Source organism: Lysinibacillus phoenicis (assembly GCF_047238325.1).
Classification (GTDB): domain Bacteria; phylum Bacillota; class Bacilli; order Bacillales_A; family Planococcaceae; genus Lysinibacillus; species Lysinibacillus irui.
This window is the reverse complement of sequence record NZ_JBDFMP010000002.1, coordinates 2359402-2417072: the sequence shown is the minus strand read 5'-3', so window position 1 is coordinate 2417072 and position 57671 is coordinate 2359402. Positions and strand designations below refer to the sequence as shown.

Here is a 57671-nt window from a genome sequence, read left to right as displayed (position 1 = left end):
CTTGAGGCATTTTATACATCTGGAGGCATCTCCACTTTGTATAAGACATTCCCAAATGTCCGCACACTAGAATATAAAACAATCCGCTATAAAGGCCATGCAGAGAAGTTTAAACTTTTAGCTGACTTAGGATTCCTTGATTCAGCAAATAAGGTAGAAGTGGATAATCAAGAAGTACCTGTCCGCGCAGTAGTACGAGAAGCACTTAAAAAGAAACTTGAACTGGGAACAAAACCAGATGCTGTACTATTACGTGTTATTGTAGCTGGTGAAAAAGCACAGCAACAAGTGACATATGAATATGAAATGGTTGTACGTAAGGATATGACCATCAATGAAACGGCAATGGCACGTGCAACCGCTAATACCATTTCGGTTGTAGCTCAAATGATTGGTGCAGGTGCTATTACAGAACATGGTGTATTCGCACCTGAAGCTATAGTGCCCGGTGCTACGTATATTGAAGAGATGGCTAAACGTGGCGTAGTGATTAAAGAGACATCTCATAAGTCTGCAATGATTGTGAAATGGTAGGTGCTAACCATGAACTTTGAAATGTCCAGTGAGCAAGAAATGCTACGAAAAACAGTAAGACAGTTTGTTGATGAGGAAATCATCCCCTATATTGCAAAATGGGACGCGGCAGGCGGCTTTGATGCTAAGATTTGGTCGAGACTTGCAGAACTTGGCTTAATGGGTGTTTGTGTACCTGAACAATATGGTGGAAGTGGTATGGATTATAACGCTCTTGCCATCGTTTGTGAAGAGCTTGAACGTGGAGATACGGCGTTTCGCACAGCCGTATCCGTCCATACAGGATTAAATAGCATGACCCTTATGCAGTGGGGGACTGAAGATCAAAAGCAGCGATACCTTGTTCCACAGGCAAAAGGTGTTCGTATTGGAGCATTTGGTCTTACAGAGCCAGGCGCTGGATCTGATGTAGCTGCTATGTCTACAACGGCTGTCCGTCATGGTGATCATTATGTCCTCAATGGACAAAAAACATGGATTTCCTTATGTGATATTGCAGATCACTTTATCGTTTTTGCTTATACAGACAAAGCGAAAAAACATCATGGTATTAGTGCCTTCATTGTAGAGCGTTCTATGGCTGGCTTTACATCAAAAGCGATTAAAGGTAAGTATGGTATTCGCGCTGGTAATACAGGTGAGCTCTTTTTTGAAGATTTACGTGTACCAATAGAAAACCGTCTTGGCGAAGAGGGTGAAGGTTTCAAAATTGCCATGTCTGCGTTAGATAATGGTCGTTTTACGGTAGCGGCTGGTGCAGTTGGTTTAATCCAAGCCTGTATAGAAGCTAGTGTGAAATACTGTCATGAACGAGAAACATTTGGCAAGCCGATAGGAGAGCACCAGCTCGTTGGGCGAATGCTTGCTAATATGGAAGCTGGCTATCAAATGAGCCGACTTCTTGTCTACCGCGTTGGAGAATTAAAAAACAAAGGTGTTCGAAATACAAGAGAGACATCTTTAGCAAAATGGCAGGCTTGTGATTTTGCTAATAAGGCTGCAGATGATGCGGTACAAATTCATGGTGCGTATGGTTATTCAGACGAATATCCTGTGGCTCGTTATTTACGAAACTCAAAAGCACCTGTTATTTATGAAGGAACGCGTGAGATTCATACCATTATGCAGGCTGATTATGTTTTAGGCAAACGTCTAGATAAGCCGTTAACTAAAATGTTGCCTAAATGGCCATTTGAAGAATAGAACGAGAGGGGAATTATTCCCTCTCGTCTTTTTTTTTTGTGTGAAGCCCCTGTTAAAAAATTTCAGAAAAATGTAACTTTCCAACCTTTTGCTAGTCTAATTGATAAACAAGTATATGAAGGGAAGGATAAATGATGAAAAGTAAGTGGTTGGCAATTATGCTGATTGTCGTTCTAGCTATCGTGCCTGGCATTTTCACATGGACGATTACTACAGATGTTACTGCAAAGGCAGCAAGCACAAGTATGGCCGAGCAAAGCTGGCAAGCATCTTTTTCAGTTGCTTTAAAGAAAAACAAGATAACTAAAGACTATGTCTTTATTACAACAGAAAAAGGTCAAAAAGTACCCGCAACAATTGAATTGCTAGAAGATCAGAAAACATTAGTTGTAAAGAAATTAAAACCAGGTAATTATCAATTACATGTGAAGAAAGAAGCATTCTCACAGGGGGGATTAAATGTCTCATCACAAGTTATTCCATTCACCATTATAGAGACGTTAACTGCTGTAAAATCTGAAAAAGAACTACAACAATATTTCAAAAAACTGTTGTCGACTCAAAGAGTAGGAATTAGAGAGGAAGAAAAAGCAGATAGTGCGACTAGTTCAGCGGTTGAAGATAATGCAACAGCTAATAACGAGTCTACGACCAATAATCAAGTAGAAGGGGTAGAAGAGGGTGATATTGTTGTCGTAAAAGAGGGCTTTATTTACAGTGCGAAAGATCAAAGCATCACAGTTGTGAATGCTAAAGACCCAAAAAATTTAAAATTGACTACGAGCATTAAACTGAAAGAATCACGATATATTTCTAAACTTGCATTATATGACAATTTATTAATTGCCATTGGGGATGAGTATATTGAAAAAGCAGGTACAGCCATGGTAACAGCCTCCTTTTATGATATTTCGAATCCAGGCAATCCAAAGCATGTACGAGATGTAGGGCAAGAGGGCTTTTTACAGGATATTCGCATTACGAAGGATACATTATATTTAATTGGTAATATGTATCCGAATTATTGGATGCTCCAAGAAGATGTAAAAGCAGATTTAAAACCTAAAACATTTGATAGTATGGTAGGCACAGCATACAAAAGTCTACCTTTAGAGAAAATCTCGATATTACCTAATACAATGGATGGTACTTATAGTTTAATTACAGCTGTTGATTTAAAAAATGGGGCTAAGACAACAGCCAATACAAAGGGGTATCTGGGTGGTAGTAGTGGTCTTTATATGTCGGAAAATGCTCTGTATTTAACGACTCCAATATATGAAAGCAATCATGCGGCTTCATCAGATAAACGTGCTATGGACATGATTTGGTTACCACGAGCAGCAGACACTCAAATTTTTAAGTGGAATGTAGATGGAACGACTTTGAACTTTGCTGGAAGTACGGAAGTAAAAGGAACCGTGTTAAATCAGTATTCAATGGATGAATACAAAGGCAATTTCCGAATCTTCACAACAGAGGGGAATACATGGGATGAGAAAAGTACTTCCTATAATCACCTCTTTATTTTAGATGAACATTTAAAAGCACTTGGTTCAGTGAAAGATATGGCACCTGGAGAAAAAATATATTCTGCACGTTTTATGGGGGAAAAAGCATATGTGGTGACATTTAAACAAGTAGATCCTCTGTTTGTCATCGATGTAGCCAACCCGAAAAAGCCTGCCGTACTTGGAGAATTGAAGATTCCTGGCTTTAGTAATTACCTGCATCCATTAGATGAGACACATCTAATTGGCATTGGTTATGATACAGAGCAACGCTATGATGCTTATACGAAACGTAATTTTACTGTGACAACGAATATGAAGATGTCACTTTTTGATGTATCAGACTACCGTAACCCGAAAGAGCAGTCGACCGTTAAAATTGGTGGGAAAGGGTCATACTCTGATGTCCAGTACAATCCAAAAGCACTTTTCCGTCATGAGCAATACAACTACTTTGGCTTCCCGGTAGTGCTGTATGAGGCAGGTAAAGGGGATGACATTGTTTACCAAGGTCATGGAGCTCAAATTTACGAAATTACTGCAGACAAAGGTATCGTATTAAAAGGGAATATTATCAATCGTTCTACGAATGAGCCATATGAAAATTGGGAGCAGGTTGTACAACGAGTTGTCTATATAGATGACGCACTGTATACAGTAGCGCGTAATGAGGTAAAGAGCTATCAATTAAATAACTTTAAGCCATTAGATACATTAACATTCAAATAGTAAGAAAAGTCCAATGAATCCCGTTAAAAATTCATTGGACTTTTTTAAATTTAATTGTTGGGAATAATACATCCTATTGGCGATAGGGCATAATCTCAGAAACTGTCACGAATTCATAGCCTTGCCCTTGTAAATAAGCTAACACCGCATCTAGTCCATCAGCAGTCGATTGATGAATATCATGCATTAGGACAATGGCATTATTGTGTAAATTATTTTTAATATTTGGCAGTAATTGCTGCGCATTGCGATGTTTCCAATCTAATGTATCAATTGTCCATAACACGACAGGAATAGGAATTTCAGCGTTAATCGTATCATTCGTTGCGCCATAAGGTGGCCTAAAAACTGTGGCACCGTGATTAATAGCTTTCTCGATTTCAGTAGCTGTAGAATTATACTCTTTCATTACTTGTTCTTGCGTAAGCTTTGTTAATACAGGGTGATTCCATGAATGGTTGCCTATTTCATGACCACGTGCAAGAACATCTCTGGCAATATCGGGATAATATTGTACACGACTACCGAGCATAAAGAAGGTAGCTTTTGCTTGGTACTTATCAAGGATATTTAATATTTGTTCTGTTACTTTTGGGTGTGGACCATCATCAAAAGTTAATGCTATACGCTTTTTATTGGGATCACCTGTAGGCGGTGGATTTGTTGGTTTTACATTTTCCATAGCGATTTGAAACTCTGAGGCTAACAATGGATTAATAAGCGAAAGGGGTAGTTTCACTATTGGGGCTCCAGCTGCTCCACTAGCAATCTCATATTCATCGAAATAGAATTTCAAGGAATCGTCGACAATAGCAAAACGGTTGAAGTTCGACCATTTCGGCTCCGTTGCTTTCAATAATTCATCAGGAAAAAGCGCATCCTTTATTTGGAGGTTTTTTTGCAAATCTTTCCGTACATTTGCTGCTAATGTTGTTAAGTTGTTCTCATCATTTTGCAAGAGTGTTTGGATCGAAATTTGCTCGCCAGTTTCGTTATCAATAAAGAATGTTTTCGTTGAAATTTCATGATTAGCTCCACCTAGGTACAGCATTTTTGTTAGCACAAAGGAATAATAATGCTCTCGGTATGGAAAAGTTTCCAGACTAATATTTAATTCACCCATCGCTGCCTTTTCTTTATTTTTTTTCATAGATCCTAGATAGTTTTCTTTTGAATCCGATATGTATTGTAATACGGCATCATTAAAAACTTCGTTATCTGTTTGAGGGTAGTGAATAGCAAAAGGTGTTCGTTTATCATTAGAAACGTCTGTAACAATTCGTATACCTGGAAACGCAGAACTTTCTGTTGTTAAATTACTATTTACCGATTCTGTATCGGTTTCTTTTGAAGCACTAATCTTTTGAAACTTAAATTCATCCTTTGAAAGGATAATAACAAGTATAATGGTTGTTAAAGTTACAATAAGGCCCAGTAATAAAAAATCAATTATTGGACCACGTCTTTTTCTGCGTTCCTGCATGGTATTGGGTACGCTCCCCTCTTTTTTATTTTCTATACAATCAGACGTGTCAGCCATTAAAAAAGTTATACAAATCTATAAACTTTTAGTGTAAATTTATAGAAATTAATTTACGCCAATTTTCCTTCTTCTAGGTAGTGAATAATATGTAGTTGTACTTCTTTTTAAGTGATTGTAAAATACCTACTGAAATAGAAGAACCCATGCTCAATAATTGTTAATCGATAATAAAATAAATTGAAAGAAAGCCAAAATTTAATACTGAAATTTTCAGTTGAGTTTTTATTGGCAGTTCGATAATATTGGCAAGGAACCTTTAGAAGGAGGCAGATAGCTGTAATGGTCTTACAAGAAGCGGATATTGAACTTACAATTGACTGTTTGTTACTTGCAGGGCGTATTATGATTGAAAGTGGTGCAGAAACATACCGTGTGGAGGATACGATGCTGCGAATGGCACATTCTCAAAATATGCCGAATGCTCAATGTTATGCCACACCAACTGGAATCATTTTTTCGTTAGGCAAAACTCAGCCAACGAGAATTACATCAATTTCCAGCAGGATGACAGATTTGCAAAAAATAGCCTTGGTAAATTCAGTATCTCGGAGACTCACATCTCACATCATAACATTAGAAGAAGCTTATGACGAGCTAAAGTCGATACAAAAAACAAATTATTTTTTACCAACGTATTTACAAGTTATAGCAGCTGCACTTGCAAGCGGTTGTTTCCTTATTATGTTTAAGGGAGGATGGTCGGATTTCCCTGTAGCTTGTTTAGCGGGTGGGTTAGGTTTCCTAGTGCTTGTGATAATCAACCACTTAACAAGGGTTAAATTTTTCTCTGAATTTACGGCATCACTTGTTCTCGGCTTTGTTGCCTTCTTAGCAGTAAAGTATGGATATGGTAATGAATTGGATAAAATAATTATTAGTTCTGTCATGCCACTCGTACCAGGTATTTTGATAACCAATGCAGTTCGTGATTTAATGGCGGGGCATTTTATGTCAGGGATGGCAAAGGGAGCAGAGGCCTTTTTAACAGCCTTTGCCATCGGTGCAGCCATTGCCGTCACTCTAGGGTTTTAGGAGGCGGACAATATGGATATGATGGACATTATTATACAAATAATTGTAAGTTTTTTTGCGACTGCTGGAATTGCCATTATTTTTAACGTTCCTCGAAAAACACTCCTTCATTGTGGTCTTGTTGGAGTAATTGGCTGGATAATTTATTTTGTGTTAACAGAGCAAGGCATGGATGTTGTCAAAGCTTCTTTCTTTGGCTCGTTTGTCATTGCTATAGTGGCACATTTATATGCTCGCCGATTTAAAATACCGATGATTATCTTTATTGTAGGTGGAATTATACCGTTAGTGCCCGGGGGTATGGCTTATAATGCCATGAGAAATGTGGTAGAGGATGATTATTTACAAGGCTTACAATATGGCTTAAAGGCATTTTTAATTACAGGTGCGATAGTGATTGGACTTGTCTTTGCTGAAGTAATTATTCAACTTATTTTCCGTTCAGTTCGTTCAAGTAAGGTAAAATTACAAAAGGTCTATAAAAAGTAAAAGGAGGCTGCGTTTATTTTTCAACGCAGCCTCCTTATTCACTTATTTTTGCTTACTAAGTAAATCCTCAATTTCATCTGGTGTAACAGGCTTACTAATATAATACCCTTGAATTGCGTCACAGCCATAAGTAATTAATAAATCAGCTTGCTCAGCGGTTTCAACACCTTCCGCTACAACTTTCAGTTCCATAGATTTCCCTAGCTGTACCATACCGTGCATAAGCTTTTGGGTCTTTTCAGATTTTAATAGTGAATTCGTAAATGTTTGATCAATTTTCAAAGTATCGATTGGTAAAATTTGCATATATCTAAATGAACCATAGCCAGTTCCAAAATCATCTAAGATGAAGGAGATGCCTTCGTTTTCAAGCTTGCGCATTTGTTGTGCAATAGAAGTTGCAGCTTCGGCTTCTAAAGCAAATTTTTCGGTAATTTCAATTTGTAGTAGATTTGCCGGACAACCAGTTTTTGTGATCATTTCAAGAATGGATTTAGCCATATTTTTATCACGAAACTCTCGTACAGAAGAGTTAATTGATATTTTTAGATCATGTCCAGCTTTTTTCCAAAGCAATGCCTGCTCACAGGCTTTTTCGAGCATAAAGGAGCCAATGTTGTTAATCAGACCTGTTTCTTCTGCAATAGGAATTAACTCGTCAGGTGAAACAACCCCAATTATCTCGTCTTCCCAGCGTACGAGTGCTTCAACTGCTGTAATTTTCCCAGAATAAACATCAATTTGTGGTTGATAGAGTACCTTTAAATTCTTTTGATCTAGTGCTTGAAGTAAACGCTTTTCAATTAAAGCTTTACGATTTAAAGCTTTATGTGTTGCTGTTGATAAGGAAACAATTTTGTCTCCACCAGCTTCACGCACCGTAGAAATGGTAGCAATAGATGCTTTCATAAGCTGAGAGAATGTTGTTTGATCCTCTGGGTATCTTGTGATGCCACCACTAATAGAAATTGGTACTGCAATATTGCCGCTATAAATAGGATGCTGCTGTAAGTAGGATAAAAAGCCTTGAATAAACCACTCACTTAAAGGTGTGATGACAACAAAATCATTTTCATTTATTCGAGCCATCGTACTATCTTGGAAATACATTTTTATACGATTTGTAAATTCAATAATAAGGCTTTGCTCTATTTGTTGATCATGTAATTCTTTTAGCGTATAGAATTTATCAATACTTAAATAAACAAAAGAAAAGTGTCTTTCGTCATCAATCATAGTGGTAATTACTTTTTCAAGGCGATGCGCATTCATCAACCCTGTTTCTGTATCAATATAAGCGATTTTTTCCAATTGATGTTGGATGGTCTTCGATTTAGTAATATCCTTTTCAATTAAGAAAAATTGTTGTTCATTTGTTTCAAGATTAAAGGTAGGGATAGCTGTTAGCAGTACCCAATAAGATTGTCCCGTTTTTGTAATTTTTTCAACTTCCCCCTGCCACGTATGACCGTTGTTTAAATTACGCCAAATAGTATTGCTAACTTTTTCACTTTCATCATTATCAGGGAACAATTGCCAAAATGTTTTACCGATAACACGCTTAGGTGTCCATTGGCTTGTTTTTAGAAATTCATTATTACATTCTAAGATAAAACCATCTTGATCGAGTGTTACAGTCATGAATGTAGCGTCTAAACCTTGCTTGAGATTTACAAATGTAGTGCAATCTGAAACAGCATTTGTCATTAATTCTGGTAGCATAAATATCATTAGAATAAAGCGCTCTCCTTCTTCTATAAAAGGCTTAGTAAGCAAAGCTGTCGTCAGTTCCATATTTGAGGTTGTCTGTACTGTAATTTTATCTAGATACGTGCTGTCCTCATTTTGTAAAATAGATTGAAATGTTTCTACAGGGAGCTGGCGTAGTAGATTTTCGTGTATAGATGGAGTAGTATTTCCTTTAACATCATTTACTGATAATTCAATCAGATGTTCAGCGCTCTTTCCCCAGATAGTCGCTTGTCCATCTTGATTGATGATAATTGCAGGAAAAGGAAGTGAATTTAAATAATGTTCATCAATCGTAAACGATTTATGCATGTGACTCATGATTATTCGATCTCCTTGGGTAATCAATATATACTAATATTATAGATAATTATCGGGAATTAGTCATTATGAATATAATTGTAAATATTTGATGATGAAAAAATATGGGTCTTTTCTCGTGAAATATATGAAAAGATTTGAAGAAAAATAACAGTTTTTAGTACGTTTATAGGAAGCAGGATTGGTATGAAACGGTTAAAAGGAATAGTATTTATTGTCTCGGGAGCTATATTATGGGGAGCAACTGGTCCTTTAATGGAGTGGTTACTTAACCATACACCGTTGACAGTTTCCTTTATGTTAACAATCCGTTTAACGGTTGCAGGTATATTACTACTTACATATTTATTGTTAACTGGAAAAAATATTTTTGGTATTTGGCAGCAAAAACTTTGGGGCAGACAGCTTATTATTTTTGGTATAGCTGGGATGCTAGGTGTACAATTTGCATTTGTTGCAGCAATTAACGAAAGTAATGCTGTACTGGCAACTCTCCTGCAGTTTTTAGCGCCTATATTTGTTGTGGCATATGTCTCTCTTAGTTTAAAGAAGATGCCACCAAAATATCAAGTATTAGGTATTATTGGTACCCTTATAGGGTTATTTTTATTACTAACGAATGCTTCATTTGAGAGTTTGCTAATTAGTCCAAAAGCCTTGCTGTGGGGGATTGCGGTAGGCTTAACATTTGCCTTTTACACATTATACCCTGCACGCTTAATGAAGGAGTGGGGAGTGTTATTAGTAGTTGGTTGGGGAATGCTCGTAGGTGGCTTCACATTAGGCTTAGTAAGCCGTGTTTGGCAGTCCAACCAATGGGGTGTTTTAACAGATTTTAAAATCCTCATATTATTAGCTGCTTTAATCTTTTTTGGAACAGTAGCCTTTATTTTGTTTTTAAGTAGTATGAAATATATTACGGCAGTTGAAACCAGTATTCTCTCCAGTATCGAACCACTAACAGCAATGATTATTTCGGTTATTGTATTCGGCACCTCTTTAGGTTTCTGGCAATTAATTGGAGTATTCGTTATGCTTGTTTGTGTAACTTGGCTTTCAGTAGCGGATGAAAAAGCATAAATCTATTATGAAGTTAGGAGTTTTTAACTATAATAAAGTTGATTCTTACAACAAGGGGGAAAGAATATGAAAGAAGTTTTTTCCTATGTAAAACCATATAAATGGACAGCCATCTTTGCTTTATTTTTAATGCTTTTAGAATTATTTGTTGAGCTTGTGCAACCCCTCATTATGGCAAAAATTATTGATGAAGGAGTACGGGCTCAAAATCAAGGGATGATTATGCAATGGGGGGCTGTTTTACTTGCTTTATCATTTACTGCCTTTATGGCAGGAATTATCAATTCATATTTTTCATCCCATACAGCTCAAAGCTTTTCTTATGACCTAAGAAATGCCATGTTTGATAAGATACAATCCTTTACGCTAGCAACCTATCAAAAATTTTCTACTGCTTCTCTTATTACAAGATTAACGAATGATGTTACTCAGGTACAAACGGTGCTATTTATGAGCTTACGTATTATGCTCCGAGCACCACTTGCTGTTATAGGCAGCATTATAATGGCATTTGTTGTGAATGCAAAGCTGGCATTATTTTTAGTTATTGGTGCACCCATTATCTTTGTTTTTCTAATTTTTATGGTGGCCAAGGGTGTTTCATATTTTGGACGGGTACAGAAGAGAGTCGACCGTTTAAATAGGGTTTTACAGGAAAACTTACAGGCAATTCGATTAGTGAAGGCTTATTTACGAGGAACGTATGAAGCTACGCGCTTTGATGAGGTTGCTTCTCGCTTAAAAATAGATACTGTAAAAGCGTTAAGAATAATGGAATATATTATGCCCGTACTATTATTCATTATGAACATGAGTCTGCTCGCAGTCTTATGGTTTGGTACAAAGCAAATTGCGTCAGGAACTACACCGCTTGGCGATATTGTAGCTATTGTCAATTATGCGATGCGTATGACTGGCTCATTTTCAATGTTTGCATTTATTATTATTTTTTATGCACGAGCGAAAGCTTCTGCAGAACGAATGGCAGAAGTCCTTTCTATGGAAAATGAAGTAGAAGATACGTCACTTTCTGAGGAGGTAGGTCATCCTTCGCGCTATGGGGAGTTAATGTTTGAACATGTCAGTTTTACTTATCCGGGGGGAGATGCACCTGTCCTGTCAGATGTGAGCTTCCAAGTTAAGTCCGGTGAAAAATTAGCGATTATGGGGGCGACTGGTGCTGGAAAATCAACATTGTTGCAGCTTATTCCTCGTTTTTATGAAGTAACGCACGGAAGAATATTGGTAGAAGGGCAGGATGTTCAACACTGGGAATTGCAAGAGCTACGCGAAATCATTGGCTATGTTCCACAGCAATCGTTATTGTTTACTGGTAGTATTGCTGATAATGTACGTTGGGGAAATGTAGAGGCCGAAATGGATGCTGTATTACAGGCCACTATGCAGGCACAAATACATGCGTCTGTTGAAGATTTTCCAAATGGCTATGATACCAAGGTGGGACAAAAAGGTGTCAATTTATCGGGAGGACAAAAACAAAGGCTATCGATTGCTAGAGCCCTTTTGAGAAAAGGACATATTTTAATGCTTGATGATAGCACAAGTGCCCTAGATGTAAAAACCGAACAATCATTATGGGAAGCATTGAGTGAAGAGAGGGCAACAATGCTTGTTGTCACGCAAAAAATACGTACGGCTAAAGGTGCAGACCGCATTTTACTAATCGATGCGGGAAAAGTAGTTGGATATGGCACACATGAAGAGCTTTTACAAACGTCAACACTCTATAAAAAAATTGCAATCTCTCAACAGGAGGTGGAGGATTAATGGGATTTTTCCAGAAACCTTTTGGCTATGAGCCGATATTGACAAAAGATGATTTGAAGCAGGTTGTGCAGAAAAAAAAGGGACCTCGTGCATCTGATTGGAAAAGTACATTGCTGCGATTATGGAAAATTGTTGATGAACAACGAGCACTCCTCATCGTAGTACTTCTACTAGTGATGATTAGTTCGGTGTTAGCTTTGGCTGGCCCCTATTTAATTGGTCAAATGATCGATCACTATGTTATGCACGGCAAGCTTTCTGGACTAGGAAAGGGGATTGGCTTTTTAATTGGTATTTATGCCTTGTTAGCTGTCTCACTCTTCCTACAAAATTATTGGATGATCGGGATTGCACAGCAAACGATATATAGACTGCGAACAAGTGTATTTGCTCATTTTCAACGATTGCCCATTGCATTCTTTGATCGCCGTCAGCATGGCGAATTAATGAGTCGGATGACAAATGACATTGAAGCTGTTAGCTCCACATTAAACAGTTCTTTTATCCAAGTGTTTTCAAGCATACTTACGCTTGGTGGAACCGTTATTATTATGCTCAGTTTAAGCCCATTGCTGACAGTACTGACGATGACAATTATTCCACTTATGTTTTGGGCCATGCGTTGGATTACACGAAGGACAGCGCCCTTATATAAAGAGCAGCAAGCCGCTCTTGGAGCCTTGAATGGCATGATAGAAGAAACTATTTCGGGGCAGAGGATTGTTAAAGCTTTCTCACAAGAGGAACGAATGAAAGCGGAGTTCCGTGAAAAAAGCTTGCGTCTAAGAAGAACAGGTTTTTGGGCACAGACTTACTCTGGTTATATCCCAAAGGTGATGAACTTCTTAAACAATATGAGCTTTACCATTGTAGCAGGCATAGGGGGAGTGCTCGCACTATACGGGCATGTATCGATAGGTGTTATTGTTATATTTACTGAATATGCTAGGCAATTTACACGTCCATTGAATGATTTAGCAAACCAATTTAATACGGTACTATCTGCTATTGCAGGCGCAGAACGAGTATTTGCCTTACTTGACGAACAACAAGAAGAGGAAACTGTTTCAGCTCAAAAGCATCAGTTATTGGGGCATGTGGCATTTAAGCATGTGTTCTTTAAATACGAACAAGAAGAGGAAGCTTATACATTAAAGGATGTTGATTTTAAAGTGGAGCCAGGACAATCGGTAGCGCTTGTTGGTGCTACAGGAGCTGGGAAAACGACAATTCTTCAACTTATTGCACGGTTTTATGAGGTAACAAAAGGTGAAGTATTATTTGATGGCATAAATGTGCAGCAAATAGATCGACAATCCTTACGTTCTCAGATGGCTTTTGTTTTGCAGGACCCGTTTTTATTTGAGGCTTCTGTGCGTGAAAACATTCGTTATGGTCGGCTAGATGCCAGTGATGCAGAGATTGAAGAAGCTGCCAAGCGAGCTAACGCCCATGATTTTATCATGAAGCTCAAAGATGGCTATGAAACAGTTCTTGCTGCAGATGGACGCGAGATATCACAAGGTCAAAAGCAATTGCTTTCTATAGCGAGAGCACTTATTGCTGACCCGAAAATTTTGCTATTGGATGAGGCAACAAGTAGTATCGATACTGTAACAGAAATGGCAATACAAGAGGCGCTTGATACATTAATGCAAGGACGCACAAGTTTCGTTATTGCCCATCGTTTAAATACTGTGCATAATGCCGATTTAGTTTTAGTTATGCATAAAGGCAAGTTGGTTGAAGCAGGACCTCAGCAAAAACTGATCGAATCTGGTGGTCTTTATGCACAAATGCTTCATTCATCCTCCCATCATCTTGAAGAATAAGTTAACGTAAATAAATGAATAAAAACAGAAAAACCAAACTATTACGGGATACTAAATTGGACATTTCCCACAATAGTTTGGTTTTTTCTTTAATTGATATCCATTTAGCCTCTTGTTAGTTGAATTGCAAATGTTATTAATTTGAATAAATGGTATAATAAATGTAAATTATTATATAGTATGAATGATTGTATAGCTTAAAAGTAACTAAGAAAAAAGATTAAATATCTCTAATTTTGTGAAATAAGTATATTATTTTATATCTATGATTTCTAGTAAATTTCAGTCATTTCATTGAACTTTTATAGTATAAATCCTTTTATTATTCCGGTTTTTGAAGTAAAATTCTGATTAACAGCGGTATTAATATATTTTGTTGCCAGTTTATTTTCATTCTTGCTACAATAGGGCAATAGTCTGACATAGGAACGGAGTTAAAGATGAATATTTCAGTGATGACAGTGTCTTTCCCATTAGATGGAGAAACATTGAAGGAAGTAAAATTATTATGTGAAGAAGCAACAGTTCATGATTATCGAGTATACGAAACCATTATGAATGTGCCTATGGCCAGCTCTTTCGAATCAAAGGGTTTTATGGTATTGGCGTACGAGGATGATAAAGATTTGTTAGTTGGTGCTGCAAGTGCCATTGATTTAATTGGGCTTCATACATACGAATGGTCATTAGTGGTGACACCTGCCTATCGACAAAAAGGTATTGGAACGGCATTAGTTGAGAGTATCCAAGTGGGACTAGAGGAAAGAGGAGCAGAGGGACAATTAGCAGTCGTAATTGATGGCTCTCCTTTTGGGCATACATTCATTGAACAAAAAGGGTTTGCTTACAGTTTTTCAGAAGCAACCTTAGAGACTAAAGCAGAACCAGTAGCGTTACAAAATGATATTAACATTCAACCTTATGATGGTGAGGAGGCAGAACTAATCTCTATTTATGGTGAGGCGTTTGGCGATTTACCGGAAGAATCTAAGGAACTCATTGCTTTTAACACTACTACTAATGGACGAAAACTTTGGGTTGCCTATCGAGATGGTGATATGGTTGGAACTGTAACGACAGCTAAGGAAAATGAAATCCAGTGGGTAACTGCTCTTGCTGTTCATCCTAATTATGAAGGACAAGGTATTGGAACGGCACTTCTTTCTTTTTCAAAGGATTATGCGAGTAAAGTTGGCGCAAAATTTGTCATGCTCGACGTAGAAATCGACAATAAAAAAGCACTATCTGTCTATGAAAAGGCTGGTTTTATGAAGGCACAACAAATTGATTATTATGTAAAACAATAGGAAAAAGGGCGATGAGTGTTAGTAAACATCAACTCATCGCTCTTTTTTAGCATAATTACCTACTATCTTCATATAATATTAATAAGCTTTAAGAAAGGAGTCGTGATCATGCGCATGCCAGCATTGCCTAAAAAGAAGTCTCCTCCAAAGGAAGCCCCTAGTTCATGGTGGAAAGTAGTAAAAGCTTATTTATCGAAAGGGAAGTTTTATAGATTACCACCAAGAAATTGATGATCGATAAAAAAGTCGCCTTCTAGCGACTTTTTAATTTTCTAATAAAAATGTATTTTTGGATGGGCCTATTAAGTACAGCTCATGCATTGCTCGTGTAAGTGCTACGTAAAGTAGCTTTCGATCAATTGGCGTATCATAGAAAGGTGTATCAAATGCAGCTACAATCACTGCATCAAATTCAAGTCCTTTAGCTAGATGACTTGGTACAACAAGCAACATTTCCTGATTAATCGATTCGTTTTCAGTTAGGAGCTGTGAGGCAATATCGCTCATTTTTAATGTCTGATACATTGTGATAGCTTCAGCTGTAGTTTTGCAAATTAAAGCGATGGAACGATGACCATTTTGACGAATAGCTTCAAAGATCTCTTTAATTTTTAAAGCATCGAAATGATCAGCTTGAATAAAACTTGGTACATTACCGTGACGAACAACTGGCTCTACCAAAGGAAGCTGTTCACTCATTTGCGCTAATATTTGGTTAGCTACTTCCATAATTTCGATGGTTGTTCGGTAGCTTTTTTGTAATGTTCGGAAACTTGCACGTGGAAACAAGCTTTGTACAGGCTCCCAAGCTGTTAATGAACGATAGCTGTGAATCCCTTGGGCTAAATCACCAACCATTGTAAACATATCTGTATCGAGACCTGTTTTTAAAGCAGCAAGCTGGAATAAACTATAATCTTGTACCTCATCGATAAAGACAACACGCATTTTCCATTCATCTGGGATGCCTTTTAGACGGGCTTGTAAATAGTATAGTGCAGCCAAATCTTCAAGTGCCCAATGTTCTTTCCGGTGTGCCTGTAAAAATTGTTGTTGTTCGAGATAATGCCATTCAGGAGCCAGCTCTGCTAAAAGTTCTGCATCAGTGAGAAGGGTTCGATAGAGTGTCTTGATATTATGTTTAGTAAAACGTCGCATATATGCCGTTGCAGTGGTTTTCGTTTCTTTTTCAATAGCTGGAATACGTTCATCGCGTTCATCGATAAATTTAGTAACAACCCGTCGTCGTTTTTCATCATCCCGAATACCATTTAAAGCTTTACCCAATGCTTCATCATACTTTTTATGAAGTGTTGCTAGGACAACTTGTTTTTTTTGACGGACATGGCTTGTTAACACCTTCTTAATATGGGCAAGGCGTTTTTCGATAGGCATATAAGAAAATTCATATAAAAACAGCTTCTTTAAATGGGAAGCACGCATGATACAGTATTTTTCAATATATACATCTTCAAATTGCTCTGCAATCTCCTGTTCTAGCTTTTGAATGTAACGTTCGATGACATCACGATAATAAAGAGAGCCTTTCATTTCAGCGATCCATGCAGTTGGCTCCTGATTTCCTCCAGCAACAAGCGATTCTAATTGCTCATTCGGATTTTGAAGTTTTAGCTTTAATTTAGTGGCGGAAAGAACGTAGTCTGTAAAAGTAGTTTGGCAAATTTTATCGACACCGAGCTCTGGTAAAACATCTCCGATATAATCAATAAATAACTTATTCGGTGCTAAAATCATGAGCTGCTCTGGATTAAAGTTCTCACCCATTGTGTAGAGGAAGTAAGATATACGGTGTAGAGCGATTGTTGTTTTTCCACTACCTGCTGCACCTTGCACAATAATTGGTTGACGAAGGTGTGCTCGGATAATGTCATTTTGCTCCTTTTGAATTGTCGAGACAATTTCGGTTAGTCGAACATCTGCTTTCCCAGCTAACGCTTCTTGCAGTAGTTCATCGTTTGTTGTTAAGTCAATATCACGTATATCGAGTAATTCGCCATTCTCAATCTTGTATTGTCTTTTAGCATAGAGATGTCCTTTATGAACTTCTCCTCGGACATCATATTCCATATCGCCAAGACGTCCATCATAATAGACATTTGCTACAGGTGAGCGCCAGTCAACAATAATGGGCTCATGGGTTTCGCGATGAAAGAGTGAGGTTTTCCCGATGTAGAGAAATTCCTCTGGATCGCCTGTCTTTTGGAAATGAATTCTAGCAAAGTATGGCTTCTTACGAACAGCTTCTAGGCCTTCCTTTTGGTTACGAGCCATTTCAAAGAATCTGGCATTTGTTAAGATATTTAAATAACTTAAACTTGAATCTAAGTAATCAAGGTCAGCCATAGATTTACGAATATTTTCCTGGGCCGATTGTAAATCTCTTTGTGATTCATTGAGTATTTGCTGCATATATCTTTGGGTATATGCCAACCGCTCTACTTCAGCCTGAAAATCTGGATGTTGTACAGTCATTTTTAGCACCTCCTAGGTACTTACAATTTCAAAGTAGATTATCATACTACTATATATAATATTTACCATCAAGTGAAAGCAGAAAAGTTAATTATGCTACTATTACATTGAGGTTTGGAAAGCTTTATTTTTTTAAGTTTCTTTAAAGGAAATAGAGGAGGTTAATGATTTTGGATATTTTTGCACATAGAGGTGTCTCGGCACACTACCCAGAAAATACAATTGCGGCATTTCAAGCGGCAGCTAGGCTTCCTATTGCGGGAATTGAGCTAGATGTTCATTTAACAGCAGATAAAGAGGTGGTAGTCATACATGATGAAACAATTGATCGTACCTCTAATGGTTCAGGCTATGTGAAAGATTTTACATTACAACAGTTACGTACATTTGACTTTGGTTCGTGGATGTCGCCGAAATTCAGCGGAGAAACGATCCCTACGCTAGGAGAAGTATTGGAGCTGTTTGCAGGTACAAATCATCGAATTAATATCGAGCTGAAGACAGATATTATTTCATACGAAGGAATTGAAGCACTTGTTCTCAAAGAGGTTGCAGCACAGCAAATGACAGAGCGAGTCATTATTTCATCTTTCAACCATGAATCCTTACAAACCGTTTCACAAATTGCGCCATATATTGAAAGTGCAGCATTGTTCGCAGAGGTTTTAGTGGATTTTACGACTTATATTGCTCTCATCCCAGCTAAAGCACTACATGTTAGTCTACCGACAGCCTTTCGCAAATCAGTTAAATTAGCATTAGCTGAAGGGGCAATCGTTCGTGTTTATACAGTTAATGATGAGCGCCATGCCCGATCTTTGCAACAGCTTGGTATACACGCGCTATTTACAGATGATCCTGAGAAAATACTTCTTACCCTTAGCTAGAGCAATGGGGGTGCTAGGAGACATCAAGCTTCCGTGGAATAACAAGTTATTATAGTAATACCCACGGGAAGCGGCGTCTTCTATAAGATGTGTACTACCATTTAGCGCGATGTTCCTCAATGCCTCCAAGCATCTGTTGAATAACCAGTGTTTCACCATTATCGAGTAAAATGGAGCCATCATAATAACCAAATAGTTGATGTACCTCTGATTTAACCAATTTCGCATTTGTTTGAGCAACACGTTCAAAAAATGGAGAGAATGTTAGTGAGACTTGATTAGAGAATTTTGTTTTTACTTTCCAGCGCTGCATATAATCCTCGGAATCATATTGAAACAATAAATCCTCATGTATTTTTGTCATTTTACCATCCACAAAAATTGCATTTTCAGTCATGCCAGTGCCGTCTGTCCATTTACCTCCTAAATTAAGTCCAATGCGTCGTCCACGAACCCGCTGGGAAGCCATTCCCCAATTCCACAATGCCTCACGGGGCCAAATACCTCGTCCATAATCTAACACTGCAAAATTTTCTTCAGCTGAGAAATTAAAACGTCGAGTACCAATTGTGACAAAACCTGAAGTTGGTAGTATATGATGCTTACCTGTAAACTGAAATGTTTTACGATTCCAAGGGATGACAACATTTAAAGTTTCGTCTGTAGGAGGATGTTGAATAATAAGCTTTGCACGTAAAACGTCTCCATCAAAGTTTGGTATGGAAACCGATAAATGGGTTTCATTTTGAATAAATAATTGATCAATCATCATTTCGCTATTTTTAAAGGAAACGGATTCTAAAACCTGTGAAGGCATTTTTAATTTACCACCGAGGGGAATTGTAATCGTTTTTTCGAAATAGCGCTGTGTTTCATATTCAAGAAAATAAACGAAGCAGACTGCTGCATAATCTAGATGACTAATTGTAGCAGAGAAAAGGATTTCATCACCATAGACACACCAATAGTTCCATTTCTTTTTACGCATGATATGACCGCTTAAATTACTATTAATGAGTGGTTTACGTGCAAATCCGATGGCTGCTGGATTTAAATTACCCTTTTTATCGCATAAAAGAGTTGGCTGCAAAATTTCTTTCTCAGCATGCTGCTTCACATTGAACATCCCTTCTGGTCATTAAATAAAATCTACATTTCTTTAAACCTTATTGTAGCAAAAATGTTCTTGAAAATGGAAAAGAACATGCTGATTATAGCTGTTTTCAGGTAAGAATAAGAGGAAGGACCTAACTAATAGAAATATATAAGTAGACATATGATGGCATGAGGAGGGGATGTATGGCGAAAATGTATAACAGACAGGCTGCTGTTCAGTATGCCAATTTATGGTGGAATAGACGTAATCCTGCGTTTCCTAATTTTGATGTTGATTGCACAAATTATATATCTCAGTGCTTACTAGCAGGCGGCGCACCAATGCGAGGAGCACCTAGCAGAGATAAAGGGTGGTGGATGCAACAAGGGAATTGGAGCTTTAGCTGGTCCGTAGCCCACTCATTAAGATGGTATTTAGAGGGATCTACAACTGGATTAAAAGGCACGCGTGTGCAATATGCTGAGGAATTAGAGCTGGGAGATGTTATCTTTTATGATTTTCAAGGAAATGGAAGGATCGACCACTCTGTGATTGTCACAAGCATTCAAAATGGCATACCTTATGTGAATGCGCATACCTCGGATAGTATTAATCGACCGTATTTTTACGAGGACTCTACAGCCTATACACCGAGCATGACTTACTTTTTCTATCATATAGACGACAGCTTTGCATAGGAAGAGGTAGTGTTAAAGCATATCATTTTATGATAATGTGAAAGATAGAAGAGATAATTTAAATATGTTGTCTTGTGGTAGAAGGAGAATAGATATATGAGCGAACAAATTTTATCTGTTAGAGATGCAATTATGCAACGACGATCCATTAAAAAATTTAATGGTCAGCCTGTAGAGCGTGAAGATTTAATGGCTATTATTGATGATGCAGTATGGGCCCCGAATCACGGTAACCGAGAGCCTTGGCGCTTAGTTGTAGCTTGTGGAAAGGAAATTGTAGATCTGCATCATTTATTACGTGACCTGACTATTCCAAAATGGCAGGAGCTTTCAAGTGAAGATTTAGCAAAGCAAATGATGAAGTTTACATTACCAGGTGGTTATGCCTTTGTTATCGTCCCAGAGGATGCACGTCAAAAAGAGCGTCTAGAAGATTACGCTGCTGCAAGTACCTTCATTCAGAATATACAATTATTGGCGTGGGATAGAGGAATCGGCTCTTGCTGGAAAACACCAGCGTTCTTAGACAATCCAAAATTCCGTGAGGCCCTGAAAGTTCAACCAGGAGAGCGTGTCATTGCCATGCTACAAGTTGGCTATTTTGATGAAGTGCCAAAAGGTAGAGAACGCAAACAGGCTGCTGAAATTGTCACTGTGTTTGGTGAGTAACAAAAAATCCCTTCGCTAAAAAGCGATGGGATTTTTATTTGTTAGAAACTATTATTTTTGTAATTCAGCAACCTCGAATAAATAGTCACTTAAAACACGTAAGCCTTTATCGAAGTTTTCTAGATGGAAGTGCTCGTTTGGTGCGTGGAAGTTTTCACTTGATAGACCAAAGCCCATTAACACCACAGGTAATGCTAAAATTTCATCAAATGCAGCGACGATAGGAATAGAGCCACCACCACGTGTGTAAGCAGTTGGTACATTATACACTTTTTCGTAAGAACGTCCTGCTGCTTGGATAAATGGATGGTCGAATGGAGTTAAGAATGGACGACCTTTATCGAATTCAGAAATGTTAATTTCCACACCAGCAGGCTTATGCTTTTCAACATGCGCTTTTAAAAGGGCGACAATTTCATCAGGCTCTTGGTTTGGAACAAGACGACATGTGATTTTAGCGCCAGCTTCAGCAGGTAAAACTGTTTTGATGCCTTCACCAGAGAAACCACCAAATACACCATTCACCTCAAGTGTTGGACGTGCCCAAGTTCGTTCTAAGTATGAAAACCCTTGTTCACCGAATAATTCTTTTACGCCAACTTCCTGTTTAACTGATTCTTCATCAAACCCAAGTGCAAGGTAAGCTTCACGTTCTTCCTCTGTTAAAGGCAATACTTTATCGTAGAAGCCATCAACTTGAATTGTTCCATGTTCATCACGGAAGGATGCTAAAATTTCAGCTAATGCATGAATGGCATTTTGTACGCCACCACCGTAAAGTCCAGAGTGTAAATCTCCCTTAGCCCCACGAACATCAATTTGAATGCCTGTTAAACCACGTAAGCCATAGCAAACCGCAGGCTTACCAGGACCATAGAGACCTGTATCAGAAATTAAAATTAAATCTGCTTCTAATTTTTCCTTATTTTGCTCTACATAGGCTGGTAGGTGTGGGCTGCCGATTTCTTCTTCGCCTTCATAAATGAATTTAACGTTAACTGGTAAAGTCCCCGTTGTCGCAAATAGTGCCTCAATCATTTTTAAGTGCATAAACACTTGCCCTTTATCATCACTAGCACCACGAGCAAATAATTTATTGTCGCGAATTGTAGGATTAAACGGCTCACTATCCCATAAATTTAATGGATCAACCGGTTGCACATCATAGTGACCGTAAAATAAAATCGTTGGTTTTCCTTCAGCGTGTAGCCAATCTGCATAGACAACAGGGTGCCCAGCTGTTTGGGTAATAGAGATATTTTCAAGATTTAGTTTCTCAAACGCACTAGCTAACCATTGTGCGGCATGTTGGATATCTTCCTTATGTTCAGATAAAGAGCTAATACTTGGAATTCGTAAAAATTCCTTCAATTCATTTAAATGTGCTTCACGATGTTCTACAAAATAAGCATCTAATTGCTGTAAATTAGTCATCTAGCATCCCTCTTTCTAATATTTCGATAATAGAAATAGTATAGCATATCAAAACTCGAAAGTATTGATAGCTGCGATTCTGATTTTATGATTCAGAGGGAGTAATTTTTTCTTTCAGCATAGATGCCTGTTTCATATATAAAAGACACTGTTGGCTCAACAGTGTCTTTGGGAGGATCTTCGCCACCGGGGGTTAATTCGGTTTGGTGGAGATCTTTTATTTGTTAGCTCATCTATGAAATTTGTAGGGAAGATGAGTTTATATTAACTCTTTTTTGTTTTACTGCTACTAATGTTTGGTGATGGTGGTGAGTTGTAGACACGTGAATAGGGTGGGATTGAATTCATTAGCCAAATATTACTGCCTAGCACTGAATCATGGCCGATCGTCGTCTCGCCACCTAAAATTGTTGCACCTGCATAAATAACGACATTATCCTCGATATTAGGATGTCGTTTAATTCCTTTAATTGGATTACCATTTTCATCAAGAGGGAAGCTTAATGCCCCTAATGTAACACTTTGATAGATTTTGACGTTATTGCCTATGTTACATGTTTCACCGATAACGACCCCTGTGCCATGGTCGATAAAGAAGGATTCTCCAATTGTTGCCCCTGGATGAATATCGATTCCTGTTAAACTGTGTGCATACTCTGACATAATACGTGGCACAATCGGTACTCCCTGTTCATATAGCTCGTGTGCAATACGGTGAATATATACAGCTACGATTGATGGATAGCTTAATAAAATCTCCTCTGTAGAAAGAGCAGCCGGGTCACCGTTGTATGCTGCCTGAATATCTGTTTGCAAAATTTTACGGATATTCGGGAATTGTGAGATTAACTTCATTACAATACGGTCCGCATCCTCTTGACACGTGCAGTTGTCTGTATCGTTATTATATTCCATATTGTAAATTAATACTTTTTCAATGATATCACGTAAATCTAATGCCGTTTCACGCAGTTTATTACTACTTACAATATTAATTCGAGTATTATCGATCGGTGGAGCCGTATGAATACCTGGGAACAGCACTTCGTGAAAATTATCTAAAATTTTATAAATTTGATTGCGCCCAACAAAGCCTATTGAATTTTCGATATCAACATATTGCCGGTTAATATCGTTTAATGAACTTGTGATTTCTGGAACTTTTTCATTTAGCCAATCATTTAAATTCATAAATAAATCACACCCTTCACTTTCATAATATAAAAATACTGATGTAATAAAAGTATATAGCATTTCATCCATTTATGAGATAGTTATTCAAATTCTTTTAACAAGTATTATTTGAGAAGAAGTGTAATAAGTCTATATACAATATTTATATTTATTTGTAGATTACTTTTTTATTTACCTCTGAAAAACTTGTAATTAAAAGGGATTCTCCTTTTGCTGTCGTTTGTTTATCCCCGCTAAAATGAACATACCTCAATATATTTATAAAATTAAATAATAACCTTATATATTTTAGAATTAACTAAAGATTAAAATGCCTGTAGAGGGAGGAGAGTATACTAAAAGTTTCATTTATACAAATCACAAAGTAGGGGGATGGCAGCATGGAATTCCTTGTTGTGATAATCGGAATTATTCGATAAAAATCAGGGGGTATATGATGAGTAACGCAGAATTTAAAAAACAACTACAAGAATGGCGACAACAATTACACAGAATTCCTGAGACTGCTTTCGAGGAAGTAAAAACATCGGCTTATATAGCACAAGAACTCAAAAAGATGGGTTTAGAGGTACATGAAAATATCGGGCGTACAGGTGTTGTAGCAAGCCTTACTGTTGGAGAAGGGAACGGGATTATTGGATTACGAGCTGATATGGATGCATTAAATCTAATGGAAGTGAAGAAACTTCCTTATCGCTCAGAACATCAAGGAAAAATGCATGCATGTGGACATGATGGTCACATGACTACTTTATTAGGAGCCGCTAAATTACTTTCTACTCGAAAAAACTTTAATGGTACTGTTCGATTCATCTTTCAACCTGCTGAGGAAATTGGAAAAGGTGCTCAAGCGATGATGGACGATAAATTATTTGAACGCTTCCCAGTTGACGCAATTTACGGCCTGCATAATATGCCGGGATTACCAGTTGGAACGATTCATACTAAGTCAGGTCCGATCATGGCTAGCGAAGATAACTTTGTTATTCGAATTAAAGGAAAAGGCTCACATTCATCAAGTCCACATATGGGTATTGATCCTTTAGTAATAGCAGCAGAAATTATTCTTGCACTTCAAACAGTAGTGTCGAGAAATCTAGATCCGCTTCAAACAGCAGTTGTATCATGTACAGAAATTCATTCAGATGGAATTCGAAATGCAATTCCCTCTAATGTAGAAATTAAAGGAGATACGAGGAGCTTTACTCCAGAAGTTCAAAAACTTTTAGAAGAAAGAATGAGAAGTATTTGTGAAAGTATATGTGCCATGCACGGTGCAGAGTGCGAATTTGAGTATACTCATGAATTTTCACCGACAATTAACTGGGATGAATGCAATGAAACGGCTATCATAGCAGCTAACAATGTTGTTGGTGTAGAAAATACAAACAGTGATTGTGTACCAATCATGGCCTCGGAGGATTTTGGTAAATTTATAGAGGAAATTCCCGGCTGCTTTGTATTCCTTGGAAGTAAAGATGAAGATGAAGAAGTCATTCCACTGCATAACTCCCATTACGATTACAATGACGCAATCTTAGAAACAGGTGCTGAATTCTTTGCTGAAATTATTAAACTATGTCTAGCAAAATAATAGATTGCTTACAGAGAATTGGAGATGATTAAATATGAAGTTAGTAAAGCTTAATAGAAAGAAAAAACCTAGTATTAACATTGATTTTTTAGGCGTAGAGGAAGCTCAAAAAGTGCATACATTTCACAAAAGTTTCCCACAGTATGAACCAACACCTTTAGCTGTTTTAAATAAGTTGGCTCAGGAATTAAATGTTAGCAAAGTATTTGTCAAAGATGAATCATATCGCTTTGGATTGAATGCATTTAAAGCTTTAGGTGGTTCCTATGCGATTGGACAACACTTAGCAAGTCAATTAAATATTGATCCTGCCAATGTAACTTACGACAAGCTTGTTTCACCTGAAGTGAAAGAAAAATTAGGCGAAATAACTTTTATTACTGCAACTGATGGAAATCACGGCAGAGGTGTCGCATGGACAGCAAAAAAATTGGAACAAAAATCTGTTGTATATATGCCTAAAGGATCTTCTGAGGAAAGATTACAACATATTAAAAACTTAGGAGCTAATGCATCTATTACTTCTGTTAATTATGATGATACGGTTCGTTTAGCTGCTGAACATGCTGAGAAAAATAATTGGGTATTGGTCCAGGACACAGCATGGGAAAACTACGAGGAAATACCAAAGAGAATTATGCAAGGCTATATCACAATGGTGGTAGAAACATATGAGCAGCTTAAGGAGATAGGTGAAAAGCCTACACATATCTTTATTCAAGCTGGTGTTGGCTCACTAGCAGCAACAGTTCAAGGTTTCTTCGCAAACGTTTATGGTGAAGAGCGCCCAATTACCGTTGTTGTAGAACCAGACAAGGCAAATTGTATATTTAAAACGGCCGAAGCAAATGATGGTGAACTACACTATGTAAAAGGTGATATGGATACCATTATGGCAGGGTTGGCTTGCGGTGAACCAAGTACATTAGGTTGGGAAATTTTAAAAGATTATGCTGACGCCTTTCTTTCCTGCCCAGACAACATCGCTGCTCAAGGAATGAGAATTTTAGCAGCACCGATTAAGGGTGATGTACAAGTTATTTCAGGTGAATCTGGGGCAGTTGGGGTAGGGGCTGTAAGCGAAATTTTAAGACGAAGCCAGTACGCAGAATTAAAGGAACAATTAAACCTTACTGCAGATTCAAAAATTCTATTCTTTAGCACGGAAGGTGATACGGACGCCACACATTATAAAAAGGTTGTATGGGATGGGGCATATTCAATATAAACCATCCTATAGGAGATAGCATAATGAGTATTGAAAAAGTATCAACAGATAAGGCATCAGCGGCAATTGGTCCTTATTGACAAGCAATTAAAGCTGGAGATTTTTTATTCGTGTCATGGCAGCTTACTATAAACCCTAAAACAGGAGAGTTTCCAGAAGGGGGAGTAATATTTTCCTAAATTAAAGGTTTAAGTCCGTTGTTTAATAGGACTTAAACCTTTTAATTTGAAGGTCCGTTATTTAAAATCTTTTTTTGATAGGCTAATGGAGTCGTACGCATTATTTCTTTAAATTTGCTAATGTAATAACTCGTACTATTAAATCCTACTTGATAAGCGACTTCCGTAACAGAAAAATCACTTCGCTGTAATAAATATAAGCTTTTTTTAATGCGATAATCGATCACATAATTCAAAGGGCTCATTTTAAAATATCGTTTAAAATATCTACAGCATTCCGATTTACTAAGCTGCCCTGCACGTGCTATATCTGCTAACGTTATCTTTTCCATATAATATTGATGAATCCAACTTAGCATTCCTTTAACTCTATTGTTTTTCAATTCTTCTGATTCTATAAATTGTAATTGAAAACCACTAGCGATTAAATTCCTCCAAATAAACGTTAACTTAATTGATATATCAACCTCATATTTTTGTGGTTTTTGATCAATATATTGATATATTTGATAAATAGCATTTAAGATATTCTTTCCCCAAAGTTCATCCGTATTTATTAGGATATAGGGTAAATTAGTTGCTTCTATATACGGTTTTACATAAATATTATAGAGCTCTTGCGATAAAATATAGTGAGGAGAGACGTTTAAGCAGATAAAAGTGCAACTTGTATTACTTTTTGACATATGCAATCGACCGCTATTTATAAACAAACCATCTCCTTCTTTAAGTTCGATGTATTCCTCATTTACTTGAAAAATTCCTTCACCCTGTAAAACGGAAACAAATTGAATTTCTTCATGCCAATGAAGGGGAACGTAACCATATATATGATTAGAGTTATCGTTTGAGATGACTGATTTATAGCATGCAATGGGCATAACAAAAGTATGATGTTTTGTTAATTCTCTTAAATTTTCATCAGTTGATACAATAATCTTTTGCATAAGTATCACCCCAATACTTTTCTTTTGGATTATTATAATTAATTTTTTCTTTTTTTGTCACTTATGTTAGCTGGTTTTCAAACCTAAAAAAAAGCGCCTGAAATTCGGAAAAAAACCGAATTCAGACCCTTTATGTTTATTAATGAGCAGTGTAGCCACCATCGACAAGTAGAGTTGTACCATTGACAAAGCTTGAGTCGTCGCTCGCTAAGAAAAGTACAGCTTTGGCAATTTCTTCTGGTTTACCAAGACGACCTTGAGGATGAAGGGACGCTAAATATTCTTTCTTTTGAGCATCTACTTCAGCAAGTAAGGGTGTATCAATATAGCCAGGACATACTGCATTTACACGAATGCCTTGTTTAGCGTAAGCTGTACATAAATTTTGAGTTAATAATTTTACTCCGCCTTTTGCAGATGAATAGGCTGTAGGATTTGGTAAGGCAACGAAACTATGAATGGAACCAGCATTGACAATAACGCCACCAGTTCCTTGGGCAAGGAATTGTTCAATTGCATATTTATCAGAAAGAAATACACCTGATAAATTAATATCAATGGTTCTTTTCCATTTTTCGAACGATAGCTCATGTGCCGGTGCATCATCTGCTACGCCAGCATTTGCATACATAATATCAAGTTTACCGTATTTATTAACTGTTTCCTTAATCATATTTTGAATGTCTTCTTCGTTTGTTACATCTGTTTTTATGAATAATGTATCAAAACCTGCACCATTTAATTCTTCTGAGATACTTTGACCACGGTCAGAAAAATCGGCAATGACTACTTGGGCACCTTCTTGGACAAAGAGGCGTACTGTAGCCTCACCGATACCACTAGCACCGCCTGTTATGATCGCTACTTTATCTTGTAATTTCATTTTAAAGACCACCTTTATTGTTATTTTGCAGTTGCTCCACCATCAATAACGAATTCAGCACCGGTTGAGAATGAAGATTCATCAGAAGCTAAAAATAGAACGGTTTGCGCTACTTCTTTGACAGAGCCTAAACGACCTAATGGGAACAAGTTTTTCCCTAACTCATCTTTAGAGCTTCCTATTGATGCTGATGCATAATCTGCCATACCTGTATCAATATAGCCAGGATGAATAGAGTTGACGCGTACACCATATGGGGCATATTCCATTGCGGCATCTTTAGTCATAATGCGAACAGCGCCTTTACTAGCTCCATATAATACATGTCCAGAAGCGCCTGTTAGACCAGCAATAGAAGAAGCATTTATAACAGAACCTTTATTTTGTTTAGCCATAAGTGGCATAATGTGCTTCATACCTAGGAAGACACCTGTTACATTAATGGACATTAAACGATTCCAATCAGATAGTTCGATCTCAGCGAGTGGTTTAATAATATAAATACCCGCATTGTTGAATAGGATATCTACTTTGTTAAATGTTTTTATTGTTTCGTCCGCGACTTTTTTCCAGTCATCTTCATTGCTAACATCATGACGAACAAATAATGCTTCTCCGCCAATAGCTTGAATATCTCGGATTGTGTCGTTACCAGATTGTTCATTTATATCAGTAATGACTACTTTTGCTCCTTCTTTAGCAAATAATAGTGCCGTTTCTTTCCCGATTCCTGTACCTCCACCTGTAATAATGGCTACTTGATTTTCCAGTCTCATTGCTAGCACGCACCTTTCATTATTTCGGTTTTATGGTTACCTAAGGATTCAAAAGTATTCGCATTGTTTAGCGATACTTTCATCTTACTCCTTTCAATTTGAAATACTATCCTATAAGATGCTGTATAATATAGTGAGTGAATATCCTCCATTTATAGGGGTATTTTAGTGTGAAGGAGAAGATTTTCCTATGACGCATCCGTTTCAGTCAGTTGAAGAAGTAACACTGCAGGAATTTGTGTTATTTATTAAAATTCATCATAAACAAATTGAAGAGAATACAAATATTTATCTTAATCTAGATCCTTCTATAGCCGAATCTGATCAAAAAAGGGTAGCTATGCTACTGGATTCGTTTTTACGCTTAACGACACATACAAACATTGATGAATTAAATGAAGATGATAAATCATTTTTTACTACGTGGCTTCAATCACAGCTGTCTATTATTGATAAGAAGAGCTTTAATTTATTTCAATTAATTTTTGAGAAAGCATTGATTACCTTTATGATTCAGCAAAAGAGTAGCCGAACGAACGCCATCTTAATGTATGTGCTATCAAAATTTACGTTTCTAGTACAGCTTTACTATGGGGGAGATCACAATGCTAATTATCGATCTACAGATAATCAGGAATTGAAGTATTTACAGTTACTGGATAAGCTTGATAAATTGTTGATTAGTTCCACAGGTTATCAGGACTTAGCCTATATTTTAAAAAAATGCGAAGAGTATTTTAGTTATAAAAGATGCGTTTTTTACGCTTATGTCCCATGGTCCAATCAATTTTATGGAGTTATTGGAGCAGAGCTTTCTAAGGTGCAAAGTATGAAAGGGCAGCTAACTGGGGATAACACGATACTTAGTTCAAAAAAACCCATTTATTTAAAAAACCCTAAAAATTACGTGAAGGAGGAGCATATTCAGTTATTTAATTTATCCTCCATTATTTTTATCCCTATTATGCGACGAGACCAGTTATTTGGATGGCTGACATTCGATCAGCTAGGTGAAGAATTTGATTGTACAAAAGAAGAGTTATTGCTTCTAGAAGAAGTGGGAAATCGTCTAGGGTTATTTTTATCGCGTAAGGGTGAGAAGGTAGAAAAAAATACAGAGCTACATTTAACAGAAAGGGAGTCAATGATACTTGGCTTGCTTGCTGAAGGCTATGACAATAAAAAAATTGGCGGTTTCTTGTTTTTAAGTGAGCATACAGTCAGAGATTATGTAAGTAGTCTAATGACAAAACTCAAAGCGAAAAATCGAACACAGGTCGTTGCCTCTGCTTTTCGTCTAGGACTGTTAAGCTAAACAAACACATGCACTTCTGCTAGGAGTGCATTTTTAGTATGTTGTCTACCTAAAATGTCTCAACACCTTTCTGAAAATAATTATTATTTAAAATATAGTTATGAAAATAGGGAAGTATTGTCATCTAGTTATCCGCTGCAGGGAAAGAAATATAGTAGTAAAACAATTTTTACGAATATTACAAGCAAAAGCGTTTAAGCTTACACGATTGTAATGAAATTGAAAGCCAATGCGATAGAGTGTAATACATTATTTTGCGAGAATGTGTATAGAAGCAAGAACAAGAAGCGGAGGCATACACAATGAATGAAAAATTAGAAGGCGTATACGAGGAGTACAATCGTTATATATATCACTTATGTTTAAAACTAACTCGCAATAATGTAGAAGCTGAGGATTTAATGCAAGAAGTTTGGGTTAAGGTTGTACGCTATGAAGACAGCGTTGCTGAGGTGGAGCATATTAAAGCTTGGCTGACAACTATTACAATGAATACTTTTAGAGACCGCTATCGTAAAAAAGTGCGTCGTAGTAAATATATGATGAACCAACCTGAAACATTAGACGTACCGATTTTAGATTTGGTTCCCAATAATGATATTTCAACAGAAGAAAAAATTGAAAAGGATATTGTCACAAAACTAGTCCAAGATAAAATGGAGCAATTAGATGCCATTTATCGAAAAACTTTATGGTATTTCTACATAGACCAATATTCACTTGCAGAAATCTCTACGATTATGAAAGTTTCCATAGGAACTGTGAAGTCTCGTTTGTTCCGTGCAAAGGCTCGTTTAAAAGAAATGCTCATGTCGGATACAGCTATTGTGGAATCTGTGCTACCAGCGTAATAAAAGCCGATTGGTCGCCTACCACAAGTACTTAGACAGAAGTATTCGTTCGGCTAATCAAAAAAAGATGCATTCGCAAATATTTGCGAATGCATCTTTTCATGTTGTGAAAGAAATGAGGTAACTAATAGAATAAGACCTTTTGACTGGGCTGATTTTCGTTCCGCCAGCTCCCATTTCAGGAGAGAGTCCGATGAGTCATTTCACTTTGTTCGCTCAAGGGTCTCATCTGTGAGGCATATCCCATAGAAGTGACATTGTCTCCTCTCCAATCAACTAAGCTACAAAGGCTTTATGCTCATTATAACTATTTTTAGAGAAAGGAAAGGCTCTCTATAATTAGTCACAATAACAATAAAATGAATAAACACTTTCATTTTGTATGCGAGACCTTTGCCGAAAAATAACATTTTTTTGCGAAAGGGTAAGCCTTTTTTACCTTTTACAAAAATGCTATAGATTGTTTTGAGTTCTTTATTCTGATCGATTCGTCTCAACATCCAATAGACATTTAGAAAAAATATTTCGTAATGTTTGCAGTTCTTCTGCTGTTAGCATCCCAAACATATTGTTAATAATTTCGCTCACTTGTTGACGAGATTCTTTTAGGATATTTTCTCCTTCAGCAGTTATGACAAGTTGAGAAGCTCGTCGGTCTGTAGCGTGCTGTGTTTTTTCAATAAAGCCTCCATTAATAAGCTTTGTTGTTAACACTGTGACGCCACCAGTGGTTACTTTTAACCGCTCAGCAATAGCAGAAGGGCGTTTTGGGCCCTCCTGCGATAAGTAGTCTAAAATTAAAATATGGGATTTTGAAAAGCCGAGCACATTATGATTATTCCACTCGTTTGCCCACTTACGCTCAATAGATGAAACGACTTCAAACAATGAGGTAATGGCTTTTTGTTTTTCTTGATCCATAGAAGGTCATCTCCAAAACTGTTTTAGCTTTCTTGTGCCAATCTTGTCATCGCATTTAATTCGTATGCACGCACTTTACGTGGGATAAAACGACGGATGTCCATCTCATTGTAACCAACTTGAATACGTTTTTCATCTATTAAAATAGGGCTTCGCAACATTCTTGGGTGTGCCTGGATAATAGCGAATAGCTCTTGAATAGAAAGTTGTTCAATATCGATATTTAAGTTTTTAAAATCATTCGAGTTAGTTGCGATAATTTCATCTGTGCCATCTTCCGTCATACTTAGAATTTCTTTAAATTCTGCAAGAGTAAGAGGGTGAGATGTAATACGTTTTTCTTTATATTCAATGTTGTGATCTTTTAACCATTTAAGTGCTTTTCTGGATGAAGAACAGCTCGCTTGTGAGTAAATTGTAACTGTCATTCTTCATTCCTCGCTTTCTTTTTTAGATTATATTTTACAAATAGCTTATTAGTAAGTTAAGTGGTCTATATATATCTTACTAGTAAGCTATATATAAATCAATAGTTAATTGAAATATTTTCTCAATAGCAAAATATTTTTTTAGTTATATTAAGTATACGAAGCATACAGCAAAAGGTTTCATTTATTCAGCTTACAATGATGTAAGTATAGTGTCTTGGTGTAATGAGTTTTGGGTTACCCACGGGCTTGTCCTAGAGGAGAGAGATTATAAAATATAAATGTAAATTGTTAGTCCACTGATTATATTATGTTTAAAGATGTCTAATTATACATAGTAATTTCAAAAAAATTAAAAGAGCAGCCCCTATAATATGTGGGAACTGCTCTTGATATTAGCTTTGTTGTCCAGAAGTGAACCAATCTTGTACATTCCAAACCTTTGTTACTAGCCCGTCATAGAATTCTGGTTCATGGCTTACTAGTACGATGGTGCCTTTAAATTCTTTCATAGCACGTTTTAGTTCATTTTTTGCATCTACATCTAAATGGTTTGTCGGTTCGTCAAAAAGAAGCCAGTTAGCTTCTTCCATCATTAATTTACATAAACGAACTTTCGCTTGCTCACCACCAGATAATGAATTGAGTGGGCGTGTAATATGGTCCGTTTTTAAACCAGCTCTTGCTAAAGCGGCACGAACCTGCGCTTGTTCCATAGAAGGAAAGGCATTCCACACATCATCAATTGGAGTGATTTTCTCTGCTTTAACCTCTTGCTCAAAGTAAGATGGATAAAGGTAATCACCTCGAACCACTTTCCCACCAAGGGGATTAATTTTCCCTAGCATCGTTTTTAGTAATGTTGATTTACCTACACCATTCATGCCAACTAGCGCGATCTTTTCGCCACGTTCAATGGCAAAAGTCAGTGGAGGAAGCAATGGCTTGTCCTTATCGTAACCTATGACTAAATTTTCAGCCTCTACAACATAGCGGCCAGATGAACGTGCTTCTTTAAAACCAAATTCAGGTTTTACAGCCGTCTCTGGTCGATCAATTCGTTCTAAACGATCGAGCTGCTTAGCACGAGATTTTGCACGTCCAGTAGTAGAATAGCGCGCTTTATTTTTAGCGATAAAGTCCTCTTGTTTCTTGATGAATTCCTGTTGCTTTTCATATGCTTCAATATGCTGGCGTTTATTAATTTCAGCAAGCTCTAGGAATTTTTCATAGGTTGCTGTATACCGCGTTAATTTGGAAAACTCAAGTTGGAAAATAACATCCACTGTCTCGTTCATAAATTCTGTATCATGTGAAATTAAGAGGAATGCATATGGATAGTTTTTTAAATAGTTCTTTAGCCAAGTAATATGTTCCTCATCTAAATAGTTCGTAGGCTCATCTAGTAATAGGACTTTCGGTTTTTCTAATAACAGCTTTGCTAGTAAAACCTTTGTACGTTGTCCACCAGAAAGGGCAGCTACATCACGTTCTAAGCCAATGGCATCAAGACCAAGTCCGCGTGCAACCTCTTCAATTTTCATATCAAGAGAATAGAAATCGCCCGCATCGAGTGCATCTTGAACTTCCGCCATTTGCTCTAGCAGAACCTCTAATTCTTCAGGTGATGCTTCTGCCATTTTCCCTGTAATGTCATTTAGCTCTTCTTCTTTTTTATATAATGGTAAAAAGGCATCGCGTAGCACCTCACGCATTGTTCTGCCAGCAGTTAGTACAGTATGTTGGTCAAGATACCCATAATGTGTACCAGGAAGCCACTCAACTTTTCCTGTATCATGAATTGTTTGCCCCGTTATGATGCCCATTAATGTAGATTTACCTACACCGTTAGCTCCTACGAGTCCAATGTGATCACCTTCTACTAATCGAAACGAAACATCTTTAAAGAGTGTACGATCACCAAAAGAATGACCTAAATTTTCAACTGTTAATATTGCCATATTAGTTCCTCCAACTATCCTTCGTGTTTACATTTTATAGTTCAGCTAATTGTTTATTAAGTTCTGCTAGCTTAGCTTCCATATTAGCAAGGCGTTGCTCTGCTTTTGATACCTGATCGTTGTGCCCAGTAGACTCTAATTTTTCGATATCACCTTGTAAATTCATATAGTCCATTTTTAACTCTTTAATTTGGTATTCAATATCGCTTTTTGTTGGCATGATTATGACTCCTTTATGAGAATGTTTGTATAGCGAATGCGTGTAAAAGCGATGGAGGTTTTTTTGAGCCCCCACCGCTTATAATTTAAATCAATCGGGTTCTGATAATTTTTGAATCTGCCTATGTTCCAACTTTCACAAGAAGAGCTGGAGTGAAAAATTCTTATATATTGTATCATAATCATCTTCGAAGTAGCACTAAGTAGAAGCGATATTATGACGATCATAAGCAAAATCTAAAAGTAAAGCTTGGAGTGTTTCGTTGTTTGCTGCAAGATTGAGTTGTCGCTGCTTTCTTACAGCCCGTTCACTGCGAGCTTCATGTAAAAGGAACTCCATAACAGCATTTTGGATTTGTGATTGCTTCATTTTACGACCAAGTCCAAGATGAATGAAGCCGTTATGCTCCCGAGGGAAAGCATGTAGTAGTTCAGCTTCAGTTTGTGCAAGTGTAATGCAGGGCACACCATAAGAAGCAATTTTATAAGGTGTATAGTTAGCATTACAAATAATGACATCAGCTTTCGGTAATAGTTTAAGGAGTGCGTTTTTATCGCGAAGAATAGCGGTATTGCGACGACTTAGAACCATCATTTGCAAATCATCTGTTGCATGGCGATAGCTATCGTCAATCATAACTGTAATTTGTAGTGGGATTTGTAGTTGAGTTAAGTGTCGAAGTGTTCGGTAGGTTAAATTATGCTCGTCCCCATCTTCGAAAGCAACAACGATATGGGGAGGGTTTTCAGGTGTTTTATTGTCAGGGATGTCGTCAAACTGTTGATAAGCTTCTGGTAGTGCAAAAACAAAACTTCCGCCAATATAATGCGACGGTAAATAATCTTTAACTTCTTGATAGAGTGCTAGTAATACACAATCACAGGCTTGACCACCTTCACCAAAGTCATCGAAGTGAATAATGGTTTTACAGAAAGGTCGTAAATCTTGTACTTGCCAGCTTTCAGAGTTACGCCCATCTCTGACAATTAAATCAGGCTGAATTCCTTTAATTTGCTTAGGCAGTTCGTTAAAATGGTCAAATAAAATAGGAGAAAGACCTTCATTCATTAAAATTTGAATACCTTCATTCGAAGGAGTCTTTACAAATATAAGAACTTTCTCATTAGTAAGTAGCTTAGCTAATGTTGAAACCCGTTCAAAAGGATACAGCCCTTTATCAATACAGCTTTCAATAATGAAAACAATCGTTTTTTTTGGTTCAATTGCTTGCGTTTCTTTTTGCAAATGTATCCCACCCTTTCCTCTGTCTCTTTAAATTATGGCGAAGAAAGAACAAGTATGTGTAAAATTTAGGATTTGGTCACGATGGACTTTAGAGAATCTTCTAAATTGCTATCTTGAAGGACATCATAATTAACTTTTTAATCATCATAAAATTGGTCGATATATATAGTAAGGCCAAGATAAGGAAAGAAACATACGTTAATGTAAATTATGGAGAAGGAGGGGAGAAGCATGAGCATGCGTGCGGCGATTGTTGTAGGGGCAACAGGTTTAACGGGTTCCTCTCTTGTTGAACAACTATGTAACAATAATGAATATGTTTCAGTAACAGTTATTGCACGGAGAAAGCCAACTTTTACACATCCAAAGCTAGAAGTGAAAATTTGTGATTTTGATCAGATAGAAGAACAAGATATTGAATTTGCTCATGAATTGTATTGTTGCTTAGGAACAACTATAAAAAAAGCAGGTTCTCGTGAGATGTTTGAAAAGGTAGATTTTGAATATCCATTAGCAATTGCCTCCTTAGCAAAAAAACGTGGCATTCCTCATTTTATCGTCATCACAGCAATGGGAGCCAATGAAAATTCGCCTTTTTACTATAATCGGGTTAAAGGAAAACTAGAGCATGATTTAGTGGAGTTGGGTTTACAGAGGCTTTCTATTATCCGACCATCACTGTTAGTAGGAGATCGGGATGAATTTCGATTAGGGGAAAAGGTAGGAGAAAAACTATTAAAGTTTGCACATCCTCTACTAATAGGACCTTTTAAACGCTCTAGAGCAATTGATGCCTCACAGGTGGCTAAGGCTATGATCATCATTGCCTTATATGGTAAGCAGCAGTCAGTCACTATTTATTCGTCAGATGAATTAGCAACATGCGAGTATCCCGAAGCTTCAGAAGATACCATTTCAAGAGAGGTATTATTTAACTGGGATAAGCTACATGAAGGCGAGAAAGTAAATCGTGATGTAGTTATTAATCGAGATAAATATAAGCTTGAGGAAACAGTTATTGATAAGGAAGTCCATTTTCGGCATCGCGATCAAGAGAAAAAATAATGTAAATAGTGTTTCCGTTCCGCCTAAAGACTGAAATTGTTCCTTTCCACACTACAATTCTTTCCGAGCCACTTTTCATTTGTTACAATATTATTGTAGAAGATGAATGTGGAGGCAAAGTAAAGATGAAAATTTTACTCGTTGATGGCACAATGTTTGGTCGTAAAACAGGTGCTATTTTAGAGCAAGTGGAACAATATATTAAAGAATTAGATGCTAGTTTCGAGTTAGAAATGATGCATTTTAGTCAATATAAGCATCAAATTGTGGATGGTTCACCACTCAACGATGATATGAAGAAAATGATTCAACAATTTGAGGAAGCAGACGCTTATATTATTGCAACACCTATTTTTCAAGCGTCCATTCCAGGTGTTTTGAAAAATGCTTTCGACTTCTTACATCCTAAAACAATGCGTTATAAGCCAGTATCCATTGTTGCGAATGGAGGCACATATCAGCACCATCTTGTAGTCGAAAATCAATTAAAGCCGATTTTGGATTACTTCCGTGCTCTTGTAACGCCTAACTATGTATATACACACACATCACATTTTGATGCAGATAATAAAATTGTAGATGAAGATGTGCACAGCCGGTTACGTGAATTAGCACGTGTATTTGTTCAATATTGCGAAATGAGCAAGAATTTGCCGAAGGAAACAATTGATCAACATTAAAATAACCCTTGTACGGTGGTAAGAAATCACTGTGCAGGGGATTTTTCTTTGTAAGTATTCTTTTGGGATGTGATAAAATAAAACTTTAGTGACACAGGAGGGAGGGCTGCTCATGCAGGACATCGCTTTACTAGAAAAACAACGCTGTAATCTTATTTTGACCAATAAGGCGAAGGAAGCGGTAGAGGAATGCTCAGCAAACGAGCATGCCTTTTTTGCGTTACAAAGATCTTTTACCGTCTATATTGAAAAACGGAAAGCTAAAACAGTTGGTGAAACATTTTTATCCATCTATTTTAATGCGCAAGACAATGAAAAATTACACGATTATCTTGCTGAGAAAACCGTTATTATGGATTGTGTGCTAAAGGTGGAAGGATTGCTAGCGACAAATATTCGTTTTGTCCATATGCGTGGGCCAATCAATACGAATCGTCGATTAGCAGCTGCCTTGCAATTTGTTACAAAACCTAACAATGGTGCAGGTATTCCACTAGAGCTTCATACGAAAATAAGACAGCTTCCAATAGCGGAAGAACGTACAGAATATGTAAAAAAACGTATAGCTAGTTGGGAAGGCTATTTAAAAATCCAAGAACGCGATGCGACCATTGACGATATTCATAGCGAATTTAAGCAAAGCTATTTTAACGAGGATTTTACACGGTTAACCATTGTATGTCCCTACATAAAGAATAAAGAATGGAAGCAGTTAGAAGGATTAAGTGTAAGCATTCAAGGGGTTCGCGGTGAAATTGGACAAGTTTTAAAGGCGAACGCTGGAAAGCAAACAGCTGAAATTGATTTAAAACCTTTCGTTCAGGATTTAGCTCGTAAAGATCAGCTTAATCTACGCTCGAAACAAGTAAGTTTCAGTAATTTTGCGACACTAAGTCAAATTAGAAGACTACGCAACGGCTTTACAAAGCTAGAGAAGGGAGAGGCAGTGAACCCTAATCTAGAAACAATCCTGTTTGAACGGCGTCCAACAGTCAGAGCGTCCAAGCTACGAGAAGATATTGAGTTTCATAATAACTTAAATGAATATCAACGACGCGCTGTTTTAGGTGCATTATCTGTTGAGGATTTATATGTTATACAAGGTCCTCCAGGTACGGGGAAAACAACCGTGATTTCAGAGATTTGTCAGCAAAATGTAAAGGCAGGTTTAAAAACACTTGTTGCGTCGCAATCAAATTTAGCAGTCGATAATGCATTAGGACGGTTGCTATCCAATCAAGAAATTCGTATTTTACGATATGGTAGAACGGAAAGTATTGAGGAGGAAGGCAAAAAGTTTATAGAGGAAAATGTAGCTCTTCAGTGGCGGGAACAAACATTGGCGGCAATTGAAGAGGCCATATTGGTATTCCCAGAACGTGAGCAAGAGTTAAAAGCAAACGTTGAAAAAGCACAAAATGAACTAGCAAAATTAGAGCAATGGCTAGAGCAACTAAGACAGGAAATAGCTGCAAAAGAGCAAGCGGCTATTGATGAACCTATTTTACAGCAGGAAATTCAAGCATTAAAAAAAGAATTAAAAGCTGCTAAGGCGGATCAACAGTCAAGTGAAGCCCAAAAAGATCATTATGAGAAACAGCTTGCACAAATTGAACCAATTGTACAGCAGCTTGAGCAGACACTTGCAGATTATCCTTCTGTTGAGCAATTACAACGTACGATTCAAGAAACTACACGTAAAGTGGAACAACTAGAAGCGGCAGCTCAATATAAGGAATTGCAAGAACAAAAGCAGCAGCTAACACAGCAATTTCAAGAAATTCAACATAAATATGAAATCGAAAGTAATCGACTAGTTATCATGAAGGAAGCACAAAAGTATATCCATACATTAACATCCTTTGAGCTAATCGAGCGATTTTTACAACATTATCAAATTCGCCCTTCTCATGTACTGTCACATCAAATGAATCGCTTACAACATTTAGAAGATGCCAAAGATTTAGAGGCATGGTCCACAATCAATGCGCGTCTACAAAAGGCAATTGCGAAGTTAGAGGCTTTAGTTACTCATGAAGTCAAGGAACGAGCATTTGCTAAAAGTAGATTGCAACCAGTACAATCGTTTTCTTTGCAAAACCTTACAGGTGTATTCGCACAGTTAAACACTGCGTTTCAGGATGGCCAAGCACCAGCAAATGATATGATCGAAAGTTATTTGCTTGGGCTATATATGCGTCGTGATTACGTTTGGCAAAAGGGAGTAGCACTAAAACAACAACAAGAGCATAAGGATCAGGAATACGATTCTTTCCGAAAAAATCTCATGACTTTAATTCATCAGGAGTGTGCAATAACTAGCTTTGATGTGCAAAGTTACCAACGACAGCTGCAACCATTTTTACAGCATACAGAGCGTTTACAACAATTAGCAAATACTTTTCAAATTGCTGAGGAGCCAGAAGAATCAGTTGAATATTTAAAGATACTTTCAGCACAATCTCGAGAAGCTCTACAGCAAGCAAGTAAGCAGCTAGAGACAGTGGAACAGGCAAAAGTTCAACTAGTGCCAAAGCAAGCCTCACTGAAGACTGTCACAACAAGCTTACATGATATAGAGCAGCAGCTAGCACAAATGGAAGAACGGATAAAAGACATTAATATAGCTGGATTGAAGAAAGAAAAGCAATTAGCAACATATACAAAACTTTTGCAATCAACGCCAGAGAGAACGGCTGAAGAGGTGATGGAAGCTATTCAAACTTCCAAACAAGCAATTGAAACATTGCACAGGCAGGAAAAACAGCTACCACTTCGCAAAAAGCTACAAGAACAGTGGCGTGAAAAACTTCAAAACGCAACAGAGTATGATTTAGATGAAATTCGAAAATTGTATGTGCGTCATGCGAACGTTATTGGAACAACATGTGTAGCGTCCGCAAGTAAAGAATTTATGGAGAATTATCCTACTTTTGATGTTGTCGTTATTGATGAAGTTTCAAAGGCTACACCACCAGAGCTACTATTACCAATGCTTAAGGGAAAAAAAGTTATTTTAGTAGGTGATCATCATCAGCTACCTCCACTGTTAGGAGACGATACGCTGGAGGAAACTTTAAAGGCGATGCTAGAAGAAAATCCGAATTTTGAAGGCGCACAAGAATTGAAAAATCTATTACGAGAGTCATTATTTGAACGTTTATTTAATAATCTGCCTCCAACACATAAACAAATGCTAGCACTACAATATCGTATGCATGAAAAAATTATGCAAAGCATCACACCATTTTATGCGAAGGAGGAAAATGGTTTACAATGTGGTTTACCAGATTCAGATGCAGCAAGGGATCATGGCTTAGAGGGGCAATTTGTAAAACGACATGATCATTTACTTTGGATTGATATCCCTACTGAAAAACCTTATTTAGAGGAGCAAGTTAAGGGTGGAACAAGTCGTTATAATGAAGGAGAGTTACAAACAATCCGTCATATTTTATTAGACTTAAATGATGCAGTTAAGGTAGCAAAAGAAGCAGGACGAATACCGCAAGACGCAAAGAAAAGTGTTGGTGTCATTAGTTTTTACGGTGAGCAGGTAAAGAGAATAAATCGTCTCCTACAGCAAGAATTACAGCTACCGCATTTGCAGTTTAGAACAGGAACAGTTGATAAGTTCCAAGGTATGGAAATGGATGTTATTTTAGTGAGTATGGTTCGAAATACTCCTAAGGGGGGAGACATCGGCTTTGCAAAAGATTATCGTCGCTTAAATGTCGCGCTATCTCGTGCCCGTGAGTTACTATTGCTTATTGGCAGTGCTGAAATGTTTGCGAAACGTGCAAAACATCAAGATACAAGAGAAATGTATACTAATTTATTAAATACAGTAAAATCCTACAACGGCTTGCGTAATCATGAAGGATTGGTGATGTAGATTGTCAAAATTACAGCAACGGCTAATGCGTGAGCTTCAACAAAATCGCAATATTAAGATTGTCAAAACTGCTGAATGGTGTATTCCCATTAGGACAGTAGAGGTAATGTATGAGCCTGTGCGCCGTTCGACAATGGATGTCTTAATGACCATGCTACTAATAAGCATCCAAGAGGCTGATTTTGAAAGTACTCTTGAATTGAGTGAGCTTTTGCTTGTAGATCCATTATTTATTGAGGATTTGGTTTCTTTAATGGTTCGAGTCAACCTTATGAAGAAAGAGGATAACTATTATAGTCTAACTGAAAAAGGACAGCTGCAGCTTGAACAGGGAATCTTTGAGGAAGAGCTAGAAATAGAAAAGACCACGCTTTACTTCAGTCCTTGCCATCAATCATTTCTAACTATTGATGCAGATAATAGAGAAGAATACGATGACCTACCAGAGCTATATCGTTATATTGATAAAAAAGCAGAACAACAGGAGCAGTTTGAAGAATCACTGGTGATAGCAGCATTACAAGAGGAGAATGAAGAGGAAGTGGGCAACTCCCAAAAAGTCATCACAAAAATTGTTCAAACGGAAGCGCAACAAATTAATGATAGCCCATGTTTAGAGTTTGTTCTTTATGATAAAGAACAAGATATACTATTTGTACGTGTGTGGAATACGTTTCTCAATCGATGGGATCATTATCTTGAGCAACAGCTTACTGACAAAGAGCAACTAACATGGCGAGAGCAATATTTATCTTGATTCAGCAGAAGTTCAAAATCTAAAACAAAAACGAACGTGTATCGCGTTCGTTTTTTTGTGTTTTCACGATAAATTAAAAAGTCGGGTGATAATTGGAATATTTTTTCGATAAAATACTGCAAGAGTGTACATTTCAACATGGTTAAGGAGGGGACCAGATGTTAACGATTAGTTTATGTATGATTGTTAAAAATGCACAATCTACAATTGAAAGATGTTTAGATTCGGTTCAGCATATAGTTGACGAGATTAATATCATTGATACAGGTTCAACTGATCGTACGAAGACTATTATTCAGAATTATACCTCTCGAATTTATGATATTCCTTGGTCTGATCATTTTGCCAATGCGCGTAATTTTTCCTTTAAACAGGCAACAAAAGACTATATTTTATGGCTTGATGCAGATGACGTCATAACAAAGGAAAACCAATACAAGTTCAGTCAATTAAAGCAATCTTTATTTCCTTCTATTGACGCGGTAACGATGGATTACTACCTATCACTTGATCATGATGGAGTAGTAGAGTGTAGTAAACGAAATGTTCGTCTAGTAAAAAGGGCAAGTCATTTTCAATGGGAAGGTGCTGTTCATGAGGAATTAAAGGTATCAGGTCCGTTTTATCATAGTGATATAGCTATCACACATTTGCCATTATCCAGAGATCTTTATCGTAATATTTGTATTTATGAAGGTTTACTAAAAGAGGGACATTCACTTTCAGCAAGAGACCTATTTTTTTATGCTAATGAACTAAAAAAGCATCAACGTTACTTAGAAGCGATCAATCAATACAATACATTTTTGGATCATGATTTAGGAACAGTAGATGACCGTATTGAGGCTTGCTTACATGTTGGGGAATGCTATCGACGCTTACATGATGATAAACAGGCCCAGCAAGCTATTTTGCAATCTTTCTTATATGATCGACCAAAGCCAGAAGCATGTTGCCGAATGGGCCAATTTTTTATGGAACAATCGAAATATAAAGAGGCTATTTATTGGTATTCCCAAGCTCTGCAACAAGCTCCTGTTGATACGATGACGATCCAAAAATGGGCTTACTCAACGTGGATTCCCCATTTGCAATTAAGTTTGCTTTATAGGGAGTTACGGTTATTTGAAAATGCCTATCAGCATAATTCAGAGGCACAAAAATGGAAACCAAATCATCAGGAAATAATAGAGAATGAAAAATATTTGCTCAGACAATTAAAGAGTTAACTACTTATTATGGGAATGGCACATCTATAAACAGAACATAAATAGCTTGACCAATTAACACAGATACACCAACAACAATCGTCATAAAAATCACATTCCGTGGTCTAAAATTTTTCGCTTCCATTCTAATAAATCCTCCTTTAATATAAAGAATATTCGGTCAATTCAAGATATGTTTTGAGGATTTGAGTATGCATAAATAAAAGAGCAAATTTACACTAAATGTAAATTTGCTCTTATGTTGTAGAAGATAGTGATGTTACAGCAAAAGAACGTTTAGCAAGGCGAGGGAGGTGATTTCCGTTCCTCCGTCATCCTTTCTAGGCGCAATATTTGCTCAGTTTGCTTAGTCGAATTTTAAACCTTTCAATGCTTCAGCAAGTGCATTGTTCACTGGTTCCTCATTCTTTTGTTGCTTTAAGTACTTTTGTACGGAGCGTTTATCTACCTTGCCTCCGCCTTCTTTTTTACGTCTTGCCTCAAAGGCTGATAATTTTTCACGATAGCCACATTTACAAACGAAAATTTGACCATCGCCTTCACCGCGAAGCTCTAATTTTTTATGACATTGTGGACAACGTGCATTTGTTGTACGTGAGACATTTTTACGATGACCACACTCACGATCCTGACAGACAAGCATTTTCCCCTTCTTACCATTTACCTCAAGCATTGGTTTTCCGCAATCTGGACAGGATTTAGTCGAGATATTGTCGTGTTTATATTTTTTGTCGCTGCCCTTAATTTCAGACACAATTTCTTGTGTATAATTTTTCATCTCGCTAATAAATACATCTTTTTTGAGCTTGCCCTTTGCAATGAGCTCAAGCTTTTGCTCCCATTTAGCCGTGAGGGCAGGGGACTTTAATTCCTCAGGCACTAAATCAAGTAGTTGACGACCTTTAGAAGTAATATATATATCTTTACCACCACGTTTTTCGATTAAGAAGGAATTAAAAAGCTTATCAATAATATCAGCTCGTGTTGCCACTGTGCCAAGTCCACCCGTAGATTTTAATGTGTCTGCTAGTTTTTTATCATTCGTAGCCATGTATTTTGTTGGGTTCTCCATCGCTGATAACAGTGTAGCTTCATTAAAACGAGCAGGTGGTTTTGTTTGACCAGATGTTTGGGCAAGCAATTTTATTTTTAATATATCACCTTTCTCAATTCGTGGTAGTATTTGTTCCTTTACATCATCCGTCGAGTCGTCATCATCGAAGCGATGTTCATAAACTTCCTTCCAGCCAGCTGATAAAATTGTTTTTCCGCGGGCAATAAAGCTTTCATCGCCTATTTTTGCACGTAATGTTAATTGCTCATATTCAAAAGCAGGAAGTAGCACCGCTAGGAATCGTTTCACAACAAGATCATAAATTTTACGTTCTTTATCTGTAAACGCAGAATAATTTACAAAGCCTTCTGTTGGAATAATGGCATGGTGATCTGAGACCTTACTATCATCGACAAAGGCCTTTGTAGGCTTGATTGGTTTAGTAAGTAGTTTGTTAGCGATCGAACGATACTCACCGATGCCACACGCCTTTAAGCGTTCAGGTATTGTTGCCACGATATCTTGAGAAATAAAGCGAGAATCAGTACGTGGATATGTTAATACTTTATGTTGTTCGTAAAGCTTTTGCATAATATTCAGCGTTTCTTTTGCAGAGTAGCCGAAAATTTTATTGGCATCACGCTGTAATTCCGTTAAATCATAGAGGCCTGGAGCATACGATTTTTTAGGTTTCTTTTCAATATCAGCAACGATGGCATTGCTATTTCCAAGTTTCTTAACTAAGATATCAGTTTTTTCTTTATCAAATGAACGGCTATTACCGTTTGCATCCTGCCATGTAAGCTTCAAATTGTCAGTCGTTTGTGCTTCTATACCATAATAAGTTTGGGCTTTAAAATTTTTAATTTCATCCTCACGTGCGGCAATAATAGCGACCGTTGGCGTTTGGACACGTCCGCAGTTGAGCTGTGCATTAAAGCGAGTAGTTAAAGCACGAGTTGCATTGAGCCCGATATACCAATCAGCCTCAGAACGAGCTACAGCAGATGCATAGAGGTTATCATATGCTTTGCCAGGCTTTAGATTGGCAAAACCATCTTTTATTGCTTTATCGGTTACTGAAGAAATCCATAAGCGTTTAAGTGGTTTTTTAATCTTTACTTTATCAAGTATCCAGCGTGCTACTAATTCACCTTCACGTCCAGCATCTGTCGCAATAATTACCTCACTTGCATCATTACGTGTAAGTTGGCTTTTGACTGCATTAAATTGTTTACCAGTTTGTTTAATGACAGTTAATTTTAAGCGTTCAGGAAGCATTGGTAAATCTTCAAGATTCCACGTTTTATATTTCACATCATAACTTTCAGGGTCAGCTAGTGTTACAAGATGTCCAAGCGCCCAAGTAACAATGTATTTATCTCCTTCAAGGAAGCCATTTCCTTTTTTAGTACACTTCAGCACACGTGCAATATCACGTGCTACAGAAGGTTTTTCAGCGATTACTACGCTTTTTGCCATTGTTAACACCCTTTCATAGTTCCATGGTTTTAAATATAGCATAGGTTGAGTGGGTTGGCAGTTTAACTGAAGCGAAATTTGTTAAATGTCGATGAAAAGATCTTGAGCAATTGAGATGATAAAACTAAAATTTCAGAAAAAATATTGAATTCAGAAAATATGTATGTTAGGCTAGTGTACATAAAAATGAAGTGAAGGCTTCAAAATATAAATAAAAAAAGGATGCGCTTCTTTTATGGGGAACCAAACAATTCAGCAAATGATTCAAGAGAAATATCAAGAGTTGTCCAAAAGTCAACAAAAGGTAGCTACATTCATCTTAAAAAATTTACAGACAGTTGGAGTTCACTCCGCTTCATATGTAGGGGAAAAGGCTGGAGTAAGTGAAACGACAGTTATCCGCTTTTGTTATGCGTTAGGCTTATCTGGTTATGCACAATTGCAACGTCAAGTGACAATGCATTTATTTAATGAAGGAAATGCAAGTAGTTTGCAAAATTATTTGCAATCGAAGCAAGCTCTTTTTGAAAATCCACGTTTTTATGTAAAGACTATGGAAAAAGATGCATCTCGCATTTTAAATATGGCTAAAAATATTCATGAGGAAGATTTTAATCGAGCTTCAGTATTGCTCCATGAGAAGAAAAAAATATATATTGCAGGGAATGGCTCCTCCCATTTAGCTGCACAATGGCTTCATTTTACATTAAATCTTTTGAGACCAAATGTTGTACTGTTAAATTTTGAGACAAGTGAGGTCATACGTGCTATCCAAGAGATTGATGAGGATAGTGTAGTAATTATTTTATCGTTCCACCGTTATTTTAAAGAACCGATCCAATTTGCAGCTGAATTACAAGAAAAAAAATGTGAGATTATTGGCATTACTGATTCTCAAATTGCACCTATTACACAATATGCAACCATTACCTTTGTGAACGAACAACAACAAGAAGTGTCCACAATAGATGCTATGCCAGCACTCATAGCATTTTTAAATACTCTAATAGCTGGGATGACTGCACAAGATCATGACTATTATGAAAATCAACGCGTAAAATATGATGATTTCCAAAATAGCTTTTTAGCAAACCGATGGAGTTGACTACTATGAATCAAGTATTACAAAAGTTACAGCCACGTCTGGCAGATATTTTTAAACATTTACATGAACATCCGGAAGTTAGTTGGCAAGAACACAATACAACGCACTATATAGCAAATTTATTGAGAGAGGCCCAGATGGAGCCGCAGCTTTTTGAAGATATGACAGGACTTTATGTTGATATTGGTAAAGGAACACCTAGAGTAGGGTTTCGCACTGATATAGATGCACTTTGGCAGGAGGTGAATGGTGTCTTTCAAGCTAACCATTCTTGTGGACACGATGGTCATATGACGATGGCTATTGGAACTGCATTGCTGTTAAAGGACATGGAGCATTTATTGTCAGGTGCTGTACGCATTCTATTTCAACCTGCTGAGGAAAAGGCACAAGGAGCCCGCGCATTTGTCGAAAAAGGTATTATAGATGATTTAGATTATTTATTTGGTGTTCATGTTCGACCATTAAAGGAATTACAGGATGGGTCATATGCGCCAGCATTATACCACGGAGCAGCAAAGCTTTTTACAGGGACCATTATTGGGGAAGAGGCACATGGCGCACGACCAGAACTTGGCATTAATGCAATTGAGGTTGGAGCAGCGATTGTCGAAGGTCTTCAAAAAATTTGGACGGATCCAACTATCTCTGCCTCTGTCAAAATGACACAGTTTAATGCAGGAGGCACCTCCACAAATATTATTCCTGGTAAAGCTAGCTTTAGCATTGATGCACGAGCCCAAACAAATGAAGTGATGCAGGTAATCACAGAGGGGGTGGAGCGTGTAAAAGCGTCTGTTGAAGCGATGTATGGTGCCAAGATTTTTTTACAGGTCGATGCTCATATAGTGGCAGCATTGGTGGATGATGAAGCCTTACAACATATGAAGGAAGCTATTATTGATGTAGTTGGGGAAAAGGCTTGTGCTCCACCAGTTGTTACACCAGGAGGGGAGGATTTTCATTTTTATACCTATGAACGTCCGAAGCTTAAAGCTACAATGCTTGGATTAGGCTGTGGGGTTACTCCGGGCTTACACCATCCGCAAATGACCTTTAATCAAGATCGGCTTTTAATAGGTGTAAATATTATTACAAGGGCTATTTTAAGAGCATTATAAAGATATAGAAAGAAGAGATAGCTATGATAGAGATAAGAGAAATCAAAACAATAGAACAACTTGAGCAAGTTCAGCAATTAGAGTTTGATGTGTGGGGCATGCCTGCAATTCCTCTCCATCAAACGCTTACCGCAGTGAAAAATGGGGGCATCGTTGTAGGTGCCTATCAAGAAGATAAATTAGTCGGTTTTAGTTATGGTTTTGCGGGTTTTCGAGAAGGCAAAAGCTATCTATGCTCACATATGTTAGGGATTGATGAAAAATACCGATCACTAGGTATAGGAGAGAAGTTAAAGTATGAACAGCGAGCTATTGCTATTGATCGAGGCTATGATTTAATGGTATGGACATTTGACCCTCTCGAAACCCGAAATGCTTATCTTAATCTATCTAAATTAAAGGGTATTTGTTATACCTATATAGAAAATTGCTACGGTGAAATGGAGGATGGCTTCAATAAAGGGTTGCCCTCTGATCGATTTGAGGTGAGCTGGCATTTAACTTCAGATTATGTGGTGAATGACATTGCAATAGAAGTAGCGAATGCAATACCAGTGGCAAGCTGTGAACTTACAAAGCAGGGTTTATTATGTTTAGAAATGACTGAAAATTTGGAATTTAAGGAAGGGATGTATACGCTACCTGTTCCTCAGGACTTTCAAGCCTTAAAAGCACAAAATCCTAGCTTAGCATTGGATTGGCGTTTCAAAACAAGAAATATACTAAAGCAGCTATTTTTAGCAGGGTATGCCGCTATTTCACTGCAGCAACAAGAATACTTTAACGAATATGTTTTCGTGAAAAAAGCAGCTTTAAATTTGGAAGGGGCAAATTAAAATGAAAATTACAGAAATCACAATACGACAACTGAAGATGAAATTAAAAGCACCGTTTACAACAAGCTTTGGCACGTTTGATGAGAGGGACTTTTTAGTCCTTGAGGCTAAAGAGGAATCAGGCTTAATTGGTTGGGGAGAATCAGTTGCCTTTCATTCACCTTGGTACAATGAAGAAACACTCCAAACAAACTGGCATATGCTTGAAGACTTCCTCATTCCTCTTATTTTAAATAAAGAGATTCATCACCCTGATGAAGTCAGTCAATTATTTGAGCCCATTCGTAAAAACAATATGGCGAAATCGACGATTGAAGGAGCAATTTGGGATATATATGCGCAGCAAACTGGCCAATCCCTAGCAACAGCACTTGGTGGTAAAAAGGAAAAAATTGATGTAGGTATTAGTATTGGAATACAAAATTCAATCGAGGAGTTAGTTGCGTTAGTTGACGGCTATGTTAAGGAAGGCTATAAACGCATGAAAATCAAAATAAAACCAGGCTGGGATGTAGAGGTTATGCGTACATTAAGGGAAACGTTTCCTGATGTAGCCTTTATGGCAGATGCCAATTCAGCCTATCGACTAGAAGATGCTGAAACATTGAAACAACTTGATGCATTTAACTTAACAATGATTGAGCAACCACTTGCTTCAGATGATATTATCGATCATGCTTCATTGCAAAAATTAATCGAAACACCAATTTGTTTGGACGAAAGTATCCATTCATTAGAAGATGCACGAAAGGCTGTAGAATTAGGTAGCACCAAAATTATAAATATAAAAATTGGTCGTGTTGGTGGCCTAACGGAAGCAAAAAAAATACATGATTATTGTGAGGCCCATAACATTCCTGTATGGTGCGGCGGCATGTTGGAATCTGGTATTGGTCGTGCGCACAATGTGGCCTTAACAACGTTGTCGAATTTTATATTACCAGGAGATACTGCCGGCTCTAATCGATATTGGGAAAAGGATATTATCGAACCAGAAGTAGTTGTAAAAGATGGTTACATTGAAGTACCACAGCAAATAGGAATTGGTTATGAAATAAATAGGGAAACGGTTAGTTCCTTCACAGTCGCACAGAAAACATATCAATAATTAGACTTAAGTTCATATAATAGAATAGTAGGTGTGCTATGAAAAAAAGTTGGCAGATAGGTGGAGCATTTGTAGGCTTAATTGTTGGTGCAGGGTTTGCATCGGGTCAGGAAATTATGCAGTATTTTACAAGCTTTGGCTTGTACAGTATTATAGGTGCCATTGTTGCTACACTTGCCTTCGCATTTTTAGGGATGAGTTTAGCACAATTAGGGACAGATCTACAAACAACATCACATAAAGAGGTTATCTATCATATTGGAGGGCGATATGTAGGCATTATTTTAGATATCGTTATCACGTTTTTCTTATTTGGTGTTGCTGTAGTTATGTTTGCTGGGTCAGGATCGACATTTCATCAAATGTTTGGCATCAATCCAGTGGTTGGTAGTATTTTTATGGTCGTTGTAACCATACTAACCTTACTATTAAATGTTAACAATATTATTAATTTAATAGCATTAGTGACCCCTTATTTAATGGGTATCATTTTTATTATTTTGATATATTCCATTTTTACAATGGATATATCCATCGCAGAGCAAAATGCTTTAGCGAAAGCACAACCGTCTGCAGCGTCTAATTGGCTAATGGGAGCGTTGCTTTATGTTTCCTATAATATCGCTGCTGGTGCAGCAATGTTAATTGTGATGGGTGGAACAGTAAAAGACCGCAAAGTTGCTGGCAGAGGAGGACTACTTGGCGGTTTAATGCTTGGTGTGTTAATTGTACTAATCAATATAGCCATGTTTGCTAAAATAAATGTTGTTGATGGAGCAGCAATGCCAACATTAGAATTAGCAAAACAAATACACCCTATAGTAGGTGTCTTAATGTCCATTGCTTTACTAGGCATGATGTACAATACTGCGGTAGGAATGTTCTATTCATTTACAGTTCGATTTATTGCGCCAGACCATCAATATTTTAAAGTTAGTATTGTAGTTATTGGATTGATAGGTTTTGCTGCAAGCCTAGTAGGATTTACTACATTAGTTGGTAAAGTCTATTCAACAATGGGCTACTTAGGTTTCGCCTTAATTGTTGCTGTTATTATTTCATGGCTCCGTAAACTACCGAAAGTTGTATAAAAAGGAATTTTCCCTTGTGTTAATGCGAGGGAAATTTTTTTGTATTTTGTAATGAAAGAAAGATGTACATCATACAATTGATTTGTGTTTGTGAAATCCTTTAATTCTGTTTTAGGTAAAAATTATGCTCGAAATTATAGAAAAAAGCTATTTGTTGCTAGACACCAATTTTTGAGAATGCTATATTTATATTGTCATAGTATTTTTATAATTAGGAAAAAACAGAATGCTTTATGGATTTAAATACTTTTTCCTGATTATAAGGAGTGATGGAGTATAGAGCTAGATGAAGGATGATAGGTGCCTATGGTAAAAAAAACGTTAAAACAAAGAATTGTAGACGCTTCAGTTGAATTGTTTCAGCAAGATGGTTATCACAATGTAACTGTCGATCGCATTGTAGAATACATTGGGGCATCAAAGGGTGGGTTTTATCATAATTTTAAATCAAAAGATGAACTGTTATATGAAATTCATGATGTCTTTATTTCGTATGTTATTCAACAATCACAGGATGCATATGACAAATATGATACACCCATCAAACGTCTATGTGCCATGCTACAAACGCTGACACAAGTATTCGATATGTATCAAGCACATATTACAATTTTTTATGAGGAGAGTCGCTCACTTTCAGATGAATATAGTGACACGATTCATAAAAAGCGAGACCACTATCGTGATATTTTACAAAGAGTGATAGCCGAGGGTCAAGAAACAAAAGATTTTCGTACAGAATTACCTTGTACAATTGTCACAATGGCAATTGTTGGGATGATTAACTGGACATATAAATGGTTTAAGCAATCAGGGCCATTAACAATGGAGCAAATTACTGAAGTTTTTACTGATATGGTATTACGTGCGATTGTAACGGAACAAGCAATGGAAGAAGCGAAGCAATTTATGATAAAGGGGTAGCCAGTAGGAAACGCTGGTTTTATTATTTGTTTTTACAGACCGACTAGTCGGTATTTGCTTGTCATTAAGCTACATCTACTATGACAAATTGAACATTAGGGGGATTAGGGATGAATTTTGAATTAACAAAAGAGCAAGCAATGATTCGAGACATGGTGCGTGATTTTGCTGAGAAAGAGATTAAACCGTATGCTCGTGAGGTTGATGAGACATCAACAATGAGAATAGAGAGCTTTAAGAAGATGGCGGAACTAGGTTTATTGGGTATCCCATTTCCTGAAGAATATGGTGGTTCAGGTGGGGATACGGTGTCCTATGCTTTAGCTGTAGAGGAGATTGGTCGTGCATGTGGGGGAACAGGGTTAAGCTACGCTGCTGCTGTTAGCCTAGGCGCTTCGCCAATTTACAACTTCGGTACAGAGGAGCAAAAGCAAGAATGGTTAGTGCCTTTAGCAAAGGGTGAGACATTAGGAGCATTCGGTTTAACAGAACCCAATGCAGGTTCAGATGCTGGTGGCACGCGCACCACAGCTGTTATTGATGGTGATGACTACATTATTAACGGAGAAAAATGTTGGATTACCAATGCAGGATACGCTCGACAAATTATTGTAACTGCGGTAACTGGTAAACGTGAAGATGGAAAAAAAATTATTTCTTCTATTATTGTGCCAACAAATACACCTGGTGTAACGATTAACTGTAATTATGACAAAATGGGTGTTCGTGGCTCCAATACTTGTGAGATTGTGTTGCAAAACGTTCGTGTGCCAAGAGCAAATCTTTTAGGGGACGAAAAGCGAGGCTTTAGCCAGTTTTTAAATACACTTGATGGTGGACGTATTTCGATTGCCGCTCTTTCTGTTGGGATTGCACAGGCTGCTTATGAGAAGGCACTAAAGTACGCAAAGGAACGTGAACAATTTGGTGCGCCTATTTCGAAGCTACAAGCGATCCAATTTAAATTAGCTGATATGGCGATGGAAATAGAGCTTGCTCGTACATTAGTACATAAGGCGGCATGGCTGAAAGATCAAAAGAAACCATTCGGCAAAGAGGCTGCAATGGCTAAACTATTTGCTTCTGAAATGGGCTTCCGTACATGTAATCAGGCAATTCAAATTCATGGTGGTTCAGGGTATATGAAAGAATACGATGTAGAGCGTCATTTACGTGACATCAAGTTAATGGAAATAGGTGAAGGTACATCTGAAATTCAACGACTCGTCATTTCTCGTCTAATTGGCTGTTAATTCTATTTAATTATGCTTCGGCATAATTTGTCCCGAATCGGCTTTGTGCTTGCACAAAGCACTCCTTTCCGATTCCACGGCATTCGCCGAAGGCTTTCACTTCTTTTAGTGGGTGTTTGGACATCCGCTGAAAGTAGCTTGAATCCGCATTTATCTCATCACCAATAGAGGTGGGAGATCTCTGCTGAAAGAAGTAAGCATAAATATAAGGGGGATCTTAATGGCAGAACTGGTGTATCAAACAATTGGTCAATTGCTAGATGAACAATCGAAAAAGTATCCACAGAATGAAGCTTTAGTTTACGCTGATAGAGATTTACGTATGACTTATGAGCAGCTAAATTATCAAGCACGACTTGTTGCGAGAGGTTTAATGGGTTTAGGAATTGAAAAGGGTGACCATATCGCGGTGTGGACAACGAATGTTCCGGAGTGGGTACAGCTTCAATTTGGTACAGGGAAGATGGGTGCGCCCATCGTTACGGTCAATACTAATTATCGTGCAAGCGAGTTGGAGTATTTACTTAAACAATCTGATGCCAAAACGATTTTTTTAATTGAAAATTATCGAGACCATTCTTTTATTAATACACTACAAGAGTTATGTCCAGAGCTTGAACATTGTGAACCAGGTAATTTGCAATCAAAGCGACTGCCTTTATTAAAAAATGTTATTTTAATCGGCGAAACTAAATATCCCGGTGTACTAAATTGGTCAGATGTATTGAAGGCTGCAGAGAAAGTGACTGAGGAACAGTTAGAACAAAGAGAGCAATCTCTACATTATGATGATGTCATTAATATTCAATATACGTCTGGTACAACAGGCTTTCCTAAAGGTGTGATGTTAACGCATTTTAACTTAGTTAACAATGCTGTCAATATTGCGGAGTGCATGCGTTTAACAGCGGAGGATCGTCTATGTATTCCAGTACCATTTTTCCACTGTTTCGGTTGTGTTATAGGAACTTTAGCTATTACAACAAGTGGGGGAACGATGGTACCTGTGCAGGAATTCTCACCTGAAGAGGTGCTAAGAACTGTTCAACAAGAAAAATGTACAGCATTACATGGTGTACCAACGATGTTCATTAGCGAGCTTAATCTACCAAACTTTGCGTCCTTCAATCTTTCGACCTTACGTACAGGAGTGATGGCAGGTTCAAATTGCCCGATAGAGGTCATGAAAGCAGTTATTGAGAAAATGGGTATGACAGATATTACAATCTGCTATGGTCAAACAGAATCATCGCCAGTTATTACACAGACGAGAACAGATGACCCGTTAGAGTTAAAAGTGGAAACAGTTGGCCGTGCATTACCCAACTTGGAAGTGAAAATTGTTGTTCCAGGTACAACGGATGAAGCGCCTAGGAATGAACAAGGCGAGTTATGTACAAGAGGCTACCATGTAATGAAGGGCTACTATAAAAACCAGGAAGAAACAGAGCTTGCTATTGATCAGGAAGGCTGGCTGCATACAGGTGACTTGGCAACAATGGATGAAGCTGGTTATGTGCGTGTGACAGGTCGTTTGAAAGATATGATAATTCGCGGAGGAGAAAATTTATATCCTCGTGAAATTGAGGAATTTCTTTATACACATCCAAAAATTTCAGATGTCCAGGTTGCTGGTGTACCCGATCCTATTTACGGAGAGGAAGCGGCAGCTTGGATTATTTTGAAAGAAGGGGAGCAAGCGACCGAAGAAGAGATTCGAGAATTTTGTCGAGATAAGATCTCTAGACATAAAATTCCAAAACATATTTTCTTTATCGATAACTATCCAATGACTGCATCTGGAAAAGTTCAAAAATATAAATTACGAGAAGATTTTATGATGACCGTACAGTAAGGGGGGCTAGTGGATATGTTCAACAAAATATTAATTGCCAATCGTGGGGAGATTGCTAGACGTGTGATTAGGACATGTAAGCGCCTAAATATTCATACGGTTGCTATATATTCCGAGGCAGATGCAGAAAGTTTGCATGTAAAGGATGCAAATGAGGCTTACTGTGTTGGAAAAGCACCTGTTGCACAGAGCTATTTAAATATTGACCGTATTCTTGAAATCGCAAAAGAAAGTGGCGTAGAGGCCGTTCATCCTGGATATGGTCTACTATCAGAAAATGCAGAGTTTGCGAAGCGATGCACAGAGGCAGGTTTAGTATTTATTGGACCAAGTGCTGATGTAATAGCTTCAATGGGCAGTAAATTAGAGGCTCGTAAAACGATGAAAGCTGCTGGTGTGCCTATTGTAGAGGGAGTAGAACATCCTGTCAAAGATGTAGCAGAAGCTACTAATATCGCCGAGCGTTTAGGTTATCCAATTATGTTAAAGGCCTCGGCTGGAGGTGGCGGTATCGGTATGCAGCTTGTTGACAATGCTGAGGAACTAGCCAAGGCTTTTGAGGGAAATCAAAAGCGTGCTCAGTCATTTTTCGGTGATGGCACAATGTATATGGAACGATTTATCGCCAATCCTCATCATGTAGAAGTGCAAATTATCGCAGATCATCAAGGTAATGTCGTTCCTTTATTTGAACGTGAATGCTCTATTCAACGTAGAAATCAAAAAGTTGTAGAAGAAGCGCCATCACCGTTTATTTCTCAAGAGACTAGAGAAAAAATGCTTGAAGCATCAATTAAGGCTGCAAAGCATATTGGCTATGTCAATGCTGGAACAATAGAGTACTTGGTAGATGAAAATCAAAACTTTTACTTCTTAGAAATGAATACAAGATTACAAGTAGAGCATCCCGTAACAGAGGAAATTACCAAGCTTGATCTAGTAGAAGAGCAATTAAAAATTGCTGCTAAGCAAGCTCTAACATTTACGAGAGAAAGTATTACTAAAGAAGGGCATGCCATTGAGGTGCGTATATACGCTGAAAATCCTTCTACGTTTTTCCCTTCGCCAGGTACTATTACAGCGCTTGAATTACCAACAGGTGAAGGGATTAGACATGAATGTGGTGTCGAAGCAGGTTCAGCCGTAACACCATTTTATGATCCAATGATAAGTAAGCTAGTAGTGTGGGGAGAAACGAGAGAAATTGCCTGTGAAAGGTTAATCCAAGCATTAAAAGCATATAAAGTCGAGGGTATTCAAACGAATATTCCAATGCTATTGAAAACTGTGACACATAATCAATTTTTAAAAGGCGATACAACAACTAAATTTGTAGAGCAATATTATTTACCACAATTAGCAGAAACAAAATAGAATTTCAATGCATTCGTGCTTCTTAGAAAGGGCGAATGCATGACTAAATAACGAGGAGCGAATGACAATGGCAACAGTAAAAGCAAGCATGGCAGGTACAGTGTGGAAAATCGTTGTAACAGAAGGTGAGAAAGTGACAGCAGGTCAAGATGTAGCTATTTTAGAATCAATGAAAATGGAAATTCCAATTGCTGCAGAAGAGGATGGCGTGGTGACAAAAATTATCGCTAATGAAGGAGATTTCATTAACGTTGACGATGATATTTTAGAAATTGAATAAGAGGAGGCCTCTTTATGCAGCTACCTAAGCATGTCATGATCAAAGAAGTGGGTCCCCGTGATGGTTTGCAAAATGAAAAAACACATATTACCACGGTAGATAAAGTACAACTAGTCAATCTATTAAGTCAAACAGGATTAAGTTACATCGAAGTGACTTCATTTGTTCATCCGAAATGGATTCCTCAATTGGCGGATGCAGTCGAAGTTCTTCGAGCTATCAAAAGGAATAAGGATATTACCTATGCAGCACTTGTACCCAATATGCGTGGCTTAGAACGTGCATTACAGGCTGAAGTAGATGAAGTTAGTATTTTCATGTCTGCAAGTGAGAGCCATAATCAAAGCAATATTAATAAAACAATAGAAGAGACCTTTCCAATATTAGAAGAAGTCGTTATAGGGGCAAAAGCAGCAAAGAAAAAA

47 protein-coding genes (2 of these 47 only partly in view) are annotated in these 57671 nt (G+C 37.4%); 32 read left to right on the top strand and 15 right to left on the bottom strand.

What is annotated here, in order from left to right; all coding sequences use genetic code 11:
* From ABC382_RS13475 to ABC382_RS13465, 3 genes are all read left to right on the top strand, one after another.
* Positions 1-534 carry the 3' portion of a saccharopine dehydrogenase family protein gene (locus tag ABC382_RS13475; RefSeq protein WP_274795415.1) on the top strand. The gene continues 639 nt to the left of window position 1, outside the view, so only the last 534 of its 1173 coding nucleotides appear in the window; the start codon falls outside the window, past its left edge; its stop codon occupies positions 532-534.
* A 9-nt stretch (positions 535-543) separates the two neighbouring features.
* Positions 544-1737, top strand: a complete 1194-nt coding sequence (locus ABC382_RS13470) for an acyl-CoA dehydrogenase family protein (protein WP_341385484.1) — start codon at positions 544-546, stop codon at positions 1735-1737.
* A 134-nt stretch (positions 1738-1871) separates the two neighbouring features.
* Positions 1872-3977, top strand: coding sequence for a beta-propeller domain-containing protein (locus tag ABC382_RS13465; RefSeq protein WP_341385485.1), 2106 nt, complete (start codon positions 1872-1874; stop codon positions 3975-3977).
* 73 nt (positions 3978-4050) lie between these two features.
* Here ABC382_RS13465 and ABC382_RS13460 read toward each other — a convergent pair whose 3' ends face one another.
* Entirely contained in the window at positions 4051-5460 is a 1410-nt protein-coding gene (locus tag ABC382_RS13460) for a polysaccharide deacetylase family protein (protein ID WP_274795419.1), read from the bottom strand.
* A 339-nt stretch (positions 5461-5799) separates the two neighbouring features.
* Here ABC382_RS13460 and ABC382_RS13455 point away from each other — a divergent pair, with 339 nt between their 5' ends.
* Both ABC382_RS13455 and ABC382_RS13450 read left to right on the top strand, forming a co-directional pair.
* Positions 5800-6552 carry a threonine/serine exporter family protein gene (locus ABC382_RS13455; RefSeq protein ID WP_312505096.1) on the top strand — a complete coding sequence of 251 codons (753 nt, stop codon included), beginning with the start codon at positions 5800-5802 and terminating at the stop codon, positions 6550-6552.
* A 21-nt stretch (positions 6553-6573) separates the two neighbouring features.
* On the top strand, positions 6574-7041 hold the full coding sequence (locus tag ABC382_RS13450; protein WP_274797256.1) for a threonine/serine exporter family protein: 468 nt from the start codon (positions 6574-6576) through the stop codon (positions 7039-7041).
* A gap of 42 nt (positions 7042-7083) precedes the next feature.
* Here the strand turns inward: ABC382_RS13450 and ABC382_RS13445 are convergent, their stop codons facing one another.
* Positions 7084-9111 (bottom strand): EAL domain-containing protein, encoded by a 2028-nt coding sequence (locus tag ABC382_RS13445; protein ID WP_312505094.1) that lies wholly within the window; start codon positions 9109-9111, stop codon positions 7084-7086.
* A 186-nt stretch (positions 9112-9297) separates the two neighbouring features.
* Between ABC382_RS13445 and ABC382_RS13440 the strand changes: the two genes are divergently transcribed.
* The 4 genes from ABC382_RS13440 (at position 9298) to ABC382_RS13425 (ending at position 15118) form a co-directional block, all read left to right on the top strand.
* A complete protein-coding gene (locus ABC382_RS13440; RefSeq protein WP_322611208.1) occupies positions 9298-10191 on the top strand; it encodes a DMT family transporter in 894 nt (297 codons plus the stop codon).
* Between the two features lie 66 nt (positions 10192-10257).
* The gene (locus tag ABC382_RS13435) at positions 10258-11979 is read left to right on the top strand and encodes an ABC transporter ATP-binding protein (protein WP_274795424.1); all 1722 of its coding nucleotides are present in this window, start codon (positions 10258-10260) and stop codon (positions 11977-11979) included.
* Positions 11979-13811 (top strand): ABC transporter ATP-binding protein, encoded by a 1833-nt coding sequence (locus ABC382_RS13430; RefSeq protein ID WP_322611209.1) that lies wholly within the window; start codon positions 11979-11981, stop codon positions 13809-13811. The genes ABC382_RS13435 and ABC382_RS13430 overlap by 1 nt, the downstream gene beginning before the upstream one ends.
* A 440-nt stretch (positions 13812-14251) precedes the next feature.
* Entirely contained in the window at positions 14252-15118 is an 867-nt protein-coding gene (locus ABC382_RS13425; protein ID WP_274795426.1) for a GNAT family N-acetyltransferase, read from the top strand.
* A gap of 264 nt (positions 15119-15382) precedes the next feature.
* Here ABC382_RS13425 and helD read toward each other — a convergent pair whose 3' ends face one another.
* On the bottom strand, positions 15383-17611 hold the full coding sequence (gene helD, locus ABC382_RS13420; RefSeq protein WP_322611210.1) for an RNA polymerase recycling motor HelD: 2229 nt from the start codon (positions 17609-17611) through the stop codon (positions 15383-15385).
* Between the two features lie 170 nt (positions 17612-17781).
* Here helD and ABC382_RS13415 point away from each other — a divergent pair, with 170 nt between their 5' ends.
* On the top strand, positions 17782-18498 hold the full coding sequence (locus ABC382_RS13415; protein WP_322611211.1) for a glycerophosphodiester phosphodiesterase: 717 nt from the start codon (positions 17782-17784) through the stop codon (positions 18496-18498).
* A gap of 94 nt (positions 18499-18592) precedes the next feature.
* Here ABC382_RS13415 and ABC382_RS13410 read toward each other — a convergent pair whose 3' ends face one another.
* Positions 18593-19615 carry a DUF2804 domain-containing protein gene (locus tag ABC382_RS13410; protein WP_274795429.1) on the bottom strand — a complete coding sequence of 341 codons (1023 nt, stop codon included), beginning with the start codon at positions 19613-19615 and terminating at the stop codon, positions 18593-18595.
* Between the two features lie 182 nt (positions 19616-19797).
* Between ABC382_RS13410 and ABC382_RS13405 the strand changes: the two genes are divergently transcribed.
* Positions 19798-20292: an amidase domain-containing protein gene (locus tag ABC382_RS13405; RefSeq protein WP_274795430.1), complete on the top strand. Its 495-nt coding sequence runs from the start codon at positions 19798-19800 to the stop codon at positions 20290-20292.
* Positions 20293-20388: 96 nt separating this feature from the next.
* Positions 20389-20961 carry a nitroreductase family protein gene (locus tag ABC382_RS13400; protein ID WP_274795431.1) on the top strand — a complete coding sequence of 191 codons (573 nt, stop codon included), beginning with the start codon at positions 20389-20391 and terminating at the stop codon, positions 20959-20961.
* Between the two features lie 51 nt (positions 20962-21012).
* Here the strand turns inward: ABC382_RS13400 and ABC382_RS13395 are convergent, their stop codons facing one another.
* Positions 21013-22395 carry a dipeptidase gene (locus tag ABC382_RS13395; protein ID WP_274795432.1) on the bottom strand — a complete coding sequence of 461 codons (1383 nt, stop codon included), beginning with the start codon at positions 22393-22395 and terminating at the stop codon, positions 21013-21015.
* A gap of 264 nt (positions 22396-22659) precedes the next feature.
* Positions 22660-23586, bottom strand: a complete 927-nt coding sequence (gene epsC / locus ABC382_RS13390) for a serine O-acetyltransferase EpsC (protein ID WP_322611212.1) — start codon at positions 23584-23586, stop codon at positions 22660-22662.
* A 439-nt stretch (positions 23587-24025) separates the two neighbouring features.
* On the opposite strand from epsC, the gene ABC382_RS13385 reads away from it, so the two are divergent.
* Positions 24026-25183, top strand: a complete 1158-nt coding sequence (locus tag ABC382_RS13385) for a M20 aminoacylase family protein (protein ID WP_322611213.1) — start codon at positions 24026-24028, stop codon at positions 25181-25183.
* Positions 25184-25217: 34 nt separating this feature from the next.
* The gene (gene dpaL / locus ABC382_RS13380; protein WP_322611214.1) at positions 25218-26411 is read left to right on the top strand and encodes a diaminopropionate ammonia-lyase; all 1194 of its coding nucleotides are present in this window, start codon (positions 25218-25220) and stop codon (positions 26409-26411) included.
* Between the two features lie 220 nt (positions 26412-26631).
* Here the strand turns inward: dpaL and ABC382_RS13375 are convergent, their stop codons facing one another.
* The 3 genes from ABC382_RS13375 to ABC382_RS13365 form a co-directional block, all read right to left on the bottom strand.
* The gene (locus ABC382_RS13375; RefSeq protein ID WP_274795436.1) at positions 26632-27537 is read right to left on the bottom strand and encodes an AraC family transcriptional regulator; all 906 of its coding nucleotides are present in this window, start codon (positions 27535-27537) and stop codon (positions 26632-26634) included.
* Between the two features lie 139 nt (positions 27538-27676).
* Positions 27677-28420, bottom strand: a complete 744-nt coding sequence (locus tag ABC382_RS13370) for an SDR family NAD(P)-dependent oxidoreductase (protein WP_322611215.1) — start codon at positions 28418-28420, stop codon at positions 27677-27679.
* 20 nt (positions 28421-28440) lie between these two features.
* Complete coding sequence (locus ABC382_RS13365) at positions 28441-29196, bottom strand: SDR family NAD(P)-dependent oxidoreductase (RefSeq protein ID WP_322611216.1); 756 nt, start codon at positions 29194-29196, stop codon at positions 28441-28443.
* 190 nt (positions 29197-29386) lie between these two features.
* Between ABC382_RS13365 and ABC382_RS13360 the strand changes: the two genes are divergently transcribed.
* Positions 29387-30511, top strand: coding sequence for a helix-turn-helix domain-containing protein (locus tag ABC382_RS13360; RefSeq protein ID WP_322611217.1), 1125 nt, complete (start codon positions 29387-29389; stop codon positions 30509-30511).
* A 302-nt stretch (positions 30512-30813) separates the two neighbouring features.
* A complete protein-coding gene (locus tag ABC382_RS13355; RefSeq protein WP_155592487.1) occupies positions 30814-31362 on the top strand; it encodes an RNA polymerase sigma factor in 549 nt (182 codons plus the stop codon).
* Between the two features lie 474 nt (positions 31363-31836).
* Here the strand turns inward: ABC382_RS13355 and ABC382_RS13350 are convergent, their stop codons facing one another.
* The 5 genes from ABC382_RS13350 to ABC382_RS13330 all read right to left on the bottom strand — a co-directional run bounded on the left by ABC382_RS13350 (position 31837) and on the right by ABC382_RS13330 (position 36137).
* Positions 31837-32283 (bottom strand): MarR family winged helix-turn-helix transcriptional regulator, encoded by a 447-nt coding sequence (locus ABC382_RS13350; RefSeq protein ID WP_274795440.1) that lies wholly within the window; start codon positions 32281-32283, stop codon positions 31837-31839.
* Between the two features lie 23 nt (positions 32284-32306).
* Complete coding sequence (spx, locus tag ABC382_RS13345; RefSeq protein ID WP_274795441.1) at positions 32307-32711, bottom strand: transcriptional regulator Spx; 405 nt, start codon at positions 32709-32711, stop codon at positions 32307-32309.
* A 395-nt stretch (positions 32712-33106) separates the two neighbouring features.
* On the bottom strand, positions 33107-34672 hold the full coding sequence (locus ABC382_RS13340; RefSeq protein ID WP_274795442.1) for an ABC-F family ATP-binding cassette domain-containing protein: 1566 nt from the start codon (positions 34670-34672) through the stop codon (positions 33107-33109).
* Positions 34673-34706: 34 nt separating this feature from the next.
* A complete protein-coding gene (locus ABC382_RS13335) occupies positions 34707-34892 on the bottom strand; it encodes an SE1832 family protein (protein WP_274795443.1) in 186 nt (61 codons plus the stop codon).
* A 198-nt stretch (positions 34893-35090) separates the two neighbouring features.
* A complete protein-coding gene (locus ABC382_RS13330) occupies positions 35091-36137 on the bottom strand; it encodes a PseG/SpsG family protein (RefSeq protein WP_274795444.1) in 1047 nt (348 codons plus the stop codon).
* Positions 36138-36368: 231 nt separating this feature from the next.
* Here ABC382_RS13330 and ABC382_RS13325 point away from each other — a divergent pair, with 231 nt between their 5' ends.
* The 5 genes from ABC382_RS13325 to ABC382_RS13305 all read left to right on the top strand — a co-directional run bounded on the left by ABC382_RS13325 (position 36369) and on the right by ABC382_RS13305 (position 43763).
* Positions 36369-37202, top strand: coding sequence for an oxidoreductase (locus tag ABC382_RS13325; protein ID WP_274795445.1), 834 nt, complete (start codon positions 36369-36371; stop codon positions 37200-37202).
* A 125-nt stretch (positions 37203-37327) separates the two neighbouring features.
* Complete coding sequence (locus ABC382_RS13320) at positions 37328-37882, top strand: NADPH-dependent FMN reductase (RefSeq protein WP_274795446.1); 555 nt, start codon at positions 37328-37330, stop codon at positions 37880-37882.
* Positions 37883-37994: 112 nt separating this feature from the next.
* Positions 37995-41777 (top strand): DEAD/DEAH box helicase, encoded by a 3783-nt coding sequence (locus ABC382_RS13315; protein ID WP_322611218.1) that lies wholly within the window; start codon positions 37995-37997, stop codon positions 41775-41777.
* A gap of 1 nt (position 41778) precedes the next feature.
* A complete protein-coding gene (locus tag ABC382_RS13310) occupies positions 41779-42534 on the top strand; it encodes a hypothetical protein (RefSeq protein ID WP_274795448.1) in 756 nt (251 codons plus the stop codon).
* Positions 42535-42692: 158 nt separating this feature from the next.
* A complete protein-coding gene (locus ABC382_RS13305; protein WP_274795449.1) occupies positions 42693-43763 on the top strand; it encodes a glycosyltransferase family 2 protein in 1071 nt (356 codons plus the stop codon).
* 346 nt (positions 43764-44109) lie between these two features.
* Here the strand turns inward: ABC382_RS13305 and ABC382_RS13300 are convergent, their stop codons facing one another.
* Positions 44110-46299: a DNA topoisomerase III gene (locus ABC382_RS13300; protein ID WP_322611219.1), complete on the bottom strand. Its 2190-nt coding sequence runs from the start codon at positions 46297-46299 to the stop codon at positions 44110-44112.
* Positions 46300-46534: 235 nt separating this feature from the next.
* Here ABC382_RS13300 and ABC382_RS13295 point away from each other — a divergent pair, with 235 nt between their 5' ends.
* The 11 genes from ABC382_RS13295 to ABC382_RS13245 all read left to right on the top strand — a co-directional run.
* A complete protein-coding gene (locus ABC382_RS13295) occupies positions 46535-47404 on the top strand; it encodes a MurR/RpiR family transcriptional regulator (RefSeq protein WP_274795451.1) in 870 nt (289 codons plus the stop codon).
* A 5-nt stretch (positions 47405-47409) separates the two neighbouring features.
* The gene (locus ABC382_RS13290) at positions 47410-48525 is read left to right on the top strand and encodes a M20 peptidase aminoacylase family protein (RefSeq protein ID WP_312505058.1); all 1116 of its coding nucleotides are present in this window, start codon (positions 47410-47412) and stop codon (positions 48523-48525) included.
* A 23-nt stretch (positions 48526-48548) separates the two neighbouring features.
* The gene (locus ABC382_RS13285) at positions 48549-49361 is read left to right on the top strand and encodes a GNAT family N-acetyltransferase (RefSeq protein ID WP_322611220.1); all 813 of its coding nucleotides are present in this window, start codon (positions 48549-48551) and stop codon (positions 49359-49361) included.
* Position 49362: 1 nt separating this feature from the next.
* A complete protein-coding gene (menC, locus tag ABC382_RS13280; RefSeq protein ID WP_322611221.1) occupies positions 49363-50469 on the top strand; it encodes an o-succinylbenzoate synthase in 1107 nt (368 codons plus the stop codon).
* A 38-nt stretch (positions 50470-50507) separates the two neighbouring features.
* Positions 50508-51560: a YkvI family membrane protein gene (locus ABC382_RS13275; RefSeq protein ID WP_312505055.1), complete on the top strand. Its 1053-nt coding sequence runs from the start codon at positions 50508-50510 to the stop codon at positions 51558-51560.
* A gap of 306 nt (positions 51561-51866) precedes the next feature.
* The gene (locus ABC382_RS13270; RefSeq protein WP_274795455.1) at positions 51867-52484 is read left to right on the top strand and encodes a TetR/AcrR family transcriptional regulator; all 618 of its coding nucleotides are present in this window, start codon (positions 51867-51869) and stop codon (positions 52482-52484) included.
* 110 nt (positions 52485-52594) lie between these two features.
* Complete coding sequence (locus tag ABC382_RS13265) at positions 52595-53737, top strand: acyl-CoA dehydrogenase (RefSeq protein ID WP_322611222.1); 1143 nt, start codon at positions 52595-52597, stop codon at positions 53735-53737.
* A 220-nt stretch (positions 53738-53957) separates the two neighbouring features.
* Positions 53958-55592, top strand: a complete 1635-nt coding sequence (locus ABC382_RS13260) for an AMP-binding protein (RefSeq protein ID WP_322604832.1) — start codon at positions 53958-53960, stop codon at positions 55590-55592.
* Positions 55593-55607: 15 nt separating this feature from the next.
* Positions 55608-56966, top strand: a complete 1359-nt coding sequence (locus ABC382_RS13255) for an acetyl-CoA carboxylase biotin carboxylase subunit (protein ID WP_322611223.1) — start codon at positions 55608-55610, stop codon at positions 56964-56966.
* Between the two features lie 67 nt (positions 56967-57033).
* Entirely contained in the window at positions 57034-57246 is a 213-nt protein-coding gene (locus ABC382_RS13250) for an acetyl-CoA carboxylase biotin carboxyl carrier protein subunit (RefSeq protein WP_004225532.1), read from the top strand.
* Between the two features lie 14 nt (positions 57247-57260).
* Positions 57261-57671, top strand: the beginning of a protein-coding gene (locus ABC382_RS13245) for a hydroxymethylglutaryl-CoA lyase (protein ID WP_322604830.1). The gene runs 507 nt beyond the window's last position; 411 of the gene's 918 nt are visible here — the first part of the coding sequence; it begins with the start codon at positions 57261-57263; its stop codon lies off the right edge, out of view.

Coding starts and splice junctions, on each gene's coding strand:
- ABC382_RS13450 (WP_274797256.1), top strand. CDS start 6,574: ATGGACATTATTATACAAATAATTGTAAGTTTTTTTGCGACTGCTGGA.
- ABC382_RS13270 (WP_274795455.1), top strand. CDS start 51,867: ATGGTAAAAAAAACGTTAAAACAAAGAATTGTAGACGCTTCAGTTGAA.
- ABC382_RS13395 (WP_274795432.1), bottom strand. CDS start 22,395: ATGACTAATTTACAGCAATTAGATGCTTATTTTGTAGAACATCGTGAA.
- dpaL (WP_322611214.1), top strand. CDS start 25,218: ATGAAGTTAGTAAAGCTTAATAGAAAGAAAAAACCTAGTATTAACATT.
- ABC382_RS13315 (WP_322611218.1), top strand. CDS start 37,995: ATGCAGGACATCGCTTTACTAGAAAAACAACGCTGTAATCTTATTTTG.
- ABC382_RS13445 (WP_312505094.1), bottom strand. CDS start 9,111: ATGAGTCACATGCATAAATCGTTTACGATTGATGAACATTATTTAAAT.
- ABC382_RS13305 (WP_274795449.1), top strand. CDS start 42,693: ATGTTAACGATTAGTTTATGTATGATTGTTAAAAATGCACAATCTACA.
- ABC382_RS13325 (WP_274795445.1), top strand. CDS start 36,369: ATGAGCATGCGTGCGGCGATTGTTGTAGGGGCAACAGGTTTAACGGGT.
- ABC382_RS13460 (WP_274795419.1), bottom strand. CDS start 5,460: ATGCAGGAACGCAGAAAAAGACGTGGTCCAATAATTGATTTTTTATTA.
- ABC382_RS13265 (WP_322611222.1), top strand. CDS start 52,595: ATGAATTTTGAATTAACAAAAGAGCAAGCAATGATTCGAGACATGGTG.
- ABC382_RS13430 (WP_322611209.1), top strand. CDS start 11,979: ATGGGATTTTTCCAGAAACCTTTTGGCTATGAGCCGATATTGACAAAA.
- ABC382_RS13370 (WP_322611215.1), bottom strand. CDS start 28,420: ATGAAATTACAAGATAAAGTAGCGATCATAACAGGCGGTGCTAGTGGT.
- ABC382_RS13360 (WP_322611217.1), top strand. CDS start 29,387: ATGACGCATCCGTTTCAGTCAGTTGAAGAAGTAACACTGCAGGAATTT.
- ABC382_RS13375 (WP_274795436.1), bottom strand. CDS start 27,537: ATGCAAAAGATTATTGTATCAACTGATGAAAATTTAAGAGAATTAACA.
- ABC382_RS13275 (WP_312505055.1), top strand. CDS start 50,508: ATGAAAAAAAGTTGGCAGATAGGTGGAGCATTTGTAGGCTTAATTGTT.
- ABC382_RS13385 (WP_322611213.1), top strand. CDS start 24,026: ATGAGTAACGCAGAATTTAAAAAACAACTACAAGAATGGCGACAACAA.
- ABC382_RS13285 (WP_322611220.1), top strand. CDS start 48,549: ATGATAGAGATAAGAGAAATCAAAACAATAGAACAACTTGAGCAAGTT.
- ABC382_RS13320 (WP_274795446.1), top strand. CDS start 37,328: ATGAAAATTTTACTCGTTGATGGCACAATGTTTGGTCGTAAAACAGGT.
- ABC382_RS13470 (WP_341385484.1), top strand. CDS start 544: ATGAACTTTGAAATGTCCAGTGAGCAAGAAATGCTACGAAAAACAGTA.
- ABC382_RS13405 (WP_274795430.1), top strand. CDS start 19,798: ATGGCGAAAATGTATAACAGACAGGCTGCTGTTCAGTATGCCAATTTA.
- epsC (WP_322611212.1), bottom strand. CDS start 23,586: ATGAATTTAAATGATTGGCTAAATGAAAAAGTTCCAGAAATCACAAGT.
- ABC382_RS13335 (WP_274795443.1), bottom strand. CDS start 34,892: ATGCCAACAAAAAGCGATATTGAATACCAAATTAAAGAGTTAAAAATG.
- ABC382_RS13365 (WP_322611216.1), bottom strand. CDS start 29,196: ATGAGACTGGAAAATCAAGTAGCCATTATTACAGGTGGAGGTACAGGA.
- ABC382_RS13350 (WP_274795440.1), bottom strand. CDS start 32,283: ATGGATCAAGAAAAACAAAAAGCCATTACCTCATTGTTTGAAGTCGTT.
- ABC382_RS13465 (WP_341385485.1), top strand. CDS start 1,872: ATGAAAAGTAAGTGGTTGGCAATTATGCTGATTGTCGTTCTAGCTATC.
- ABC382_RS13250 (WP_004225532.1), top strand. CDS start 57,034: ATGGCAACAGTAAAAGCAAGCATGGCAGGTACAGTGTGGAAAATCGTT.
- ABC382_RS13260 (WP_322604832.1), top strand. CDS start 53,958: ATGGCAGAACTGGTGTATCAAACAATTGGTCAATTGCTAGATGAACAA.
- ABC382_RS13425 (WP_274795426.1), top strand. CDS start 14,252: ATGAATATTTCAGTGATGACAGTGTCTTTCCCATTAGATGGAGAAACA.
- ABC382_RS13435 (WP_274795424.1), top strand. CDS start 10,258: ATGAAAGAAGTTTTTTCCTATGTAAAACCATATAAATGGACAGCCATC.
- helD (WP_322611210.1), bottom strand. CDS start 17,611: ATGACTGTACAACATCCAGATTTTCAGGCTGAAGTAGAGCGGTTGGCA.
- ABC382_RS13255 (WP_322611223.1), top strand. CDS start 55,608: ATGTTCAACAAAATATTAATTGCCAATCGTGGGGAGATTGCTAGACGT.
- ABC382_RS13455 (WP_312505096.1), top strand. CDS start 5,800: ATGGTCTTACAAGAAGCGGATATTGAACTTACAATTGACTGTTTGTTA.
- ABC382_RS13295 (WP_274795451.1), top strand. CDS start 46,535: ATGGGGAACCAAACAATTCAGCAAATGATTCAAGAGAAATATCAAGAG.
- ABC382_RS13355 (WP_155592487.1), top strand. CDS start 30,814: ATGAATGAAAAATTAGAAGGCGTATACGAGGAGTACAATCGTTATATA.
- menC (WP_322611221.1), top strand. CDS start 49,363: ATGAAAATTACAGAAATCACAATACGACAACTGAAGATGAAATTAAAA.
- ABC382_RS13290 (WP_312505058.1), top strand. CDS start 47,410: ATGAATCAAGTATTACAAAAGTTACAGCCACGTCTGGCAGATATTTTT.
- ABC382_RS13440 (WP_322611208.1), top strand. CDS start 9,298: ATGAAACGGTTAAAAGGAATAGTATTTATTGTCTCGGGAGCTATATTA.
- spx (WP_274795441.1), bottom strand. CDS start 32,711: ATGACAGTTACAATTTACTCACAAGCGAGCTGTTCTTCATCCAGAAAA.
- ABC382_RS13340 (WP_274795442.1), bottom strand. CDS start 34,672: ATGGCAATATTAACAGTTGAAAATTTAGGTCATTCTTTTGGTGATCGT.
- ABC382_RS13300 (WP_322611219.1), bottom strand. CDS start 46,299: ATGGCAAAAAGCGTAGTAATCGCTGAAAAACCTTCTGTAGCACGTGAT.
- ABC382_RS13400 (WP_274795431.1), top strand. CDS start 20,389: ATGAGCGAACAAATTTTATCTGTTAGAGATGCAATTATGCAACGACGA.